Raw genomic sequence first — 57,671 nt, 5'->3', positions numbered from 1 at the left:
GCCAAGATCGCCATGCTGTATGTGGCCGAAGTGCTGGTGCTTCGCTTTACCATGGACAACCTGGAACTGACCACCATCGCCAAGCAGCGCACCTCCAAGGCGCTGGGCCCCAAACTGCTGTAAAAAAAAACGGAGTGTTTCTCCCCGGAAGGGAGGAACACTCCGTTTGCTGTTTGGTGTATCTCAGTCGTCCTGCTTGGGTACCCGGGAATTGAACCGGTCCAGGGCCAGGGCGGCCAGCACCCCCACCGCCAGGCAGACCACATTCACCACCGCCGAAGCCGCCGACACCGTGAAGCTGTCGAAGGGCACGATCATGAGGGTGGCAGCCAGCACCACCCCGATGATGGCGTGGAAGGCATAGGGGTAGAACCGGTCGAAGAGGGTATCCACCGCCCGGGCCAGGCAGATGACGGTGATCACCGCCCCGATGCCCGCCGGGATGAGGATGCCCAGTTTCAGGCTGCCCAGGCCGTCCACGAAGGGGGTGTACAGGCCCAGGGGCATGAGCAGGGTGGAGAAGCTCATGCCCGGGGCAATGACGCTGAGGGCCAGGCAGAACCCGCAGAACAGGTACCACCCGAAGTTGGGGGTGATGACCACCGAAAACAGGTTCAGCCCGATGAGCAGGCCCAGGATCAGGGCGAAAGCGATGCCCAGGGCCGCGCCGCAGCCCTTGGGGCGGCCCTGCTCTCCCGCTTCCCGGAAAAGAGAGGGCAGCATGCCGGTGATCAGCCCGATGAAGAGGCAGACCGAGGGGGCGGGGTAGGTTTCCAGGAAGAAGGCCAGAATCTTGGCCACCCCCAGAAAGCCCACGGCAGCGCCCGCAATCACCGGCAGCAGCTTGGGCACGTGGGTGCGGAACTTGTGCAGGGGGTCGCCCAGCAGTTCCATCACCGGCTTGTAGATGCCGAACACCACACAGAGCACCCCGCCGGAGATGCCGGGCAGCACGGCCCCCACCCCGATGAGCATGCCCTGCAGCAGACGAAGAACCAGGCGCAGGACATTGGGACGATTCTCTTTCATATACAAAATCCTTTCGTATCTGCGAAAAAAAGCCGGGCCAGAACCGGTCCGTGGGACCAGTATACCACACTTTGCCCGTCCTGAAAAGCCGAAAACGCCCCCAGCCCCAAAACCTGTGCAACCTGACAGGTCTGTGGGAGTGGGGGCGCTGTGTTTTGGGCAAAAATCTCAGGCTTTGCCGGGCCCGGCTTTCAGGATCTTGTTGAACCGGGTCATGAAGACGGTGACGGTGGTGGCGGCGGCCAGGATATCGCTCACCGGCTCGGCCAGGAACACCGCAAACACCTTGTTGTCCGGCATGAAGTAAGGCAGGATGAAAATCAGGGGGATGAGCAGGATCAGCTTGCGCTCGCAGGCCAGCAGCAGGCTGACCTTGGCCTGGCCCAGGGCCACAAAAGCCTGCTGGCAGCTGGTCTGGAAGCCGCTGGCAAAGATGCCCGCCATGTAGATGCGCATACCCCAGACGGTATACTCCACCAGCTCGGGGTCGGAATTGAAGATGTTCACGAACAGGTGGGGGAAGACCATCACCGCCGCCCAGAACAGGGTGGCGTAACCCACGCAGATGCCGAACTGGCAGGCGAAGGCTTTTTTGACCCGGTCAGGGCGGCCGGCGCCGAAGTTGTAGCCGATGAGGGGCTGGCCGCCCTGGCAGATGCCCTGGTTGGGCATGGAGATGAGCTGGCTGACGCTGGTGATGATGGTCATGGCACCCACGGCCACATCCCCGCCGTAGCGGGACAGGCTGGCGTTGAAGCTGATGCTGAGCAGGCTTTCGGTGGAGAGCATGACGAAGGAGGAGACGCCCAGGGCCAGGCAGGGCAGGATCACCTTGGCCCGGGGGCGCAGGTTGGGCAGGCGCAGCCGCAGGCGGGTGCGCTCCCCGCACAGGAAGAGCAGCACCCACACGGCGCTGACCCCCTGGCTGAGGACGGTGGCCACGGCGGCCCCGGCCACCCCCATGCCCAGCCCGAAGATCAGGATGGGGTCCAGCACGATGTTGCACACCGCCCCGATGACGGTGGTGAGCATGCTGAACTTGGAGAAGCCCTGGGTGGTGATGAAGGGGTTCATGCCCAGTACCACCAGCACAAAGACACTGCCCAGCACATAGATGCGGGTGTAGCTCAGGGCATAGGGCAGGGTGGCGTCGCTGGCGCCGAACAGCCGCAGCAGCTGGGGGGCAAAGGCGTAGAAGGTCACGGTGAGCGCCACCGCAATGGCCAGCAGCACGGTGAGGCAGTTGCCGGTGATGCGTTCGGCGGCGTCGTTGTCCCCCCGGCCCATGGCGATGGCCGCCCGGGGGGCGCCGCCGGCGCCGGCCAGCATGGCAAAGGCGTTGACCAGCATGAGGATGGGCATGCACAGCCCCACGCCGGTCAGGGCGGTGGCGCCCACCCCCGGCATGTGGCCGATGTAGATGCGGTCCACCACGTTGTACAAAAGGTTGATGACCTGGGCCACCACGGCGGGTGCCGCCAGGCTGAGCATCCAGCGGCCGATGCTGCCTTCGGCCATGGTGCGGGGCTGGGTTGCTGCGGGCATGACTGCGCCTTCTTTCCGAAAAATCAAGGCGACCGCCGGGGCGGCCGCTGCGTGTATTGTTTATTGTAGCACACCCGGAGACAAAAGCAAAGGGCTGGGGATTTTTTGCCCCCCAACACAAAAACCCCGCGTCCGGGAAAGGACGCGGGGCAACGGAATCGAAGAGTTTGGCGGGGGAGGTTTATTCCTCGCCGGTGATGGCCTTGGCCTGTTCCAGGGTGGTCACTTCGGCCATGGCCTGCTGGATGGTCTTGCCTTCGGCCACCAGCTCGCGGCGGGCGGCGTTGACGGCCTGGATCTCCTTCATCTTGTCGCCGGTCAGGCTGTAGCCCTTCATGGCGATGAGGGTGGCGCCCCAGGCGACCATGGGCACGATGCAGAACAGGATGATGACCACCCAGTTCATGCCGGGACGGAAGGGATCATCGCCGCCGGGCAGGGTGGTGGTGAAGCCGATGGCCGCGGCGGCCAGGCCCACGATGGTGGAGCTCAGGGAGGAGACCAGCTTGTCCACCAGGCTGAACAGGGTGCCGATGATGCCGGGCACGTAGTTGCCGGAACGGTAGGTCTCATAGTCGGAGCAGTCGGCCACCATGGGGATGGGCATGTCGGCGGTGGCGTAGTAGGCGCCGTAGCCGATGCCGAAGAAGAGGATGAACAGCACGGTGTACACGTTCAGGGTCAGGTGGAAGCCGCCCTCGGTGCTGAACAGGGACAGGTTGTAGGCTGCGTTGTCCGGGTTCCAGAGCAGCAGCAGCACCAGCACGCCCATGTACATCACAAAGGCCACAGCCACATACCGCATCAGGCTGGCTTTCTGGCCGTATTTCTGGCTGGTGCGCACGGTGAGCACAAAGAAGGGCGCGCTGAACACATAGCCCAGCACCATCATGGGCAGGTACAGGCTGTCATAGTTGCCCATCATGCCGCCGTACAGCATGCACAGCACGGCGGTGTTGGTGGCAATGGCCAGGGCCAGCTTGCAGCCGGCGCCGGCCACCATCAGCCGCTGCAGGGGCTGGTTGGCGCGGATCAGGGCGATGTACTCGCTGACCTTGACCTTCTGCTGGGTTTCGCCGCCGATGCCGAAGTATTCGGGGCGGTCCTTCTCCCAGATGCCGATCATGGCCAGGATGGTCAGGGCAAAGGAGATGATCATGGCCAGGGGGACCATGACGTTGAAGAAGTTCTGGGTGGTGTAGTCACCCACGCTGGAACGCAGGATGGGGGCCAGGAACTGGATGGCACCCATGCCCACCATGCTGGCCACCAGGTTGAAGATGGTGAACAGGGGGCGCTGCTTGGGGTCGTTGGTCAGAACGGTCTGGCCGGAACGGGTGACCGAAGTCTGGAAGGTGTAGCCGATGACGTAGATGGCGTAGAACACCACATACAGCACATAGCGCAGGGGCATCATGCTGGTGGGCACCAGCTGGGTGCAGAAGTACAGCAGGATGGAGCTGACAATCATGATGATGTTGCCGATCAGCATGAAGGGGCGGAACTTGCCGAACTTGCCGTTGGTCTTGTCGATGAGGGCGCCGATGATGGGGTCGGTGACAGCGTCAAACAGACGCATGACCGTGACCATGGTGCTGGCAAAGACCAGGGCCAGGCCCAGCACGCCGCCGTAGTAGGCGATGTAGGCGGAAGTGAGGATGTAATAGACGTTGGTTGCACCGTTGTTGAAGGGGAACAGCACCAACTGATAGATCTTGGCGCGGTTCAGCCCGCCGTTGTGTGCGCTGGCGGCGGCGTTTTCGCTCATAGAAACCTCTCCTTTACAGTTGCGGGTAAGGCCCGATAATACGGGGAAGCCCCGCCCCTTGTTCAGGGGGCGGGGTTCCCGTTTGTTGGGCAGGTCGCGGGTATATCCTCACATGGAAGGACCCGCTGGGGAATGTCGTTTATAAAGGTTGGCGCCCATCAGGCGTTGGCGGCCTTCTTCTTCTTGATGGCCTTGACCAGCATGACCACGCAGACCACGGTCAGCAGGGCCAGCACGCCGCACAGGCTCCAGGCAGCCAGCTTCCACCACGGGGTGATCAGTTCCAGACGATCGGAGCTGGACCAGCCGTTCATGGCGTTGGAGTTCACCACGGTGTACAGGATCAGGTGCACGGCGTCGCGCATTTCGGTGACGATGTAGGCGTCATCCTCGTAGTTGTTCAGGATCTCGGTGTGCAGAGGCGTGGGGCTGTCCCAGATCTCGGTGCCGGCGATCATAGCGTCGCAGGCATCCATGTACTTGCTGCCGCCGGAGTAGTCGGTGATGGACATGCCGCGCATACCCAGTTCACCGCGCAGGTAGCCGGTCTGCAGGTTTTCGTACTTGCCGCACCAGGTAGCGCCCCAGCGGTTGAAGCCGGACATGGTGCACCAGGCGCCGCCGTCCACGATGGCCTTGTCAGCCACTTCCAGATAGACCTCACGGGCGGTCTGCTCGTTGACCCAGGTGTTCAGGCCCATACGGCTGGATTCGGAGTCGTTCAGGGCCACGTGCTTCAGGTAGACGTAAACGCCCTTGGACTGGATGCCCTGCACCTCCACGGCGCAGATCTCGCCGGCGATGAAGGGATCTTCGGAGTAGTACTCGAAGTTACGGCCGGAGTAGGGGGTGCGGTGCATGTTGATGCCGGGGCCGTACAGGCCGGAGTAACCCATGGCCAGGCAGTCTTCGCCGATGCAGCGGCCCACGTCGTTGATGAGTTCACGGTTGAAGGTGGCGGCCATGACGTCCTCGGAGGTGTAGCACATAGCGGAGGCGCCGCCGGTCAGAGCGGCGGTCAGACCCTGGGGGCCGTTTTCGTCCTTGGTAGCGGTCTTGCCGATGGAAGCCGCGGCCTTGGTGTTGTGGAAGCCCTGGGTGATCATCAGGTTCATTTCGTCAAAGGTCATCTGATCCAGCAGGGTCTCCCACTGCGGGTCATCGTACTCTTTGCCGATCATGGAAGCCAGGGTCAGGCCGTTTTCGGCGCCCATGGTGGGCATTTCCACGCTGTCGGCCAGGCTGCCGTCGTAGTGGGTGTTGGCCAGAGCAGCGGCCAGGTCGTCGTTCAGAGCAAAGTCAAAGGTGCCGGTGGGGTAGGTGCCGGTCCAGTCGGAGCGGCTCAGCCAGGTCACGGTGCCGGGAGAGTAGCTGACCTTGTTGGGGTCGGCGTCGTCAAACAGGTTGGTGATGGCATTGCCGGTGGATTCGCTGGTGGCGAAGGTGGTGGTGTCCAGAGCGGGGTTGTTCCACTTCCAGGTCAGGGTGGCGTCGCCCTCGGCGGTCATGCCGTTGGCGGTGGTGTAGCCCTTGGCGGCCAGGATGTTGTTCACAGCCTCATGGGCACCGTTGCCCAGGGTGAAGTAGTAGTCGCCGGCATCCAGGATGTAGGTCTTGGCGCCGTTGGCGTCGTAGGTGCGCAGTTCGCTCTTGTCGATGCTGATGGTCACGGTCTCGGAAGCGCCCGGTTCCAGCACGTCGGTCTTGTCAAAGCCGCACAGCTCCACGCTGGCCTTCTCGATGCCGTTCTGCTTGTCGTAGTCGGTGTAGGGGCTCTGGAAGTAGACCTGGACGGTCTTCTTGCCGGCCACGCTGCCGGTGTTGGTCACGGTCACGTTGACGGTGAAGCCGTCAGCGCTTTCGCCCACGGAGAAGTCGCTGTAGGCGAAGGTGGTGTAGCTCAGGCCATAGCCGAAGGGATAGGCCACCACGCTGGCGTAGTCGAAGTCACCGGCGTTGGCGGTGCCCATGACCACGTCCTCATAGCGGGTCTCGGCGTAGCGGTAGCCCAGGTAGATGCCTTCCTGGTAGACCACATAGTAGCCCTGGTTGCCGTTGTCCTTGTCGTCGGCCACAAAGCCTTAGTCGGCGTTGTTGGAGTAGGGACGGGAGTAGAAGTTGGTCACCGCCGGGTTGGCCAGGTTGTCATACCAGAAGGTATCCACCAGGCTGCCGGAGGGGTTCACGCTGCCGGACAGCAGCCAGCCCACGCCGTTGGCGCCGGTCTGGCCCACATCGCCCACCCACAGGCAGGAGTCGATGCCGTAGTCAACACCGCAGATGGTGGGATTCAGGAAGTCCAGCTCGATGGCGTTGGAGGTGTTCAGCAGCACCACGATGCTCTTGAACACGCCCTGGTCCTTCAGGGCCTTCAGGCCGGCCAGCATATCCTTTTCTTCCTGGCTCAGTTCCAGGTAGTTGGTGGTGCCGGTCCATTCCACGCCGGAGCCGTTGTCGCCGGAAGGCAGGTCGGCGCCTTCGCCGCCGGAGCGGGAGAAGACCACGATGGCGGCGTCGCCGTACTCAGCAAAGCTGGAGGAGTTGGCAGTTTCCACTTCGCTCCAGGGAGCTTCGTTCACGTCGTACTGGCTGTTGGCGGCCAGAGCGTCGGCAATGGCGTCCGGCGTGACGCGGCTGTACTTGGAGGTGATGTCCTCACTGTCGTACCAGTTCCACAGGGTCTCGTTGACCTGGATGCCCTCTGCGGTCAGGGCGTCCTTCAGGGTCGGGGCGGAGGAGGTGTCGACAGCGCCGGAACCGGTGCCGCCGTACATCAGGTCCACAGAGCCGCGGCCGAACAGGCTGACCTTGGCGCCGGAAGCCAGGGGCAGGGCGCTGTTGTCATTCTTCAGCAAAGCGGCGCCTTCGGACTCCACAGTGGCGCAGAGCTCTTCTTCATAGCTCTCGCGCTCCTCGTCGGAGGCGAAATCGCTGGTAAAGTAGTTGGTATCTTCGGTGGTGTCGCCCTTGATGATCTTATAGGTGGATGCATTGGTGGCGACGTTGATGGTGGTTTCATACATGGGGGCCACCACGAAGGTAGCCACCATGGCGGCGGCGGTCAGCACTGCGCTGACCGCTGTCAGACCGGACCACAACGCAACTTTGGGCTTTTTCTGCATGTTGTTTTCCTCTCTTCCGTTTGTCTTGCCGCAGCGCCCGGCACCCTTGCGGGGGCTCGGGCGCTGCAGCCTGCTGTGCGGGGCATCGGTTCCGCCGTCTGCCGCCGGCTGCGCGCATGGCCGGCGGCAGACGGGACGGTCCCGGGCCCTATCTCACCCTGGAACAGCGAACCGCCCAGGGACAAACCTTGGTTGGGGGTGTGTTACACCCAGTTGGCACTCTGGCTCTTGCCCTTCTGCAGCTTGTAGGCGGGGTTGGGCGTGTCCACCTTGCGGATGGTGGTCTGGTCGATGCAGTCACCGGCCACGGCCTTCAGCTCCACTTCGCCCTGCAGGGGCAGCTTGAACCGGAACACCTTGTCGCCGGTCTGTTCGCCCACCTTCTTGCCGTTGGCATACAGCGCCACGCTGGGCTGGTTGGTGTAGACGGTGACGGTGGTGGTGGACTCGGTGCGGTCGGCGTAACGGCGGCCGGCGATATACACAAAGGGGTCCTTGCTCCACCAGGCTTTATACAGATAGAAGCTGTCCTTCTTGATCTTGCGGTCAAAGGTCACCAGACCCTTGTGGTTCATGCCGGGTTCGCCGCCCTGGTCCCGGGCGTCCGCCGCAAAGTCGAACATGTTCCACACGTGGGTGGCCCACAGCCATTTGTGGCGGTCGAAACAGCGCAGCATATACTCGTGGTACCTGGCCTGGTAGTCCTCGGTGTGGTCACCGCGGCGGGGCTTGGCGCTGTGCAGGTTGGGCATGGCCTCGGCGCCGTATTCGCTGTAGCCCAGGGGCCGGTTGGGGTAGACCAGGTGGAAGAAGTCCATCCACAGGTCGTTGAGGAAGAGCCCCGGCACGTACCAGCCCAGGTACAGGTTCCAGCTGACCAGGTCGGTGATGTGGGCCACCGGGTTGAAGGGGCCGCACATGGCGTAGCAGGCCAGGGTGGTCAGGCGGGTGGGGTCCATGCGGTGGCACAGGTCGTTCAGTTCATGATGGTTGTCCAGCATGTCCTTCTTGTCCTTGGTGGAGATGGTAATCTCGTTGGACACGCCCCAGCAGACAATGCAGGGATGGTTGTAGTTCTGGATGATCAGCTCGTTCATCTGGCTGATGGTATTTTCCCGGCCATTGTTCATGTGTTCCGAGATGTAGGGGATCTCGGCCCAGACCACCATGCCGGCCTCATCGCACAGATTGTAGAAGTACTGGTCGTGCTGGTAGTGGGCCAGGCGGACGGTGTTGCAGCCCATCTCCTTGATCAGGGCCATATCCTCGTCGTGCATGGCCTTGGTGATGGCGTTGCCCAGGCCCTTGCGGTCCTGGTGGCGGGAAACGCCGTGCAGCGGGTACTGCCGGCCGTTGAGCCAGAAGCCGGTCTTGGCATCCACCTTGAAGTCCCGCACGCCGAACCGGGTGCGCACCTCGTCCACGGGGGTGCCGTTGACAGTCAGGGTGGCCACAGCGGTGTAGAGGTAGGGGCTTTCGATGCCGTCCCACAGATGCACGCCGTGGATGGTCAGGGTCTGGTCGGTGCCGGCGCCCTGGGCCACGGTGTTGCCCTGGGCGTCCAGCAGGGCCACGGTGATCTCGGCGCCCTCGTGGGCGTTGTGCCAGGTCTCCACCCGGACGCTGCCGTCCTTGTAGCCGTTTTCCGGCTTGGGGGTGACCTTGAGGCCGGTGCCGCCGAAGTGATCCAGGTCAAAGTGGGCCTTGTTCACGATGACGAAGCTCACATCCCGGTAGATGCCGCCGTAGAAGGTGAAGTCGGCTTTCTGGGGATAGACGGTGTCGTTGACGGTGTTGTCCACGACGACGGTGAGTTCGTTGTCGGTGGCTTTGAGCAGGGAGGTGATGTCGGCCCGGAAGGTGGAATACCCGCCGTCGTGGCGGCAGACTTCGGAGCCGTTCAGGCTGATGCGGGCCGAAGCGTTGACGCCTTCGAACTGGAGGTAGACACACTCGGCGGCGGCGTCATAGGCCGGAGCGTCGAAGGTGGTCCGGTAGGTGCAGGCGCAGCGCTTGTAGTCGTTGCCGCCGTCCTGGCCGTCGATGTTGTTCCAGGTGTGGGGCAGGGTCACAACAGCATCCGGCTGGCCGGGCTGGGAAAAGCGCCAGGCTTGGTCCAGAACAAGGCTTCTTCTCATCAATTCACAACCTCTTTCCGGGCAGGGAGCCCATTTATGGATTATTATTTAATGATTTCATCATATCTTATTCATGATTATTTCACAACCGGTTTGGCGGAAGTGGTCGTTTTTGTGAACCATCTGGAAAATGGTTTCGTCAACTTGTTATGTATTAAACGATCTTTTTTGGATAGCTTGCACAAAGCAAAAAAGACCTCCGCCATGCGGAGGTCTTGGGTTGGTTTTATGTGGGAACGGCCTGCTGGGTCTGGGGCAAGGGAATGAGAATCTTGAGGGCAAAGCAGTCGTTTTCGGTGCTGACGGTGAGGTGGCCGTCGTACTTTTTGACGGTGCGCTGCACACCCCGCAGACCGAAGCCGTGGTAGTCGCCGCCGGTCTTGGTGGTGACGGGCAGGCCGTTGCGGAACACCGGCTGCGCCCCCAGGGGGTTGGTGATACTGATGACCAGAAACTGCTGTTTCACATGCACCAGCACGTCGATCTGGCGTTTTTCCTTGTCGGCAAACTGCTGCACCGCCTCGATGGCGTTGTCCAGGGCGTTGCCGAAGATGGTGTAGGTATCCGCCGGGTCCATAAAGCCCATGCGGCTGCCGTCGGCCACACACTGGATGTGGATGTCCTTGTCCCGGCACAGCAGGCTCTTTTCGGTGAGGATGGTGTCCAGCACCTCGCTGCCCGTCTTGACAATGGAATCGTAGATGCCGATGGAATTGTCGATCTCGTCCAGGTAGCGGCGGCGCTCGGTGCCGTCGGCCATGTCCCGCAACGCGTAGATCTGCACCTTCAGGTCGTGGCAGCGGCGGTTGATCAGGGTGATGTTCTTGCGGGCCAGCAGATACTGTTCCTTCTGGCGGTGCCACAGGATGTCCAGGGCGTCCAGATCATGCTGGATGGCGCTTTTTTTGAACAGGGCGTTCTGCAGAAACAGGATGGTCAGGCAGTAGAATTCACACATGAGGATGACCACCCAGTTGCCCCGCAGGGACACGATGTGGAAATCCACCACCACCGAGGCGGTGAGGAACTCAAAGACCACAAAGAGCATCAGGGCGGAGATGGTCTGGCGGGGTCCCACCTGGAACCGGCCGTCCGCCGTCATGCCCCGCACCACAAACAGGTAGACCAGGGTACAGCACACCCCCGCAAAGGGCACCACGCACAGCCAGGGCAGGGGGGCGCGGCCGTGGCGGACGTTCATCCAGGTGAACCAGGTGTTGAAGATCTGCACAAAAAACTGCTGGGCCATCATCATCCAGGTGGCGCAGTACAGGCTGCCGAACACCGACTGGTCGCACAGCAGCAGGGCCATGGCCGCCACATACACAAACACCACCAGCAGCTGCCACCATTGCAGGTGGGCGGCGGCGTAACCGGAGTACCAGTAGGCGAAGCCCAGCACCACCCCCGCCGCCAGGCAGAGGGCCAGGCGCAGGGGGTACCGGCCGCGGTGGCGCAAAGGCCGGGTGTACAGCGCGGCGCACAGCCCGTGCATGAACACCACCGCCACCGATTCCACCAGCAGCAGGGCCCCGCCCATCAGCTGCTGCCTCCCATGTAATCGGTGAGGGCGTTGAGGAAGGCGCCCCGGGCCCGGCGGCTGATGTCCAGCTCATGGCCGGCCACCACCACCTTGTCCTTGCGCACCTGTTCCACGTACATCAGGTTGACGATGTACCAGTGGTTGCACTTGGCAAAATTGTAGGGGGCCAGCTGTTTTTCGGCGTTCTGCAGGGTGCCCCGCAGCACATATTCCCCCTGTTCGGTGTGGTAGTGCAGCATGTGGTCCTGCACCTCCACATAGTAGATGCTGCGCACCCCCACCCGCTGGATGCGGTCGGGCAGGGTGAGCAGGATTTCCTCGTTGCGGCGCTTGACCACCCGCTGGATGGCCCGGCCGAACTTGAGCTGGAAGGTGTAGTAGCTCACCGGTTTCATGACAAAGTCCAGCGCCCCCACCGAATACCCCCGGATGGCATACTGGGCCATATTGGTGATAAACATCAATACCACGTTGTCGTCCTGTTCCCGGATGGCTTTGGCCGCGTCCATGCCGGTGACCTTGGGCATCTCGATGTCCAGCAGGATGATGTCGTACCGGGGCTGGTAGTCCTGCAGAATCTCGCTGCCGTCGGCAAAGCGCAGCACTTCAAAGGTACGGTCGTTTTCCCGGCCGTAGCGTTCAATATATTCCTTCAGCTGTTCGGCGCACGACGCCTCATCTTCCACAATGGCGATCCGCAGCACGGGCTTCCTCCTTTGCAGCCGGGTTTGGAAATTTCTTTGATTCTTACCTTTAATCATAACACAAAATGCGCGCTGCGGCAACCGGGATGCCGGGCGGCCGTACCCGCCAAACAATCCGTTATATTATAACATACAGTCTTTGGGTTTTGCCCGCCCCAAGCCGCCGGATGTGTTCGGCAAAACGAACACATTCATGCCATTTTTTTGTTGTTTTTATGGCTTTTGTACCCCTTTGGGGGCCAGATATGGGGTCTTGCTTTTCCCCTGTACGCGTGTTACAATTAAGAGGATCATCCAGGCCCGTTTTTACCCCTTTGGGGGTTCTGCGGGCCCTGCATCCACGGCGCCGCAGCGGCGCCGCATCCCCCGGCTCTTCAACAAGGAGGAACCTCCCATGCAAGAAACCAAGACATTGCAGGCCAAGATGTTCGGCGGGCTGCAGATCCGCGTAGGGGACCAGTGCCTGGTGGAAAAGGGCGGCCGCGTGAACAAGCCCATCGAACTGCTGGTGTATCTTTTGCTGAATATCGGGGTACAGGTGTCCAATGAGCAGATCATGGAGGCACTGTGGGGCGATGATGAGGTGGAAAATCCGGCCGGTGCCCTGAAAAACGCGGCCTACTCGCTGCGTCGGCTGCTGACCAAGGCCGGTCTGAGCCAGGACTGCATCATCACCCGGGAGCGCCAGTATGCCTGGAACCCCGATGTGCCGGTGGAGCTGGACATTGACCGGTTCAACGAACTGTACGAAACCGCCATGCAGACCCCCGGCACCCCCACCGAAACGGTGGTGCGCTGCTGCCGGGCGGCGCTGGCTTTGTATGCGGGGGATTTTCTGCCCGCCCTCAGCGACCGGTACTGGCTGATGGCCCGGGCCAGCACCCTGCGCCAGCGGTACCTGAGCATGGTGCTGCATCTGAGCGACCTGCTGCTGACCGGCAGCGACCGCACCGGCGCAGAGGAGGTCATGAACCTGTGTTCCCGGGCGCTGCTGCTGGAACCTTTGAGCGAGGACCTGTATCTGCGGTATTTCACCGCCTTGCGCAAGATGGACATGAAGGCCGCGGTGCTGAGCTACTATCCGGTGGTGGCCAACATGTTTTTGGACGAGGTGGGGGAACCCCTGCCCGAATCGGTGCGGGAGATCTACCGCTGGGCCGCCGAGGGCGCCAACCTGCCCATGGAGGACATCCGCCACATCCAGAAGGATCTGGACGAGATCACCCGGGACGACCGGCCCATCCGGGGGGCGTATTTCTGCCCCTATGAGGTGTTCAAGCACATGTACCACATGGTGGTGCGCAGCGCCACCCGCAATTCCGAAGACGTGATCCTGCTGCTGGTGACCCTGGTGCCCCTGGAAGTGCCCAAGCAGGAGATGATCCGGGTGATGCTGGCGGTAAAAGAGCTCATCAAGAACATGCTGCGCAAGGGCGATGTGTTTGCCCGGTACAGCCGCAACCAGTATGTGCTGATGCTTTCGGTGAAGGACACCGACGACTACAAGGTCGTGCGGGACCGGCTGCTGAGCCGCTACGAAAAGAGCGGACTGAGCCAGAACCTGCGCATGCAGGTGACCATCGGCATTCCTGATCCCATTGTGTGAGGTTTTTTCAGAATAAACAACAGGACCGGCTTTTTCCCGTATGAGGGGAAAAGGCCGGTCTTTTTGTTTTGTTTGGGAGGGCGGCGGGCGGCCCTGGACCCGGGGTGTGCGGCCACCTTACGACGGCCTGTTCACCGGCCTGGGGGCCGGTGAACAAGGAATGGTTTTTATACCATTGCCCGGCAGCAGCTGCTGAAGGCTCCCCTGTGTAAGGGGAGCTGGCGGCCGGAAGGCCGACTGAGGGGTTGGAGACTTGAGGATATTGCCCGGTAACGGGAAATCTGGCAGGGTTTACAACCCCTCCGCCGCTGCGCGGCACCTCCCCTTACACAGGGGAGGCCTGGAGGAAGAGGCGGCTGCGCGGCCCCCCTTGCACAGGGGAGGCCTTCCGGAAGCGCCATTCAAAACAAAACCACCGCCCCCCGCCGGGCACAACTCCCGGCAAAAGGCGGTGGTTTTTTTATGCAGATTTATGCGGACAAGATCACCCGAAAAGGGTTACGCGGCGGCCTTGTTCTTGGCCATCGACCGCTGTACCAGCTTGACCACTTCCACAATGGGAATGACGATCACGGACAGCAGCAGGGCGATGAGGTATTCGGGCAGGTCCACGGGGGTGAAGCCGAAGGCGTTGGCGATGAAGGGCACTTCCAGCACCACGGTGGTCAGCACCAGGCTGCCCAGCATGGCGCCCCACAGCACCACGTTGTGGCTGTGCAGCTTGAAGATGCTGCCGCGCTGGCTGCGCATGTTGAAGCTGTGGAAGATTTCGCACATGCTCATGGTCAGGAAGGCCATGGTCATGCCGTCGTCCGAAATCCCCTTGGGCATCTCAAAGTAGCCCACTTCCATGCAATGGCCGATGATATAGGAAGCCAGGGTGATGATGGTGACCAGAATGCCCTGGTACACCACGTCGAAGCCCAGGCCGCCGGCGAAGATGCCGTCGGTGGATTTACGGGGCGGGCGGTGCATGATGTCGCTCTCACCCTTTTCCATGCCCAGAGCCAGGGCCGGGAAGCAGTCGGTGATCAGGTTGATGAAGAGCAGGTGCACCGGGTTCAGCAGGGTGAAGCCCAGCAGGGTGGCGGTGAAGACGCCCAGCACCTCGCTCATATTGGAAGCCAGCAGGAACTGGATGGCCTTGCGGATGTTGTCGTAGATGCGGCGGCCTTCGCTGACGGCGTTGACGATGGTGGCAAAGTTGTCGTCGGCCAGCACCATATCGGCCACGTTCTTGGTGACGTCGGTGCCGGTGATGCCCATGCCCACGCCGATGTCGGCGGCCTTGATGGAGGGCGCGTCGTTGACGCCGTCGCCGGTCATGGCGGTGATGGCGCCCCGCTTCTTCCAGGCGGTGACGATGCGCACCTTGTGTTCGGGCTGCACGCGGGCATACACACCGTACCGGGTGATGGCGTCGGCCAGCTCCTCGTCGGTGATGTCGTCCAGCTCGGACCCGGTGATGGCTTCGGAGGCATCATGGATGATGCCCAGCTCGGTGGCAATGGCCACGGCGGTGTCCTTGTGGTCGCCGGTGATCATCACCGGGCGGATGCCGGCTTCCCGGCATTCCACAATGGCGGGCTTGACTTCCGGACGCACCGGGTCGATCATGCCGGTGAGGCCGATGAAGCACAGATCCTGCTCCAGGAAGGCGGGGTCATTGTTGTGGGGGTTCTGGGACCAGGGACGCATGGCGGCGGCCAGCACGCGCAGGGCCTTGTCGGCCATGGCCTTGTTGGCGTTCAGGATCTCGGCGCGCTTTTCCTCGGTCATGGGCACGGCCTTCTCGCCGTCCCAGTACTTGGTGCAGCGGCCCAGGATCACGTCCGGGGCGCCCTTGGTGTACTGCACGAAGGCATCGCCGGCGGCGTGCAGGGTGCTCATCATCTTACGGCCGGAATCGAAGGGAGCTTCGTCCACACGGGGCTGGCGGGCTTCCAGGTCGGTCTTCTTCAGGCCCACGGCGGCGGCGTAGTTCACCAGGGCGGCCTCGGTGGGCTCACCCAGGGCACCCTCCTCGGCGTATTCCGCGTCGGAGCACAGGGCCATGGCGGTGGCCAGCAGGGCTTCGTCCCCCACATGCTCCACCACGGTCATCTTGTTCTGGGTCAGGGTGCCGGTCTTGTCCGAGCAGATGACCTGGGCACAGCCCAGGGTCTCCACGGCGGTAAGACGGCGGATGACCGCGTTGCGCTTGCTCATGTTGGTCACGCCGATGGACAGCACCACCGTGACCACGGTGGCCAGACCTTCGGGGATGGCGGCCACGGCCAGGGAGACGGCCACCATGAAGGTGGACAGGATGGCATCCAGGCTGAACTCGCCATGGGTGACCAGGTTAAAGATGAAGATGAAGACACAGATGCCCAGCACCAGCTTGGACAGGGTGCGGCCCAGCTCGTCCAGCTTGCGCTGCAGCGGGGTCTGCTCGTCCTGGGTGGCGGCCAGGGCGCCGGCGATCTTGCCCATCTCGGTGTCCATGCCGGTACCGGTGATGACCATGCGGCCACGGCCGTACACCACGGTGGAACCCATATAGCACATGTTCTTGCGGTCGCCCAGGGGCACATCCTTGCCTCCCTCGGCAGGCAGCAGCTTGTCGATGATCTTGTTCACCGGCACGCTCTCACCGGTCAGGGCTGCTTCCTCGATCTTGAGGCTGGCGCTTTCCAGAATACGGCCGTCGGCGGGCACGCTGTCCCCCGCTTCCAGCAGCACAATGTCGCCGGGCACCAGCTCATCGCTGTGCAGGGTGACATGCTTGCCGTCCCGCAGCACCTTGCTGGTGGCGGCGGTCATGGTCTGCAGCGCTTCGATGGCGGCTTCGGCCTTGCTCTCCTGATAGACACCCAGCACCGCGTTGAGCAGCACCACGATGAGGATGATGATGACCTCGGCCATGCTCTCGCCCTCGATGAGGCTGGTCACGGCGGACACCGCGGCGGCGCACAGCAGGATGATCAGCATGGGGTCCTTCAGCTGCTCGATGAAGCGCTGGAGCAGGGTGGCCTTCTGGGCTTCCTTCAGCTTGTTGGGGCCGTGTTCTTCCAGGCGGCGGGCAGCCTCGTGGCTTGTCAGGCCGTCCAGGCTGGCGTTCTCCTGCTGAAGAACTTCTTCGGCAGACAGTTCATAACTTTTCACGCTCGGAACTCCTTTCGATTGCGGGCGGGGAAAAGGCCCCGCCGTCCCTCTCTACCTATTATATATAAATAAGACCCATACACCAAGGACTTTTGGCAAGTCTTTGGCGTATGAGTCTCATTCTTTGCGGATTGTACCCTCAAAGGCGGCACCGGGCGCCGAAACGCCGGGGTGACGATGCCGCCGCACACCCCGCAGGGTGCGGAACTACTCCCTCAAACGTAGGAATTGCTTACAGGGTCAGGATGCCCAGTCCTTCCAGCAGGATTTTCAGCCCCATCAGGATGAGCACGATGCCGCCGGCCCGCTCGGCCGCGGCCTTGTACCGGGTGCCGAAAAGGTTGCCGATCTTGACGCCCAGGGCGGACAGCAGGAAGGTGGTGACGCCGATGAAGCTCACTGCCGCCACAATGTCGGTGCCGGTGGCCGCAAAGCTGACCCCCACGGCCAAAGCGTCGATGGAGGTGGCCACCGCCAGGGGCAGCATGGCCTTGGGGGAAAAGTCGGGGGTGACTTCCTCCTCCTCGTCGCCGAAGCTCTCCCGCACCATGTTGGCGCCGATGAGCGCCAGCAGGGCGAAGGCCACCCAGTGCCCGAAGCTGCCGATGATGCCGGCAACCCCCGACCCCAGCCAGTATCCCAGCAGGGGCATGAGCGCCTGGAACGCCCCGAACCACACGCCGCAGATCAGCGCGTGGCGCAGCTGCAGTTTGCGCACCGAAAGGCCCTTGCAGATGGACACCGCGAAGGCGTCCATGGACAGGCCCACGGCAATGATGAACAGATCCGCCAATGACATGGATGAACCACTCTCCCGTTGTTTGATGGGCGGGCGGGATAAAAAAAAGAGACCTATCCCGCCCTGCCGTGCAAGGCAAAAGATAAGTCTCGCTGTTTCATCTAAAGCCAGGGTCGCCCCAGTATGTTGGCCCTATCACGCGGCACGCCGCGCCAGCTACTCCCTTATGCAAGCAGTACCATACCATGCCCCCGGGGTGTTAGTCAAGGGTAACTGGCACGACTTTCCGGGGCGGAAATGGGTTTTCCACAGTTTTCCCGAGTTTTGCACAGCCTTTACACGGTGTTTTCCGCCAAAAGTTGAAAACTTGGAGGATTTTGTGGAAAACTTGCCCCTTTTGGAGCCGAATATTACGAAATGATGAATCCCCGCCTTTGTTTTCCACCGCGTATAACGGTTTTTCACGTTGAAAATGTTGAAAACCCTGTGGAAAGTGTGGAAAACCACTTTGTTTTCCACAAACTACAACTTTTGATTGTGTGGGCCCTATCCCACCTGTGATAAATTCGACAAACAAATGTTGAACTTGCCCCGGGGAAATGGTACAATAGCATAATAAACCGACCGCCCTACCCAGGCGGAATTCCCCGGTTTTCCACAAGGAGGTTTCCATGAATTGGCTGGACAGGCTTGAACGCCGCTACGGCAAGTTCGGCATCCCCAACCTGCTCAACGGTGTGCTGGTGGGCCAGATCATTGCCTGGGTCATCATCATGTTCATCAACAGCCGTCTGCTCCAGGCCCTGCTGCTCACCCGCGCCGGGCTGTTCCACGGGCAGATCTGGCGGCTGGTCAGCTTTGTCTTCGTGCCCGGTCTGTACACGTCCCCCTTCTGGCTTTTGGTGGAACTGTACTTCTATTGGTGGGTGGGCAATTCCCTCACCCGCGCCTGGGGCGATTTCCGTTTTACCGTCTACTGGCTCGCCGGCATGCTGGGGGCCATTCTCAGCTGCCTGATCACCGGGTTCGGCTCGGCGTCCGGGCTCTTCCTCAGCCTCTTCTTCGCCTATGCCTGGATGTGGCCGGAACAGCGGGTGCTGCTGTTCTTCTTCCTGCCGGTGAAGGTCAAATGGCTGGGCTGGGCCGCGGCGGCCTTCTGGGCGCTGAATTTCCTGTTCAGCGGCTTTTCCAACCGCATCACCCTGCTGTTCGGCCTGGCGGGCTTTCTGCTCTTCTTCGGCAAGGAGCTGTGGAACTGGTGCCGGGACACCATCGTGGGCTACAAGCGCCGCAAAGACTGGGAAAACCGCTGGAAATAAACCCGATTCTGTGTGAATGATCCTGTAAGGAGGGATTCTATATGAAACTCGTCACTGCCATTGTCAACAAGGAAGATTCCAAAGCAGTCTGCTCCGAACTGGTGCGCAACAAGTTCTATGTCACCCGCCTGGCCACCACCGGCGGCTTCCTGATGGCGGGCAACATGACCCTGCTCATCGGCACCGAGGACGAGCGTGTGGACGACTGCATCGCCTGCATCTCCAAGTGCTGCAAGCAGCGCACCGAGATCGTGCCCGGTGCGGCCTCCATCGGCCTGGGCATGGAGAGCGCCATGCCCATTGAGGTCACCGTAGGCGGCGCCACCGTCTTTGTGACCAACGTGGAGCGCTTCGAAAAGCTGTGAGCTCCACCGGCATGCTGGACCGCCTTGCCGGCAACCATGCCCTGAAACAGGATCTGGCCGCGGCGCTGCGCTCCGGCCGGCTGCCCCACAGCATTCTGCTCATCGGGGAACCGGGCTGCGGGGCGGGCTTTGCCGCGCGCTGCCTGGGGGCGGATTACCTCTACCCTGCCGGCGGCCCCCACGCCGAGGCGGTGCTGCGCGGGGAGGACAGCGAATGTATCACCATCCGGGGGGAAGGTGCGTCCGGCCAGATCAAGGTGGAACGCATCCGGGACGCCCGGGAGAAGATCCAGCACAGCGCCCTGTCCGCCGACGCGGCGGGGCGGGTGCTGTTCATTTACGGTGCCCAGAACCTGAACGGGGCTTCGGCCAACGCCATGCTGAAGATCATGGAGGAGCCCCCCGAAGGGGTGGTGTTCCTGCTGACGGCTTCCAGTGCGGCGGCGGTGCTGCCCACCATCCGCAGCCGGTGCGCCGCCTACACCGTGGCCCCGGTGCCCGAAGCCGAGTGCGCCGCCGCTTTGCGGGCGGCTCTGCCCGACCTGGACGACCGCCAGGCGGCGGACCTGGCCTTTTTGTATGAGGGGCACATCGGTTCGGCCCTGGCCGTCATGCGGGACCCGGCGGTGAAAGCCGCCCGGGCCGCCGCCCGGGACCTGTGCCGCCAGGCCGAAGTGCGGGACACCTACCGGGCCGCCGCTTTGCTGGCCAAGTATGAGAAGGACAAGGAAGGCGCCGCCCGCCTGCTGGCCCAGACCCGCATTGCGGCCAGCGCCGCTTTGCGCCGCCCGGGGTTCGACGGGCTTTCGGCCCCTGCCGCCGCCCGGCTGGCCCGGGCAGCCGGGGACGCCATGAAGGCCATGGCCGGCAACGCCAACCTGCGCCTGACCCTGACCCTGCTGGCAGCCGCGGCCACCGCCCAAGACCCATAAAACCAAAGGAATACAAGCATGAAAGTCATCTCTGTCAAATTCAAGGAAAGCGGCCGGTCCTACTACTTCGATCCCGGCAGCCTGGTTGTGGAGACCGGCGACTTCGTCATTGTGGAAACCGCCCGCGGGGTGGAATGCGGCGAGGTGGTCCGGGGTTGTCACGACCTGCCGGACACCGGTTTTTCCCGGGAGATCAAGCCGGTACAGCGCATGGCCGACGGCATGGACATCCGCCGTATGCGCCAGAACCGCACCGACGAGCGCAAGGCCTTTGCCATCTGCGAGCAGCGCATCGCCGCCCACAAGCTGCAGATGAAGCTCATCGACGCCGAGTACACCCTGGACCGCAACAAGCTGGTCTTCTACTTCACCGCCGACAACCGGGTGGATTTCCGGGAGCTGGTCAAGGACCTGGCTTCCCAGTTCCACACCCGCATCGAGCTGCGCCAGATCGGCGTGCGGGACGAAAGCAAGATGCTGGGGGGCCTGGGCGTCTGCGGGCAGCCTTTCTGCTGCAGCCGGTTCCTGAAGAACTTCCAGCCCGTGTCCATCAAGATGGCCAAGGAGCAGGGGCTTTCCCTGAACCCGGCCAAGATCAGCGGCGCCTGCGGGCGGCTGATGTGCTGCCTGGCCTATGAGCAGAAGAGCTACGAATATCTGAACAGCATCACCCCCCAGGTGGGCAGCGTGGTGCGCACCCCCGACGGGGAAGGCACCGTCACCGAGGTGAATGTCATCTCCGGCACCCTGAAGGTGCGCTGCGTGGAGAGCCTGACCCCCAAGACCTACAAGCGGTCGGAGTGCGAGTATCTGCGCGGGGGACGCCGTGTCCCGGTAAAGCCGGACAAGGAGGACTGACCCATGGCCGGGACCCTGTACATTGTGGCCACCCCCATCGGCAACCTGGACGACATGCCGCCCCGGGTGGCGGCCACCTTCGGCGCGGCGGATTTCGTGGCGGCGGAGGACACCCGCGTGACCCTGAAACTGCTGAACCATCTGGGGCTGAAGAAACCCATGGTCAGCTATTATGAACACGCTCTGCACCACGGGGCGGCCATTCTGGAGCGCATCGAGGCCGGCGAAAGCTGCGCCTTGTGCTCGGATGCGGGTATGCCCTGCATCAGCGACCCGGGGGAACAGATCGTCACCGAGGCCCTGGCCCGGGGCATCCATGTGGTGCCTGTGCCGGGGGCTTCGGCCTGCGTCACCGCCCTGGCGGTGTCCGGGCAGAAAACCGCCCGGTTTGTCTTTGAGGGCTTTCTGCCGGTGCCCAAAAAGGAGCGCCGGGAACGGCTGGATGCATTGAAAGCCGAAACCCGGACCATCCTTCTCTATGAAGCGCCCCACAAGCTGCGCACCACCCTGGACGACCTGATCAAAACCTGCGGGCCGGACCGATCGGTGACCCTGTGCCGGGAGCTGACCAAGCTGCACGAGGAGATCAACAAGACCACCCTGGGCGAAGCGGCGGCGCTGTACGCCGAGACCGAGCCCCGGGGGGAGTATGTGCTGGTGCTGGCGGGGGCGGAAGCGCCCGCCGAGGCGGCGGACACCCCCACCCTGGAGGACGCCGTGGCCGCGGCCCGCACCCTGATGGAGGGCGGCATGCCGCCTTCGGCGGCGGCGAAACAGGCCGCGGCGGGTACCCCCTATTCCAAGGGGGAGATCTACCGGCAGCTGGTGCGGGGAGAGTGAAGCTCTTGCCCGCCGAGAATCCTTGAAAGAAAGAGGTTTTCCCCATGGCGGAAGACGTATCGACCATCCTGGTTGTCAGCGACACCCACGGGCGCCTGACCCGGCTGCGCTGGATCCTGCGCCACGAACAGTCCGACGCCCTGTTCTTTCTGGGCGACGGATTGTACGACCTGGACCAGGCCATCCTGCAAAACCGGATGCAGCCCCCCTACCCCATCTACCGGGTGCGGGGCAACTGCGATTTCGGCGCCCAGGACCCGGCGGAAGGGCTGGCGCCCTTCGGCGGGGTGCTGTTTTTCTACACCCACGGCCACCATTACGGGGTGAAATCCGGCTTTGAGCAGCTGCAGGAAGCCGCCGGAGCCCGGGGCGCCGACGTGGCGCTCTTCGGCCACACCCACTACAAGACCCTGCGGGCCGCCACCCTGACCACCCCGGCGCTGTTCAACCCGGGCAGTCTGCGGGACCTGGGCAGCTACGGGGTCATCACCATCACCGACGGCCGCTGTGCCTTCGGCTGGAAGCAGGTGCCCCAGGACTTATGAAAGAGACAAGCGAACCCAATACCCTGATCCGGCTGGAGGAAACCGACAGCACCAACACCTGGGCCAAGGCCCATCTGGACAGATTCGGCCCGGTGGGGGCGGTGTACACCACCAGCCAGACGGCGGGCCGGGGACGGCTGGGCCGCCAATGGGTGAACGCCAACGGCCAGGCGCTGTATTACACCGCCGTCCTGCAGATTCCCCTGGCGGACACGGCGGCGCTGTCGCTGTATTCCAGCCTGGCGGCCGCCCGGGCGCTGCGCCGCCAATACGGGGTGGACTGCCGCATCAAGTGGCCCAACGATCTGCTGCTCAACGGCAAGAAGATCGTGGGAATCCTGTGCGAAACGGTGGTCCAGGGCCCCAAGGTGACCGCGCTTTCGGGCATCGGGTTCAACCTGGCCCAGCCCCAGAGCTATTTTGACGCCGCGGGTCTGCCCCACGGCACCAGCCTGGCCCTGCAGGGGGCGGCTGTGCATCTGCCCGAGGACGCCGACGCCCTGGCCCGGGACCTGACGGCTTTCGGGTTTGACAGAGAGCTCTACGCCTTTGAGCGGGAGGGCTTTGCCGCCTGCCGGGAGGAGTACAAGGCTTTGTGCGTGAACCTGGGCCGGCATGTGACCTTTGAGGGCGGCAGCGGCACCGCCGTGGACATTGACGAGCAAGGCCGCCTGGTGGTGGAAGACGACGGGGGCGGCGATGTGCATGTGTTCACCGGCGAGGTGAGCGTGCGGGGCATTTACGGGGCGGTGTGACACCGCCTTTTTTGTTTTGCCCTTTTGGTCGGCCTTTTGTTTGCCCCTTTCTTCACCCCTTTGTTTGTCCTTTTGTCTGGCGGCGGGGGACTCTCCCCCGCTGCCCGGCGACCGGCGGGGAAAGTTTTCCACAATTTTAGGGGCTATTGTGGAATGTGGGGTGCTTGCCGGGCGGGACCGGCTTTTTGCCTGCCCCCCGGGAAAATTTACAACTTTTGCGAAAAATTCTTCTGGAACGGCTCCTGATTTTTGTACAAAAACGGCCGAAACGTCTATTTTTTGCGGGTATATTTATACGTTACACCGAGTATTTTTACAAAAACGCGTGTTTCCTGCGAAATTAACAGAAAGTTCACAGGAAGATAATAGATTTTTCGCAAGTATTGGGTATTGTATTAGCACAGGGAACGGAGCCGCAACCGTTACCCTGGAACATGATTCCTCCTCACACCAAAACGATACCCCAAAGCCCCCACCTGTTACCGCAAGCAGGTGGGGGTAACTTTTTGCCCGGTAATGGGATATAGCGCAGACTTGCCAACCCCACCGCCGCTGCGCGGCACCTCCCCTTACACAGGGGAGGCTTTCCGGACGAGCCGAAATTGGCTCCCCTGTGCAAGGGGAGCTGGCAGCCGTAGGCTGACTGAGGGGTTGTGAGCTTGGGGGTGTTGACCGGTAACGGGAAATGCCGCAGGTTTTCCAACCCCACCGCCGCTGCGCGGCACCTCCCCTTACACAGGGGAGGCTTTCCGGAAGCGGCATTTCAAAAATTTTCCTTGCTCAGGTCCCCCAGGACCTGAGTAGGCCGTCCCGGAGGGGTGGCCGCACACGGGTCCAGGGTTGAAAACCCTGGTCGGCGTCCACCGCCTCGAAACGGTGGCGGTTTTTCCGTCGCTTTTTGGCGGCAAAAAGCGACAACACTCCGGCTGGCAGCCGTCTGCCAAGCAGCCACAACATCAAACAGCCAAAAGCAATAAAACCCCCGGGACAGTCCCTTCCAGACAAGGGAACGTCCCGGGGGTTATTTTGTATGTTGGGCTCAGCCCCGCACGCGGAACCCCCGTTCGTTTTCCTCCAGGGGGACGGTGCGGCAGGTCATGTTCTCGATCATGATCCACTTGCTGGTGGAAGTCAGGGTGGGTACCAGCTTATCCAGCACGGCGGGGTCGCCCTGGGCTTCCAGCTCCACGCTGCCGTCCCAGTTGTTCACCACCCAGCCGGTCAGCCCCAGCAGCGACGCCGCATACTGGGCACGGTAGCGGAACCCCACCCCCTGCACGCTGCCGGTGAACCGCCAGTGACGGCGCTCGGGGGCGCTCATCCCTCGATCCCGGTAACCTTGTAGTCCTTGGCCTGCACGGCGTCCCGCAGGGCGTCGTCGGCCACATCCCCGTTCAGGGTCACCACGGCGGTACCGGCCTCATGGCTGACTTCGGCGTTCTGTACCCCGTCCAGGGCTTCCAGCGCCTTCTTGACGGTGGCTTCGCAGTGGGCACACATCATGCCTTCAATATGAATGGTCTTTTTCATGGTAGGTTCTCCTTTCATGGTTGTGGAATCCGCCGCGGCAACCGGGCAGGCCACCGGGCAGGCTTTGGGTTCGGGCAGTTCCTCCCGGGGCGGCGCCTTGCGCTTGGGCGGGGCGTCGTGGGTGGAATTGTGGGGGTCAACGGTGTTCAGCCGCAGGGCGTTGGTCACCACACAGACGCTGGACAGGCTCATGGCGGCGGCGGCGATCATGGGGTTGAGCAGGATGCCCAGCGGGTAGAGCACGCCCGCCGCCAGCGGAATGCAGATGGCGTTGTAGAAGAAGGCCCAGAACAGGTTTTCGTGGATGTTGGTGACCACCTTGCGGGACAGGCGCACCGCCGCGGCCACGTCCGCCGGGTCGCTGCGCACCAGCACCACGTCGGCGGCGTCCAGGGCCACGTCCGCCCCGGCGCCGATGGCAATGCCGGTGTCCGCCCGGGTCAGGGCAGGGGCGTCGTTGATGCCGTCGCCCACCATGGCCACCCGGCCTTCCGCCTGCAGGCGGCGGACTTCCGCTTCCTTGCCTGCGGGCAGCACCCCGGCCACCACGTCGTCTTCCGCCAGGCCCACCTGCTGGGCAATGTAGGCGGCGGTCCGGGCGTTGTCACCGGTGAGCAGCACCACGTGCAGGCCCAGGGCCCGCAGTTCGGCAATGGCCTGCTTGCTGCTGGGCTTGACCGAATCCGCCACCCCGATGACCCCGGCGGCATGGCCGTCCAGAGAGAAGTAGAGGGGTGTGGCCCCCTGCTCTGCCAGCCGGGCGCCCGCTTCCAGCAGGTCGTCGGGCACGTCGGCCTGGCTGCGGATGAACGCCTCGTTGCCGCCGGCCATGACCTTGCCGGCCATCTTGCCCACCAGGCCCTTGCCCGGCACCGCCTGCACATCCTTGACCATGGAGGGGCGCACACCGTTTTCCTTGGCGCAGGCCAGCACCGCCTTGGCCAGGGGATGCTCGCTCTGGCTTTCCAGGGCGGCGGCCATGCCCAGCAGGAACTTCTGGGGCACCTGGCGGGTGCCCACGATCTCCACCACCGTGGGTTCGCCGGTGGTCACGGTGCCGGTCTTGTCCAGCACCACGGTGTCGGTGTAACCGGTGGCTTCCAGGCTGGCGGCGGTCTTGAAGAGGATACCGCTGCGGGCCCCCACCCCGGAGCCCACCATGACGGCCACAGGGGTGGCCAGGCCCAGGGCGCAGGGGCAGCTGATGACCAGCACGCTGATGCCCCGGGCCAGGGCAAAGTCAAAGGGTTTGCCAATGAGCAGCCAGATGACCAGGGTCACCGCCGCAATGCCGATGACCGTGGGCACAAAGATGCCGGCCACCTTGTCGGCGGTGCGGGCCAGGGGTGCCTTGGTGGAGGCGGCGTCCGCCACCAGCCGGATGACCTGGCTGAGGGTGGTGTCCTGCCCCACCCGGGTGGCCCGGCAGGTCAGGGCGCCGTTCTGGTTGATGGTGGCGGCGCTCACCGGGCTGCCGGGGTTCTTGTCCACCGGCATGCTCTCGCCGGTGAGGGCGGCCTCGTTCACGCTGGACTGGCCCTGCTCCACAACCCCGTCCACCGGGATGCTTTCGCCGGGACGCACCAGGAAGAGGTCCCCCACCCGCACCTGTTCCACAGGCACGGTGAACTCCCCGTCCTCCCGCAGCAGATGGGCGGTGGGAGGCGCCAGCTGCATCAGGCTTTTCAGCGCGCTGGTGGTCTTGCCCTTGGAGTAGGCTTCCAACATCTTGCCCACCGTGATCAGGGTCAGGATCATGGCGGCGGATTCAAAATACAGGTCGTGGCGGAACTGCATGACCTGGTCCGGGTTGCCTGCGGCCAGGCCCGCGCCCATCATAATGATGGCGAAGACGCCGTAGACCAGCGCCGCCCCGGCGCCCATGGCCACCAGGGTGTCCATGCCCGGGGACAGGCTGCGCACCCCTTTCCAGCCGCTGATGAAGAAGGCCCGGTTGATCCAGCACACCGGCAGGGTCAGGGCCAGCTGGCAGACGCCGAAGAGGATGGCCCCCGCACCGTCCCCTTCCAGGAAGGGCGGCAGGGGCAGGCCCACCATATGGCCCATGCTCAGGTACATCAGCGGTACCAGGAAACACAGACTGTAAATCAGACGGCGGCGCATTTTGGGGGTCTCGGTATCCTCCAGGCCGTCGGCCAGGTCGGATTCCTCGGCCACGGCGGCGCCGTAGCCCGCCGCCTCCACCGCCGCAATCACATCATCGGGTACGGGGTCGCCCTCGTACTCCACCTGCATGCTGTTGGTCAGCAGGCTTACCGCCACCCCGGATACCCCGGGCACCGCGGCCACCGCCTTTTCCACATGAGCGCTGCAGGCGGCGCAGCTCATGCCGGTCACTTCAAACCGCTGCATACGTACACTTCCTTTCCGTTGCGGTGCTCCTCACCGCGTTCATCAAAACAGCCCTTCGGGCAGGACAATGTCCCGCCGGGGCACCTTTTCCCAGGAAAAATTCTCCGCCAGCTCGGCGGGGGTGCGGGGGTCGGGGGCCTTCTGCAATCCACAGGCGTAGGCCAGCCGCCCGATGATCTCTTCGGGGGTGTATTTCGCCTGCAGATGTTCCAGGCTTTCGTCCCCGTCCCGCTTGGACAGCCGCCGGCCGTCCGGGGCCAGCAGCAAAGGCATGTGGGTAAATTCCGGGGCTTGCAGGCCCAGGGTGCGGTAAAGCCACAGCTGCCGCGGCGTGCTGGAGAGCAGGTCCGCCCCCCGCACCACCTCGGTGACACCCATGAGGGCATCATCCACCACCACCGCCAGCTGGTAGGCAAACACCCCGTCCGCCCGGCGCAGGTAGAAGTCCCCGCAGTCCCGGGCCAGGTTTTCCTCGTAATAGCCCAGGTGGCCGTCGGTGAAGCCGATGGTCTCCTCCGGCACCCGGACCCGCCAGGCGGGGGGACGGCGGCGGGATTTTTCCGCCACCTCTTCGGGGGTCAGGTGCCGGCAGGTGCCGGCGTAGACCACCTGGCCGTCGCTGCGGTGGGGGGCGTCGGCGGCGTGGAGCTGGCTGCGGCTGCAAAAGCAGGGATAGACCAGCCCCTTTTTCCACAGGATGTCATAAAATTGTTGATAGATTCCGCTGCGCTCGCTCTGGTAGTAGGGGCCGTCCGGGCCGCCCTTGTCCCCGCCCTCGTCGGCGGAAAGACCCAGCCAGTCCAGATCCTGCTGCAGCAGCTCCGCAAATTTGCGGGGGCAGCGGGCCTGGTCCAGGTCCTCGATGCGCAGCACCACCTTGCCCCCCTTGCTCTTGGCGGAGAGCCAGGCCAGCAGACAGCAGCACAGGTTGCCCAGGTGCATCCGGCCGCTGGGGCTGGGTGCGTACCGGCCTACGGTCATTGGGCGGCCTCCAGGGTGTACCGGCCGTCGCCCAGGCAGCGCAGGTGGGTGCGGTAGAAGGCATCCACCGCCCGCACCATGGCGTCGGCGTCGGACACGGCGGCGGTCTCCACCGCGCTGTGCATGCCCAGCTGGGCCAGACCGATGTCCGCCATGGGCACCGGCAGGGTGTGGCTCTGCAAATTGCCCAGGGTGGAACCGCCGGGCAGGTCCGCCCGGTTGGCGAACTGCTGCACTTTTACATCGGCCAGGCGGCAGATCTCCTTGACCACCGCCCCGGACAGGGCGTTGGTGGTGTATTTCTGGCTGGCGTTGATCTTCAGCACCAGACCGCCGCCCAGCCGCACCGGGTTGGCGGGGTCGGCCTTGTCCGCAAAGTTGGGATGGGTGGCGTGGGCGTTGTCGGCGCTGAGCACAAAGCTGTTGGCCAGCGCCCGCTGCATGCCCTGGGCGCTGTGGGGCACCGCGTCATAGATGCGGTCCAGCACATCCCGCAGGAAAACGCTGGCCGCCCCCTGCCGGGTGCCGCTGCCCACTTCCTCGTTGTCGAACATGGCCCAGACCGGGGCGCAGGCGCTGTCGGTGGCATCGGCGGCGGAAAGGAAGCCGAACAGAGTGGTGGCGGCGCATTCCAGGTCGTCGATGCGGGGGGCCATGAAGTATTCCCCTGCCGGGCCGATGGCGGTGGGCACCTGCCGGGTGTACAGGGTCAGGTCATAGTCCACCATCTCTTCCTCGGCCACGCCCAGGGCCTCGGCCAGCAGGGCGGGCAGCGGACGGCAGCCCTCGGGGCCGTACAGCGGCTGCATGTCCACCTGGGGGTTGTACTTGTGGCCGTCGTTGACGGTGCGGTCCATGTGGATGGCCAGGGAGGGAATCACCACCAGGTCCCGGTCCAGATCCACCAGCCGGGATTCCAGGCCGTCTTCGGTGCGCACCAGCACCCGGCCCGCAATGGACAGGGGGCGGTCCAGCCAGGTGGCCATGTTCATGCCGCCGTAGCCTTCCACGTTCAGGCGGGTGCAGCCCGCCGAGGTGACGGCGGTGTTCTTGATGCGCCAGGTGGGGGAATCGCTGTGGCTGGCGGTGACGCGCCAGCCGCCGATGGCGTGGTCGGGCACCCGCCAGGCGATGATGGAGGAGTTGTTGCGGGTGGTATAGTAGCCGCGGCCGGGTTCCAGGTTCCAGTAATCGGCCTCTTCCAGGCGGGTGAAGCCGGCGGCGTCCAGCAGGGACGCGGCGTGGGCCACGGCGTGGAAGGGGGTGACCCCCGCGTGCAGAAAATCAAAAAGTTGTTGCAGCTGCATGGTTGTGTGTTCCTTCTTTTATATAAGGTTTACCCGGCCCGAAAAAGCAGGCAGGGCATGCTTTTATTGTACCGCAGCCCCGGGCTTGCGGCAACAGAATTTTGGTGGTATTCTTATTCTATCCTGATTTGCCAAAAAGGCAAGTACGCACTTAAAAGATACCGCTATCCAAAAGGAGAGTATGACCATGAGACCGGGACCGGGATGCAACTGCCGTTATGCGGACGTAGGCTGTGACAAGATGGAACAGGTGATGGAGCAGATCAGCGGAAAGTGGAAGATGCGGATTCTGTTCATGGTGGGGGCCCACGGCACCCTGCGCTACGGGGAGCTGCGCAATCTGCTGGGCGGGGTGACCCACAAGATGCTGAGCAACCAGCTGAAGGAGCTGGCGGCGGACGGGCTGATTTCCCGCCATGATTACGGGGAGGTGCCGCCCCGGGTGGAGTACAGCCTGACCGAACACGGCGAAGCCCTGATGCCCATTTTTGATGACATCCAGGCGTATATCAAGCGGTTCGGAGATTGCGTGTGCGGGGAGAAAAAGGAGGAAATGGAATGAATGGGGCGGGGGCACCCCTGCCGGATGCCTCCCCTGTGTAAGGGGAGGTGGGGCGCAGCCCCGGAGGGGTTGGCAAGGCTGCCGGATGTCCCGTTCACAGGCAATGCCCTTCGGGTCCACAACCCCTCCGTCGCCTTCGGCGCCAGCTCCCCTTGCACAGGGGAGCCTTTTCCCTATTAGTATCCCGCCTTGCATCCACCCCCAACCGGTGGTATACTGAAAGATAGACACGATTTGTGCCGGACTGCGGGTTTGCCGCGGCCGGCACGCTCTTTTTTTGTGCCTTGCGGCAGAAAGGGACTTGCCATGCAGACCACACAGCTTTCCCAGAGCGCTCAGTTTGACAAGATGACCAAAACCCCCATCCCGAAACTGGTCATTCAGCTGGGTATCCCCACCACCATCAGCATGTTGGTCACCAACATCTACAACATGGCCGATACCTGGTTTGTGGGCCGGGTGGGCATCAGCGCGTCCGGCGCGGTGGGCATCGTCTTCGGGCTGATGGCCATCATCCAGGCTTTCGGGTTCATGTTCGGCCACGGCGCCGGGTCCATCATCAGCCGCCGTCTGGGCGCCAGGGATGTGGACAGCGCTTCCCGCTTTGCCACCACCAGCTTTTTCTGCTCCTTCGGGGCGGGGCTGTGCATCACGGTGGGCGGGCTTGTCTTCATGGACCCGCTGCTGCGGCTGCTGGGCTCCACCGACACCATCCTGCCCTACGCCCGGCAGTACGCCCTGTTCATCCTGCTGGGGGCGCCGTTCATGGCGTCCAGCTGCGTGCTGAACAACATTCTGCGGTACGAAGGCCAGGCCGCCTTTGCCATGGTGGGGCTGACTTCCGGCGGCATCCTGAACATCTTCGGGGACTGGATCCTCATGGAAGGGTTCGGCCTGGGGGTGCTGGGGGCCGGCATCTCCACCGGCGTGAGCCAGCTCATCAGCTTCGGGCTGCTGTTCTACATGTTCCTGGCCGGGCACACCCAGAGCAAGATTGCCCCCCGCAACATGACCCGGGACCCGGGTGACGTACTGATGATCTGCCGCACCGGCCTGCCCAGCCTGATGCGCCAGGGTCTGGGCAGCGTGTCCACCATGATGCTCAACGGCCAGGCCCGGCTGTACGGTGACGCCGCCGTGGCCGCCATGAGCATCGTCAACCGCATTGCCCAGTTCATCTTCTCCTTCGGGCTGGGCATCGGCCAGGGCTTCCAGCCGGTCAGCGCCTTCAACTACGGTGCCAGGCGGTACAGCCGGGTCAAGCAGGCGTTCCTGTTCACCTTCCTGGTGTCGGAGGTGCTCATGGGCTCCATCGCGGCGGCGGGATTCTTCTTCTGCCCGGAACTCATTGCCCTGTTCCAGCCCGCCCCCGATGTGGTGGCCATCGGATCGGTGGCGCTGTCCATGCAGCTGGTGGGGCTGTTCTTCCAGCCGCTGACCGTGTGTTCCAACATGCTGTTCCAGAGCATCGGCCAGAACCGCACCGCCACCCTGCTTTCCAGCCTGCGCAGCGGTCTGTTGTTCATTCCGGCCCTGCTGATTCTGAGCACCCTGCTGGGCATGACCGGCGTGGAGATGGGCCAGCCGGTGGCGGATGTGCTGGCCTTTTTTGTCTCGCTGCCCTTTGTGGTGCGGTTTTTCCTGGTATTGCGGGAAATGCCGGACGACCTGGGCAGCTGATCCCCGTTTTTTCAGACTATACAGAAAGGAAATCTACATGGAAAAAGACAATCAAAAATTGGTGACCCGTTTTGTGTTGTATCTGCTGGGCATGTTGCTGCTGGCCCTGGGCCTGACCCTGAACACCCTGACCGGGCTGGGCGCTTCGGCCATTGTGTCCATCCCCTTCACCATCAGCGAAGGGACAGGGCTGAACTTCGGCAACCTGACCCTGGTGGCCTACTGTGTGCTGGTGGCGGCCCAGTTTGTGGTCAAGGGCAAGAACCGCACCTGGGTGGACCTGCTGCAGCTTGTGATGAGCCTGGTGTTTACCCGATTTTTGAATGTCTTCAAGGCCATGATTCCCTATAAGAGCGGGTTTCTACCTGCGGACATCTCCCTGCTGGTGGTGGCCATCATCCTGACCGGGGTGGGCGCCGCCATGACGGTGGACATGCAGCTGGTGCCCAACCCCGGCGACGGCATTGTGAACAGCCTGGCCCAGCGGTTCGGCAAGGAGCTGGGTTTCTGCAAGAACTGCTTTGACATCGGCTGCGTCTCCGCTTCCCTGCTCATCGGCTTTGCCTTCGGCGATGCGCTGCTGGGCATCGGCCTGGGCACCATCCTGTCCATGGTGGGGGTGGGCCGCTCCATTGCGGTGTTCAACGCCCTGTGCAAGCATCCCCTGCAATCCGCCGCCGGCCTGGCACCGGTGAGGGCGTGAGATCCGGGGCCCCTGCAATCAGAGAACAGACAAAAGGCGGAAGGTGTACAACCTTCCGCCTTTTGTTTTGTCCCGGCAGGCGATTGCCGTGCCCGGGGCTTTATGTTATGATGGTACATAAGATCTCTCTATGGCGAGGTGTGAAAACATGACCGAAACGCAGCAGCAGAAAGCCGCAAAAGAGTTTGCCGAATACTGGAAGGGCAAGGGCTACGAAAAAGGACAAAGTCAGAAATTCTGGCTTTCTTTGCTCCGGGATGTGTATGGGGTGGAGCACCCAGAACAGTTTATTGAATTTGAAGACCAGGTTCATCTGGACCACACCAGCTTCATAGACGGGTACATTCCCGCCACCCGGGTTCTGATCGAGCAGAAAGCCCTGGACAAAGATTTGAAGAAGGGCATCCGCCAGTCCGACGGCAGTTATCTGACCCCCTTCCAGCAGGCCAAGCGGTATATCACCGAACTGCCCGTGTCCCGGCATCCCCGGTGGGTCATCACCTGCAATTTCAGTACCTTTTATGTGTACGACATGGAACGTCCCCAGGGAGAGCCGGAAGTCATCGAACTGGAAAAACTGGAAACCGAAGCTTACCGCCTGCAGTTTCTGGTGGAATCCGGCAACGAGCATCTGAAGCGGGAAATGGAAGTGTCCATTGCCGCCGGTGAGATGGTGGGGCTGCTGTACGATGCCTTTTTCAAGCAGTACGCCGACCCGGACAGCGAACGGGCACAGAAAAGCCTGAATAAACTGTGTGTGCGCCTGGTATTTTGTCTGTATGCAGAGGATGCGGGGATTTTCGGGCACCACGGCATGTTCCACGACTATCTTTCCGCCATGGACACCCGCAGCATGCGCAAAGGGCTGGTGGAGCTGTTCCGGGTGCTGGACACCAAGCCGGAGGACCGGGACCCCTACTTGAAGGACGACAACCCGGAGCTGGCGGCCTTCCCCTATGTGAACGGCGGTCTGTTTTCGGATGAGGATATTGAGATTCCGCCTTTTACCGATGAGATCAGGGATCTGCTGCTGGCCAAAGCCAGCGAGGACTTCAACTGGTCGGAGATCAGCCCCACCATCTTCGGCGCCGTGTTCGAGAGTACCTTAAACCCCGATACCCGCCGCAGCGGCGGCATGCATTATACCAGCATCGAGAACATCCACAAGGTCATTGACCCCTTGTTTCTGGATGAGCTGAAAGGGGAACTGGATGAGATTTGCGCCATAGCGGTGGAGCGCACCAAGACGGCAAAGCTGAAAGCCTACCAGCGCAAGCTGGCGTCCCTGACTTTTCTGGATCCGGCTTGCGGGTCGGGCAACTTTCTGACAGAGACCTACTTGAGTTTGCGGCGGCTGGAAAATCGGGTATTGCTGGAACTGGCCCACGGCCAGGTGACCATGTATTCCGCCAGCGAAAGCCCCATCCAGATTTCCATTTCCCAGTTTTACGGCATTGAGATCAACGACTTTGCGGTGACGGTTGCCAAGACGGCCCTTTGGATTGCCGAAAGCCAGATGATGAAGGAGACCGAAAAGATCCTGCTGGTGCCGCTGGATTTTCTGCCCCTGAAAACCAACGCCTATATTGTGGAGGGCAATGCCCTGCGGATCAACTGGGAAGAGGTGGTGCCCAAGACCCGGCTGAATTATATTATGGGGAATCCGCCGTTTAACGGCGCACGGACAATGTCCAAAAGCCAAAAAGCTGATATTATTAACATCGTTGAAACAAACTCCGAGAATCCAGATAAGTATAAAAATTTTAGCAAAGACCTTGATTACGTTGCCGCTTGGTATTTTGTTGCGACGCGATATATAAAGGGCACAAATATAAATATAGGATTTGTCTCTACAAGCAGTATTTGCCAAGGTGAACAAGTCTATCCTCTTTGGAACACCTTAATCAAAGACATGGGTGTTTCCATCAATTTTGCCTATACCCCTTTCAAGTGGGAAAGTGAATCTCAAAAAACAGCTCAAGTTTTTGTAACAATTATCAGCTTTTCCATGCAGCAATATGCTAATCCCATGAAAAAACTGTTCATTAACGGCACATTCAAAACCGGTCCCAATATAAGCCCATACCTACTTTTGGCACCATCTATCATCGTTAAGCCAGCAAAAAAACCGCTCTTTATTTCATTGCCTATAGCCTTCGGAAACCAGCCACGGGATGGTGGTAATCTGATTCTTTCATGCGAAGAAAGAGACGCTGCCATAAAAAAGGAGCCCGCTATTGAAAAGTGGATTTTGCCGTATATTGGTTCTCTTGAATTGATGAAAGGAACCCATCGTTATTGTCTTTGGTTAAAAGATGCACCACCACAAATTATCGCCAAAAGCCCCTTCCTTATTGACAGAGTAAAAAAGGTACAAGAATTTCGATTGAGCAGCAGAGCAAAAACTACCAATCAGTACGCGAAAATCCCGGCTCGCTTTGCACAGCTTGCTCAGCCCGAAACAGATTATCTTGCCATCCCTGAAGTTTCTACCTCAAAAAGAAAATATGTTCCAATGGGCTTTTTCCATAAGAATATAATTGCCAGCAACAAATTATTTATTGTCGCAAACGCAACACTTTACCATTTCGGTATCTTGGAATCAAATATTCATATGGCTTGGTTACGTGTAGTCGGCGGACGCTTAGGTGACGGATATAATTATTCAAAAGAGCTTGTTTATAATACATTCCCATGGCCTTCTCCTACAAAAGAAGCAAAAGAAAAAATAGAACAAACGGCCAAAGCAATCATAGATGCAAGAGCCCTATATCCAGAATGTTCATTAGCAGATCTTTACGGTGAAAACATGTTTTTATATCCAGAATTGCTAAAGGCGCATCAAAAAAACGATAAAGCTGTTTTAGCTGCATATGGAATTACTTCGGCGCACCCTGCTTTTTCAAGCGAAAGCGCCTGTGTGGCCGAGCTGATGAAGCTCTACCAACAAAAGGTGGCCGAACTGGACACTAAAAAGAAAGCCTGACACCCAGCGGGCCGGGAAGTCCCCTTCCCGGCCCGCCTCCTTTTTGCCTGTACATAAAAGAAAAGCACCTGCTTCCTAAGAAGCAGGTGCCTTGGTCATAGTTTTCAGGCTCTGCCCGCACGAGGAATCTCCCGGGAGGTTTATTTTTTGCGCACCACAAACGTGAACAGTGATTCCGATGTTTGTACTAAAGAAGGCGAGACTATCTATTCGATAGGCTCGCCCTTTTTTGAGTGCTTAAGCGCAAAAAACCACCAGCTCCGCTGGTGGAATAAAACGGCTTTAGCCATAGACAAAAGAGAACCTCCCTGTAGAATAGGATGTGGGTTTGCCAACCACATTCCAAAAACAGGGAGGTTGTCTTTGAAATGAGGAATAACAAAGACGTAGATAGTTTAGGCCACACGACGTGGAGATGTCAATATGTCTCTTTCCAACGGCCAGGCCGCTTGGCTGCAATGGATTTTACAAACTCTTACGGAGCGGCACAAGCCGCCTATGCATCGGCGTGACCGTGCAAGGGGACTTTATTCCCTTTTGCGATACATCTGTGGGGTAATGCCGTAATGGCTTTTGAAGAGGCGGTTGAAATAGGACAGGTTTCTGAAGCCTGCCTGTTCCGCCACCGCCAGGATGGTGTCGTTGCCGGAACGCAAGGCGATGCAGGCAATATTCAGCCGGTAACAGTTCAAAAACGCGGTAAAATGCTGCCCGGTCATCCGCTTGAACCAGCGCATGAAGTGGCTGGTGCTGTACCCGCAGACTTCGGCCGCGGAACTTACGGACAACTCTTCCGTATAATGATCGGCAATCAGCTGCAGTACCGTCTTCATTCGCTGGGTGTCGGCGTTCTCGGACGACAACAGCTTCCCGTCTTTTTGCGTCAGCAGGCCCAGCAAACGCAGCAAAGCACCCTTGATCACCAACTCGTAGCCGAACAGTCGTGTGCGGTTGGCTTCCTCTGCATCGTGCAGGCACACCAGCGCCTCGGTGTAATAGGAAAGTTCCGGGGTCAGATGAACCGGCAGGGCCAGGCGTCCGCTTTGCAATGGCAAAAGGTAGCGCTCGTCGCACAGGTCGTCCGCCCCGCCCAACAGCGCAAGATCAAAAATAATATTTTCGTATTCCATCACAATGCCGGGGGACTGGAACAAGGCATGAAGGGTCCCCGGCGTAAAAACAAAGACTTCTCCCGCCTGTGCAGGCAAGGCACGTCCCCCGACCTGCACAATGCCGCTGCCTTTTTTGATGAACACCAGTTCCATACTGCTTTGCCAGTGCAGCGCCACTTCGGGAAAATCCTTCGGAATCGTGCACGGGTAAATGTTGAACGGAAAACGTAACGCCCCGTGCTTTTTTGTTTCTTTTAATGCAATATCCGTGACCATGCAAGCACATCCCCTTCGTTTGATAGTATTGTACCATAATATGCTTGCTTCACACAAGATTTTGCTAGTTTTGTGTGATATAGTTGGCTTAAGGAAAGGGAGCGGCGCTCCTGCACGTTATAAAAATTGTGAACGGAGGAAAACAGAATGGATATGAAGCAAACGCTGGCCGAACTGACAGGCAAAGAGCTGAGTGCCTGTTCCAATCAGGAGGTGTATCTGGCGCTGATGACGCTGGTACAGCGCGAAAGTGCCCAGCGCGTTACGCCTGTGACGGGCCGGAAGCTGTATTACATCAGCGCAGAATTTTTGATCGGCAAATTGCTGTCGAACAACCTGATCAACCTGGGGCTGTATGATGCCGTACGGGACACATTGGCGGCTGCCGGCAAAAGCCTGAGCGAAATCGAGGAGGTCGAACCGGAGCCTTCCCTTGGCAACGGCGGCCTGGGACGTCTGGCGGCCTGCTTCCTGGATTCGCTGGCAACGCTGCGCCTTCCGGGGGATGGCATCGGCCTGCGGTATCACTTCGGCCTGTTCCGCCAGTCGCTGAAAGAGGGTGTGCAGACGGAGCTGCCGGACCCCTGGCTGACGGAACAAAGCTGGGCGCAGCGCACCGAAACCACGTACCCGGTCATGCTGGCGGGCAAAACCTTTCAGGCGCGTCTGTACCGGCTGGCTGTAACCGGTTTTGAGGGCCGCACCAATACGCTCAATCTCTTCGACCTGGATACGGTGGAGGAGGGGATTGTCCACGACGGGATCGTCTTTGACAAAACGGATATCGACAAAAACCTGACGCTGTTCCTATATCCGGACGATTCCGACGAGGCGGGCCGCCGCCTGCGGGTCTATCAGCAGTATCTGATGGTTTCTGCCGGAGCACAGTTGATCCTGCAGGAATGCGCGACCCGCGGATGCAACTACCATGACCTGGCGGACTATGCGGCCATCCAGATCAACGATACCCACCCCAGCATGGTGATCCCGGAACTGATCCGTCTGCTGGGCGAAAAGGGTGTGGAATTTGACGAGGCTGTGGAGATCGTGACCAAAACCTGCGCCTATACCAACCACACCATTCTGGCGGAAGCGCTGGAAAAGTGGCCGCGCAGTTATCTGGAGGCGGTCGTGCCGCAGATCATGCCCATCATTGAAAAGCTGGATGCCCTGGCCCGTACCCGCACCCAGGACGAGAGCCTTGCTATCATTGATGCCGAAGATCGTGTCCATATGGCGCATATGGATATTCACTTTACCCATTCCACCAACGGCGTGGCGGAGCTGCACACCGAGATTCTGAAAACGACGGAACTGCACGGCTTTTATACCCTCTATCCCGAAAAATTCAATAACAAGACCAACGGCATCACGTTCCGCCGCTGGCTGCTGGAATGCAATCCGGCCCTGACGGAGAGAATCAAAAGCCACATCGGTACGGGATTTTATAAAAATGCCGATGAGCTGGAAGCCTTGCTGCCCCTTGCCGATGACCCGGCGGCACGGAAAGAATTTGCCGATGTTAAAGCACAGAACAAGGTGACTCTTGCCGAATGGCTGAAGCGTGTGCAGGGGGTGGAAGTGAACCCTGCCGCGATGTTCGATATTCAATCCAAGCGGCTCCATGAATACAAGCGCCAGCAGCTGAATCTGCTGTATCTGATTCACCAGTACCACGAGATTAAGGCCGGCCATCTGCCTCCGGTGCCGCTGGTGAGCATCTTCGGGGCGAAAGCCGCGCCGGCCTATATCATCGCCAAGGATATCATCCATGCGCTGCTGACCCTTTCCAAGGTCATTGCGGCGGACCCGGAAGTCTCCCGCTGGCTTCAGGTCGTGTTTATTGAAAACTACAATGTGACAGCGGCCGAAAAACTCATCCCTGCCTGCGATCTTTCTGAACAGATCAGCCTGGCGTCCAAGGAAGCGTCCGGAACGGGGAACATGAAGTTCATGCTCAATGGCGCCGTGACGCTTGGCACGATGGATGGCGCCAATGTGGAGATTTTCCGCCAGGTCGGATCGGAGAACATCTATGTCTTCGGCCAGACGGCGGAGCAGGTCATCCGCCACTATGCGCAGCAGGATTATTGTGCCGCCGAGTGGTATCATGCGGATGCCAACATCAAGCGAGCTATCGACTTCCTGACCGATCCGCTTATGCTGAAAGCCGGCCGGGAGGAAAATCTGACCCGTTTGCGTGACGAACTGATCCAGAAGGATTGGTTCCAGACATTGCCGGACTTTAACAGCTACGTGGTACGAAAAGGGCAGGCACTGGCGGACTATGGGTGCAATCCCGAAGCTTGGGCCAAAAAATGTGTGGTCAATATTGCAAAGGCGGGCCTGTTCTCCAGCGACCGCACCATCGCCGAATACAATCGTGATATCTGGCACCTTGCAAAAGCGTAATGGGGTAAGAAAAGCGAGGAAAGGGCGATCCTCTCAAAAAAACTCCTGCACAAATCGGACGGCGCTTTTTTTGTCTATTATGAACAAATATTGAAAAAAAAACGAAAAAGTATTGAATTTTTAGCACAACCGGTGTATTATAAAAACATCGAAGGGTTGGAAACGTTACCAATCCAGAACCGCTCATCCGTTTTTCCGAACCATGACACATTTTTATTTTATTCAAGGAGGAAAATACCATGAAATTCAAAAAAATGCTCGCGCTGGGTCTCGCCGGTACGATGACGGCTGCCCTTCTGGCCGGTTGCAGCTCTTCGGGCAACAGCACTGCCGCATCCACTGACGCCGCCGGGGATTCCGCCGCCACCAGCGAAGCCGCTCCCACCGCCGCGGGCAAGGTTTACTACCTGAACTTCAAGCCTGAGCAGGATCAGCAGTGGCAGGACCTGGCCGCCGTCTACACCGAGCAGACCGGCGTGCCGGTCACGGTGGTCACCGCCGCTTCCGGTGAGTACGAGACCACCCTGATGAGCGAGATGGCCAAGAGCGACGCGCCCACCCTGTTCCAGGTCAACGGCCCCATCGGCCTGGCCAACTGGAAGGACTACTGCTACGACCTGACCGGCACCCCCATCCTTGGGGAGCTGACCAGCGACACCTACGCCCTGAAAGACGGGGACGCCACGCTGGGCGTCGGCTACGTCATCGAGTCCTACGGTCTGATCACCAACAAGACCCTGCTGGAAAAGGCGGGCTACACCATCGACGACATCAAGAGCTTTGCCGACCTGAAGAAGGTGGCCGAGGACATCACCGCCCGCAAGGATGAGCTGGGCTTCGCGGCCTTCACCTCTGCCGGCATGGATTCTTCCTCCGACTGGCGCTACAAGACCCACCTGGCCAACCTGCCCATCTACTTTGAGTACAAGGACGAGGGCATCAACTCCACCGACGCCATCAAGGGCACCTACCTGGACAACTACAAGAACATCTTTGATCTGTACATCAACAACTCCACCTGCGCGCCCACCGAGCTGGCCGGCAAGACCGCCGACGACAGCCGCAACGAGTTCCTGGCCAACGAGGCCGTCTTCTACCAGAACGGTTCCTGGGAGTACGTCAACCTGACCCAGGACGGCACCTTCACCGATGACGACCTGGCCATGATCCCCATCTACATCGGCGTGGGCGACGAAGCCAACCAGGGCCTGTGCACCGGCACCGAGAACTACTGGTGCGTCAACAAGGAAGCCCCCGAAGAAGACATCCAGGCTACCCTGGACTTCATCTACTGGTGCGTCACCTCGGAGGAAGGCACCAAGGCCATGGCCGACGACATGGGCTTTGTCATCCCCTTCAAGGGCGCTCAGGAATCCACCAACCTCTTCGTGAAGGAAGACCAGGAAATGACCGCAGCGGGCAAGGTGCCTGTGTCCTGGAACTTCACCACCATGCCTTCCGAAAACTGGAAGAACAACCTGGGCTCCGCTCTGACCGCCTACGCGGCCGGCACCGGCACCTGGGACGATGTGGTCACCGCTTTTGTGGACGGCTGGGCCACCGAGGCCGCGCTGAACGCGGGCTGATACCACCGTCTGTGACGGAATACGCGTAACCTTGCGGGAAGGGCGGGCGATACAGCGCCCACCCTTCCCGTTTCTTTATGGGGAACATCATTATGGAAAAAGCCATCAAAAAATACTGGCCGGTCTTTGTGCTGCCCACCCTGCTGGCCTTCATCATCGGGTTCATCTGGCCCTTCCTCTGGGGCATCGGGCTGTCCTTCTGCCAGTTCACCACCGTCAAGAACGTGACCTTTGTGGGCATCCAGAACTACATCAAGATCTGGGCCGACACCACCTTCCTCCACGCCTTCTGGTTCACGGCAGCCTTCACCATCGTGGCCACCGTGCTCATCAATGTGCTGGGCTTTCTGCTGGCGCTGCTGCTCACCCGCCATGTGAAGGGCACCAATGTCTTCCGCACCGTCTACTTCATGCCCAACCTCATCGGCGGCGTGGTGCTGGGCTATATCTGGAACACCCTGCTCAACGGCGTGCTCACCCTGCTGGAAAAGCCGCTGCTGCAGCTCAACGCCACCTACGGCTTCTGGGGCCTGATCATCCTCATGTGCTGGCAGCAGATCGGCTACATGATGATTATCTACATCGCCGGGCTGCAGAACGTGCCCCCCGACCTCATCGAGGCCGCCCGCATCGACGGCGCCACCGCCCGCCAGGTGCTGTTCCGGGTCAAGATCCCCATGGTCATGCCCAGCATCACCATCTGCACCTTCCTGACGCTGACCAACTCCTTCAAACTCTTCGACCAGAACCTCTCGCTGACCGGCGGCGAACCCGCCAAGGCCACCCAGATGCTGGCCTACAACATCTACGATACCTTCTATGCCCGCAGCGGTGCCCAGTGGAAGGGCATCGGCCAGGCCAAGGCCGTCGTCTTCTTCCTGGCGGTGGTGGTCATCGCCCTGGTCCAGCTGCGGCTGACCCGCTCCAAGGAGGTGCAGCAGTAATGCAGAATTCTAAAACAACCAGGCGCGTCAACACCGTCATCTCGGTGGTTTTGTCGCTGCTGTGCCTGGCCTACATCTACCCCATTGTGCTGATTTTGCTCAACTCCTTCAAACAGGAGCGCAGTATCACCACCACCCGCGTCTTTGAACTGCCCACCGCCGAGAGCTTTGTGGGGCTGCACAACTACATTTACGGCATTACCTCAATGGACTTTCTCAAGTCTTTCTGGTATAGTTTATTTATCTCGGTGTCCTCGGTCGTGCTGATCCTGCTATGCTGCTCCATGTGCGCGTGGTATATCACCCGGGTGCACGGCAAACTGTCCACCGGCATGTACTACCTGTGCGTCTTCAGCATGGTGGTGCCCTTCCAGATGGTCATGTTCACCCTGGCCAAGACCGCCGATACCCTCAAGCTCAACAACCCCTACAACATCTGCATCATCTATCTGGGCTTCGGCGCCGGGCTGGCGGTGTTCATGTTTACCGGCTTCATGAAATCTATGCCGGTGGAAATTGAGGAAGCCGCGATGATCGACGGCTGCAATCCGCTGCAGATCTTCTTCCGGGTGGTCTGCCCCATCCTGAAGCCCACCATGATCTCCACCGCCATTCTGGAAACCATGTGGGTATGGAACGACTATCTGCTGCCCACGCTGGTGCTGGACATCAAGAGTTACCGGACCATCCCCATGGCGATCCAGTATTTCCGCGGCAGCTACGGCAAAGTAGAGATGGGCCCCATGATGGCCTGCATTATGCTGACCGTCTTGCCGGTTGTCATCCTCTACCTGATCTGCCAGAAGTATATCATCGAAGGCGTCGTAGCCGGCGCCGTCAAGGGCTGAGCAAAGACTAGATTCCGCATCAGAAAAAGAGGCATACTATGACGATCAAAGACATTGCCCGTGAGTCCGGGTATGCGGTGGGAACTGTCTCCCGCGTCATCAACCACAACCCGAACGTCAGCGACGCTGCGAGAGCGCGCATTCTGGAAGTGATCGAGAAATACCACTTCCAGCCCAACGCCAACGCCAAACATCTCAAGCAGCAGGCGAATCAGGGCATTGCCATGATCGTAAAAGGCACGCACAACATGCTGTTTGCCTCGGTGCTGGAAAAAATGCAGGCTGAATGCAGTGCCGCTGGATACAGCAGCATGGTCTTCTATATCGACGAAAATGACAACGAAGTGGAACAGGCGCGTTGCGTCTGCCGGGAGCGCAAGCCCTACGGTGTGATTTTCCTGGGTTCTGACCGCAACCATTTCGGCCCCGATCTGGCCGACCTAGGCGTGCCCTGCCTGCTGATGACCAACACTGCCGCCACCGCGGCCATCCCCAACCTGTCCAGCGTCAGCGTGGACGACGTGGCGGCTGCGGTTCGGATGGTGGGGCATCTGCTGGACAACGGCCATCGGCGCATCGCCTTTATCGGCGGCGACCTGACTTCCTCCCAGCCCAGTTCCGCCCGCCTGAGCGGCTGTCTGAGCGAGTTTTCCCGCCGGGGACTTTCCTTTGACCCCGCCGGGCAGTATATCGAGGCCCGCTACACGCTGGTCGGCGGCTACCACGCCATGGAACAATTGCTGGACAATCTGCCGGGGCTGACCGCCGTGTTTGCCTTCAGTGACATCATGGCCATCGGCGCCATCCGCGCGCTGCGGGACCGCGGACTGCGGGTCCCCGAGGATGTGTCGGTGTGCGGTTTCGACGGCATCGAGCTGGCGGATTATCTTTCCCCGCGGCTCACGACGATCCGCCAGCCCGCCGAACGGATGGCCGGGTGCGGCGTGTCCATCCTGATCCGCTGCATCGAGGAGGGCTGCGATGCCGTGCACGAACTGGTGCCCTACGAACTAATCGAGGGCGAGAGCATACAGCGTCTGCCCGATCCCAACAAAATCCATTGACCGAAAGGAGGTTTGCCCATGCGCGCAAGCGGTGTATTGATGCATCTGTCCAGTCTGCCATCGCCCTATGGCATCGGCACGATGGGCGCGGCGGCAAGGGCATTTGTGGATTTTCTGGCGGCAGCGGGGCAGCGCTACTGGCAGCTGCTGCCCATCTGCCCCACCAGCTACGGGGACAGCCCCTATCAGTCCTTTTCGACTTTTGCGGGCAATCCCTATCTCATCGATCTGGACGCACTGGCCGCCGACGGCCTGCTGCGGTCCGAGGAATACCGGTCTATCGACTGGGAGAGCACCCCCGACCGTGTGAATTACGGTGCGCTCTACCAAAAGCGGTGGGCGGTGCTGCGCAAGGCCTGTGACCGGCTGCTGCAAGACTCGCCCGCGGCCTACACCGATTTTTGCCGGGACAATGCTTTCTGGCTGCCGGACTACGCGCTGTTCATGGCGCTGAAGGACGAACACGGCGGCCGTGCCTGGAGCGAATGGGAACCGGCGCTGCGCCACCGGGAGCCTGCCGCCCTGGCCGCCGCCCGCATCCGCTGTGCCGGAGCCATCCGCTTCTGGCAGGCGGTGCAGTACCTGTTCTTTGCCCAGTGGCGGGCGCTGAAGCGCTACGCCAACGACCGGGGCATCCGCATCATCGGGGACCTGCCCATCTATGTGTCCGCCGACAGCGTGGATGTGTGGAGCACCCCGGAAGCCTTCCAGCTGGACGAGAACCTGCTGCCCACCGAGGTGGCTGGCTGCCCGCCGGACGGATTTTCCGCCACGGGGCAGCTGTGGGGCAACCCGCTGTACGACTGGGACGCAATGGCCCGCGACGGCTATGCCTGGTGGGTGCGGCGGTTCCGGGTGCTGTGCAGCACCTACGATGTGCTGCGTATCGACCATTTCCGGGGCTTTGCGGGGTACTATGCCATCCCCTACGGACAGACCGACGCCTGCGGCGGACACTGGCGTCCGGGACCGGGCATCGAACTGTTCAAGGCTGTGGAAAAGGCCCTGGGCAAGCGGGACATCCTGGCTGAGGACCTGGGCTTTCTCACCGACGATGTGCGTCAGCTTCTGCGGGAAAGCGGCTATCCCGGCATGAAGGTGCTGGAATTTGCTTTTGACAGCCGGGACGGCGGGGACTACCTGCCCCACACCTATCCCCGGCACTGTGTGGTCTACACCGGCACCCACGACAACGAGCCGGTGAACGGCTGGTTTGAGACTGCCCCCGCCCCCGACATTGCCCACGCCCTGGACTATCTGCAACTGACCCGGGAAGAAGGTTACCACTGGGGCATGATGCGTGCGGCCTGGGCCAGCGTGGCCGATCTGGCTATTGTACAGGCTCAGGACCTGCTGGGGCTGGGGCACGAAGCCCGGATGAACACGCCCTCCACTTTGGGCGGCAACTGGTGCTGGCGGGCGCTGCCCGGCGTCTTTGACGACGCTCTGGCCGCCAAAGTCCGCCACCAGATGGAACTTTACGGACGAATGAATCCCTGAATTTCCAAAAGCGATTCAAGCAACGAAAGGTGCTTGCTGCCTGCACATGACAGGCAGCAGGCACTTTATTTTTACCGTGATCCGGCAAACCAGGCGGTAAGACCGGTTCCTCCCGATGCCGGAAAAATCCGCTGCGGGCGGCTCCGGCGCCGTCGTTAAGATTCCCTGCGGCAGGGTAGCCGGGATGGGATCTTCCGGTGCGGCTAATGTGTTGGGTTTGCTTCGACTTTTGCGTTTTCCGGCTGAGTTTAAAACAATTGCGGAATCGAGAATTGCTTCAGATAAAGTAAACTCTGTTCAAAGGGCTCGCTCTTCCGAATTTCTGCCTTGCCTTGAAGTTTGCTTTTTGCGCTTCCGAAGCAATATCTTTTGCATCTGACCGGTTTCTCCCGTGAAATCATCGATTTTTCTTTCGGCATTGGCAGCCCGGGAAAAATTGAATTCCAGCTCCTTTGCTTGCAAAGAATGATAGAGTTCCCGCGTAATCTGTTTGCGAAGTCTTACCCGCTCGTCCATAACGGCTTCCCGGTCCGGTTCGGGAATGGAATTTATAAGACCTGTAAAATGTTGCAGATCTTTTTTCAGCTGCTCCTGAAGACTGTTCCGTTGCGTATCCAACTGCTCAATCATCAGGGTAAGCTGCACCAGCTCTTTTTCCCTTCGGGTAACATCGCTATCCTTTTTGCAATAGAGCTTTTCCATCAACATATGGCGGCGGCTTTGCAGTTCTTCCAGTTCTTCGGTCAGGGCGGCGATTTGCTCAGACAAATGGCGGTACTTTCGGAGCTGCAGCGGGGAAAGGCTCTTTTTGTCCGCCTGTGCCTTTTGGCGTTGCAATTGGATCTCCGTCAACTGTCGGTTTGTATCGTCCACATCTTTCAAGAGTGGACGCATATAGGCCGCCTCCCGTTTGTAAATATCTGTCCGCGCTTCATTGGAAAGGACCCGGTATTGTAGCAGGATCAGATTGCTGCGCAGCTGTTCCAGCAGAGCAGCCATCTTCTCCACCCCTTGGCCGACCCATTCCGTCCATTTTTCCAACTGCTCTTTCAGCGTGTGCAGCAACGCATTGTCGGCCCGAATCTGCCGATTGAGTTCGCAGCGGTCCGCAGAGATTCCCTGCTTTTCCAACTTGCGGGCGTGGTATCCTTCATGAACGGTTGGCTGCTCCGCTATGCCTTGTGCCGCATGGCTCAGATGGGTAACACGGGCTGTCTGCTGCTTTTCTTCCAACGCGTGATTGACGGCCTCTGCCCAGGCGCATCGCCATTGGAGCAGCTGCTCCTGGCTGTTCCACCGGGCACACAGCGGATTTTGTCGCCCAAATTTTGCCGCTTTCGGCTGCTTCGAGCAGCGTACCCACTCGGGGTTTTGGACGGCCTGTGAGGGTGTCAGCCACGCTGTCCGGCCCTGCGGGTTCTTGTATTTATACTGTTTTTCCCAGCCTTCCGTTTTGGCTTGCAGAAATTCCTGTGCGGTAAAGCCTTGTTCCTGTCCCGCTTTGCTGCACAGGTATTCTTTTTGTGTTTTTGCCTGCCATTGCCCTTGTGTATTCAGGGGACGCATGGTGAGCAGGATGTGCGCATGAGGGTTGTGGCCATCCGGATCATGGATCGCCAGATCGGCGCACATCCCCTGGTCGACACATTCCTTTTGCAAAAAGGATCGCAGAAGCCGCAGCCAATCCTCCTGGGCAAGTTCCACCGGCAGGGCAACGATGAGCTGACGCGCCAGGCGGCTGTCCCGGGTTTTCTCGGCGGTCTCTACTGCTTCCCATAAGATTTGACGTTCCTTCCAGGCAGCGGGTGCCTGGGGCGGCAGTAAAATCTCGGTGTGCAGGATACCTCCTTTTTTCCGGTAGTCATGGGTCAGGCCGTCGTATGCATTGTACAGCTTTTCGCCGCTCTGATAAGCCGCAGCGGCAATGGCCGAACGTCCTGCTCCGCGGCTGATGATTTTTGCTTCCAGGTGGTAAATCGCCACGGCGTGTCACCTCCTTCGTTTTTCCCTCCCGCCGCAGCGGGCGCGCTTACCACCGCCGGCTTTGCCGGTGGTGAGTAAGTGCGCCCTTCCGGGACAGTTTTCCCCTTACGGATCGTTGCGCAATCCAACCTGCAATCTTGCGGGCAGATCACACAGAGGCACGTCGCGGATTTCCGGCAGTAAACTTTCCAGAATGGCTCCTTCCTGGATCAATCGTCGTGTTCGCTCCTTTCGTTCTCTCTGGCGGTTCCTGGCTTGTGCAGCCTCCAAACGATGCCTGGCCTGTACCACTTTTTTCTCATTTTCAGTCATAGAAACTCCTTTCCGGTATCAAAGATTGATCCCATTGGTCGACGGACTTTTTGAGGGCAAAATGCAGCATCATTTTTCCTGCTTTTTGGTGTTTTTCTTCCCGGAACTGTCACCATTTTGCTGACATTTGCAAGCTATGGGAAGCAGCCGTTCCCTGCCGAAAAGCGATTTCCGGATGCGGCGGGGGCTGTGACAGCGTTTGCAGCGGGGCAGCCCGGTTTTGGGGTCCAGATATTCATCCGGCTGCAACGGCCGTTCGGTTGCCAACTCCTCCAGGCATTGCTGTAAGGTTTTCATATTCCCATCAACCTCCCGCAAAATCCCAGTTTACGCAATCCGACTCTTTTGAATCTGGGGCTTCCGGCTGAATCGACCCGGCGCTTTGCCCCATACCTGCCAGACAACCTGCCAGAAAAAGCGGCAGTACGTCCCGCATGGCTTGCTCCACAGCGGTTACGATCTGCTGGACAAACCGTTCTTCCCGGGCACGGGTTTCCAGATAGGGGTCCTCCTGCTTTTTGTAATACCGGTCGAAATAATCCACCAGTGCAGTGGCTATTGCCTGACTATAGGACTTGAATACCGCTTTATCCATAGTTTGCAGATATTCCCATGCCTGCCGCTGTATTGGCTTTTCCAGATTGAGGCGGAGATTGGTTGTGCGAATTTCTCCCATCTCAGGCCTCCCGCATAAGCTGTCGGTATGCCAGATATTCGTAGCCCTTGGCGGCGGCGCAAAGGTCATCCAAAATAGTAATCTGCGCCGGGTCATAGGAGTAAAAATGCTTGATGAGCTGTCCGCCGCCACCGGCAACGATCAACTGTACGGTTGCCGGATCATATTCATAGCTGCGCAGTACGGCAAAGAGTTCCTCCACATAAGCAGAAGCAACATCACGAATACAGGCAAGGTAAGCTGCGTCGATCTTGGCGGTGCCGGTACGAAAAATCTGTTCCACGGTATGGTCACTGACTTTGGTGCCGAACTTACGCAGGACGGTTTCCTTGGCGCGAATCATACACTGATTGACACCGATTTTTTCAGTCCAGCAACGGCTTTCCTGTGGCTGGGAATCCTGCAAATACAGAAGATTCATGGTTCCATTGCCAATGTCCGCAAGCAGGTGTTCTCCCTCAAAGGTACCCAACTGCTGAACTACGGCTGCATACCCTTGGGGATAAACCTTACATCCTGTGATCCGCAGCTGAAACAAATGCCCGTTCAATCGGAAAGTGACCGCTTGCTTTTGCAACAGATATTGGCGGAAACTCTCCCGCTGGCTGCCCACCCAGCTGAGCGGCAATCCCACGGCCAGACAAAGGTTGGCAGTGAAAAGTCGATACAGTTCCAACTCTTTGGCCACAGCGGCCAGCGTCAGGAGATAAAAATCTTCATCGGAAGACTTATCTGCCACAAATCCCTTATGCCCTTCGCCCACGCGGTAAAAACGTCCGTCATATTCCAGTACATCTCCTTGAAACACCGGAGCGGTATCAAAAGCGGTGATGGCGGTGGGAAAAAGGGTGTTTGCTGTTTTCATGTTGCCGTATCCCTGGTCAATCCCCACAATAGTCAGTTGATTCAGTTGCTTCATCTGCTTGTTCCTCCTTTGCTTTTTTCGCCAACTGCCGCTCCATCCTTTGAAGCAGCAGCTGGTGGGCGGTTCGCGTACCTGCCGGGTTTCCGTAGGCCGTAACCTCAAAAACAGCGCGGCCCACGGTATGGCGGTACGGTTTTCTCAGAACCGGATTCTGTGCTTCGATATCCATAGAAAAAGCCCCCTTTCGTTTTCCCTGGAACCAGGCACCAATTTCGAACTCGTTGGTGCTGTTTTGTTTACAGGTTCATTCTAACGAAAGAGGGGTGTTTTCTCATTGTGCGGAATTTGAGCGCAAATTGAGGATACAACAAAACCGGCCCCCGCGCATCTGCGCAGGGGCCGGTTGGAATTTTCAGGTGAGTGATTGTGGATCGGGAAGAAACTGCGCACCGAGCATCTGCAGCAAGGTGCGGTAGAAGGCTTTCTTTTCTTCCAGAAGTTTGGGTTGGTCGGCATATACGGTCTTGAAAATCTGCCAGGCTTCTTCCAAAAAATCTTTGGCTGCCTTCGGCTGACCAGCGGCCAGATACAGCGTTCCCAGCCGATAGGTCACTTCCGCATAGTCGCTTCCTTCGGTCATCTGTTGTTGCTGATACAACTTCCGCAGCATCTGCAAATACGGAATGCCTTCTTCGGGTCGTCCCAGATTTGCGGCAATGATGGAAAAGTTCAGGATCTGTGGGATGGTGTTTCGGCTCACCTCCACCTGCCCCTCGGAAAGAAGCTGCAGACCCAACTTCATCTGCTCATAGGCTCGTTGTGGCTGCTGCAAGCGGGTGTACCAAAGGGAAAGATTGGAGGAAATATTGCAGAAAAGCTGCCGTTCTGTAGAGTTCAGCGAATCCTGCTGGTTGAGAATATCCAGTGCTTTCCGATCCAACTCGGCGGCTTCTCTATAGCGGTGGTCGTAATTGCCGGTCAATGCCGCCGTATAATCCAACAGGATGGCATGGTCCTTGGCTTTTCCGACTTTGCCTCGCTCCAGAATGTCTTGGATTTCCTCCAGTATTCTGCGAAGTCGGGGTTCATCGGAGTAGTTGTCCGCATAACCGAAGACATCTTCCAGCCATAGCAGGAAATATTCGGGATCATCCCGGATGCAATGGTCCAGGATACCGTCTACCGTCTGGAACAGAAGCGGCGCGAAGTCAATGGAAACCCCCAACAGCAGACATTGCTTCTGGATTTCCTGCAAAAGGCAACGGCAGTTGGTAACGGAAGGCTTTTCGTCGGCCAGAGTGATTTCCCGGATCAGAGGATGCATCACAAGACAATACCCTGGCTGGGGATGCAAAAATCCAGCGTCCACCAGTTCTTCCGGGGTGTTGCTGCTGGAAAGTTGCATCCACTGTACCAGACGGCGGACAGAGATTCCCTGAGGCGGAACCAGCGCCATGCAGCGCAGTACAGCTTGCTGTGGGGCGCTCAATTTGTACAGCGAAAAAAGCAGATGAATGTGCTGGTAATAGGTGGCCTTTTGTGGGCGGTTGTCTTTGTTCGTGTGAATGGTTTCCTGAGATTGCAGTGCCACATTTTCGGCTTTCAGTTTTTCCAGCAACTCTTCCGGCGTCAGAACACCCTTGCCCAGCAGGCGTGCCGCCAGTTCCACGGCCAAAGTATGGGCGTGCACCGTACGGAAGATCTGTTCCAGGACTTCCGTATGATCTGCCGCTTCCGGATAGAAACGTTCTGCCAGCTGAAACAGCATGGCAGCATCCTGAATTTCCGTAATCTCCAATGCCGTGTAATGTCGCGGACGATAGCGGGTTGTGAAGAGGATCTGGCAACGGTATTTCAGCAAGACCGGTAAAAAGGCTTCCTCCTCGGGCGCTGTATCAAAGTTGTCCACGATCAGCAGCGTATCGGTTTGCAGGCTTCGCAGGAAGCGGTTGTGCCGCCGAAAGCGATCCTGTTCGTTTTCTTCCGGCTGGTCCTCGGCAAAATCCATCTCGGAAATATCCCGCACCAGGTTTCCCGAGTACGCTATATATAAAAGGTTGGTGTATTCCTTTTGATACCTGCTGGCGTAGGCCTTGGCAAGTTCGCTCTTTCCGATGCCGGGAATCCCATGCACAAACACCTTTCCGTTTTCTGAGAGCAGATCATGGAGCTGTTCCATCTCTACATCTCGCCCACAAAAATAGCTGCAGGGGCGTGGCGGGTCTGCGCTGAAAATAAAATCCAGAATACTGGGGGAGAGATTTCCTGCTGCCCGCAAAGTCTTGGTGCGCGCATCGCGTTTGAGAAACTCACGTCCTAGGGCAAAGCAGAGAACATCTGCCAGAAAGTTTGCCTGCTGCACCGGATCGGTGCCGTTTTCTTCGAGCAGGGCCCGCTTTTTTCTTTCCGACACAGAAGGGTCCTGAAGAATCAAGCGACAAAATTCCTGTATCGCCATATCTGGGTCGGAAAGATACGGGAAGATCTCTTCCCGGATGTCCGCAGCGAGCAGATATTCTTTACCTGTCAGGTAAAACCCTGTAATTTTGGGGCTGACTTTTGCCATGCCATTGAGCCACCGGCAGACCTGTCCATTATCCAGATCGAAACTGGCAGCTTCCTCACTCTGCAAAAAGCTGCGGAACAGGGCATACATCAGATCCAGCTGATTTCCCATCTGATCTTCCTGCAGATATCTGCGCAGAACCGTCATACAGGAGCAAAAGTCCACGCGTTCCATACTCTCACCTCCGGTGCTCAAAATTCCTGCAATTTACGCGCAATGTGTTTTGCGCAGTCCTTCCGTATACTGACATTATACCGTTCCGGTATGGATGATTTTTCATTATACACCGGAAACAAGCAAAAAGAAATACCATAAACAGGACAGCGTCACGGAAGGAACTGTAAAAAAGAACTACACAATACCGCTGAAAAGATGTATACTGTGAACAGGCAAACATCCTGAATCGCTGTTCGGAAAGGACGGTATATGAATCAGAAACAGCTACAGGATATCACCGCTTTATATGGCAGACTGAGCCGCGACGATGAAATGAGCGGCGAAAGCATGAGCATCCAGTCCCAGCGTGCAATTTTGGGGCAGTATGCCAAGGAACACGGTTTTACCAACTGCCGATTCTTTATGGATGACGGCTATTCCGGCACCAATTTCGACCGACCGGCATTCATCGAGATGATGGAACTGGTGCAACAGGGACGGGTCAAAACGATTCTGGTCAAAGACCTGTCCCGTCTGGGGCGCAACTATCTGGAGGTGGGGCGCTATACCGAGGTGATCTTCCCCGAATACAAGGTGCGATTTATCGCCATCACAGACGGGGTGGATTCTGCAGTCGGGGAAAACGAATTTGCACCGTTCAAAAACATTATCAATGAATGGTATGCCAAGGATATCAGCCGAAAAGTGAAATCAGCCTTTAAAGCCAAGGCGCTTCGAGGGGAGTATACCGGTGCGTATCCTCCCTATGGATATGACCGCGATCCCGCAGACCGGCATAAACTGGTGCCGAACCAGTACAGTTCGGTCATTGGGGAAATCTTTCGGATGGCGTTGGAGGGAAAAACCTGCGGCCAGATTGCCCGCGAACTGGAAAGACAGCAAATCCTTCGTCCGCAGGCTTACCTTCATGAGAAGTTTGGTAAGTTTGTTTCGGATCGGATTTTGCAGTACCCCTTTGCTTGGGACCACAGCTCCGTCCGAGCCATCCTGATGAACCAGGTGTATATCGGAAACATGGTACACTTCCGTACCGGCAGCAAGAACTTCAAGGAGAAAAAACTCATCTGGAAACCGGAGACGGATTGGATCGTGGTGGAAGGTACACATGAGCCGCTGGTGGATGCCGAAACATTCTGGACTGTGCAGGAACGGGTGAAGGTAAAGCAGCCGCGCAAGCGGTGCTGCAACGCCAACATTTTCCGTGGCTTGCTGTTTTGCGGCGAATGCGGTAAACGGATGGCGTTCTGCAACCGCAAAAATGAAAAACGGCGAAAATCGCTGGGAAGTTTCAGCTGCAACACCAACCGCCGGTACGGAGGCAAGTTTTGCACCACGCATTACATCACGCTGGAACAGGTCAAAAGTATCGTTCTGGAAGATATTCGTCGGAATGCCATGCTGGCATCGGAAGACACTGGCAGATATATTGACTATCTGATGCAGCTTTCCAAAGCCGGACAGGCAGACGAAGGAAACGCCTTGAAAAAGGAGTTGGAAACTTCCAGACACCGGCTGGCCGAACTGGCTACGCTGGTACAGCGCATCTATGAAGACCATGTTTTCGACCGCTTGCCAGAAGAATTGTATCAGACGCTTTCTGCCAAATATGAAGCGGAAACCAAGAACTTGAAAGCACGCACCGCAGAAATCCAAACGCAGCTGGCGGAGTCCGCAAGCAAAACACAAAACAGCAGGGATTTTGCTGCGTTGGTCGCCCCTTATGCCGATATCACAGAACTGGATGAAGAGCTGGTCCATACGTTGATTGAGAAAATTGTCATCCATGAAAAAGAAATTCTGGATGGCCTGCCAGTCATGCGGATCGAAATTTATTATCGCTTTATCGGGAAGGTCCAGGATCAGCTCAGTGCGGGAAAGACGGCCAAAAACAAAACGGAACCCGCCGCTCCGGCAGATTCCATTGCTTAAAGGTATTTAACGAGTGGTGCGCAAAAAATAAAACCCCCGCGCTCTAAAAACGTTCCGCAGGAACGTTTTTGTCCGCCGGAGCAAACGGCGGACCCGAGCTTTTCGATTCCCGTACGGGTCACCGGGTCTGTGCCCTACCCGAGGGCTGTACATAAAGAAAAGCACCTGCTTCCTAAGAAGCAGGTGCCTTGGTGACCCGTACGGGAATCGAACCCATGTTACAGCCGTGAAAGGGCCGTGTCTTAACCTCTTGACCAACGGGCCATAATACGCAGGATTTCGCTAAAACAGCAAGCAACTTACCGACCACTACTGCAGCCGGCCCCCAAGTATTTTAGCGAAAGCCTGCATTGTGGTAGCGGTAACTGGATTTGAACCGGTGACACTTCGGGTATGAACCGAATGCTCTAGCCAACTGAGCTATACCGCCACATGTGCCACCCCGGAAGGGGTTACTCGTTTATTATACGGAAACAAGCCCTTTTTGTCAAGCCTTTTTTGAATTTTTTTCAGGCAAATTTTGGAAACAAGAATTCGTCTCATTTTTAGGTGTCTGCGTTTTGGCGGTAGAGTCCGGCTCCCCTGTGCAAGGGGAGCTGGCGGCCGCGAGGCCGACTGAGGGGTTGGATGCCATGAGGCATTGCCCGGTAACGGGTTGCAAGGCCGGCTTTACAACCCCTCCGCCGCGGCGCGGCACCTCCCCTTGCACAGGGGAGGCTTAGAGGAAAAAGGCGCGGCACCTCCCCTTACACAAGGGAGGCTTTGGGGAAAAGAGCGGCCGAGTCCCGCTTTTCTCACCCCCAGGGGAAGCTCCCCCCATAAAACCATCAAAAAAAGGCAGCCCCGTTTCCGGGACTGCCTCACATCTTCGCCGCCGAAAACCAGCAGCAAAGGCATACTTACTTCTTGTTGGTGGGCACCAGCAGGGCCTTGCCGCCCATGTAGGGGCGCAGCACTTCGGGGATGGTCACGGTGCCGTCGGCCTGGTAGTGGTTTTCCAGGAAGGCGATGAGCATACGCGGCGGGGCCACACAGGTGTTGTTCAGGGTATGGGCCAGCTGGGTCTTGCCGTTTTCGTCCTTGTAGCGGATGCGCAGGCGGCGGGCCTGGGCATCGCCCAGGTTGGAGCAGCTGCACACCTCGAAGAACTTCTGCTGACGGGGGCTCCAGGCCTCGATGTCGCAGCTCTTGACCTTCAGGTCGGCCAGGTCGCCGGTGCAGCAGTCCAGCTGACGGACGGGGATTTCCAGGTTGCGGAACAGCTCCACCGAGTTATGCCACAGCTTGTCGTACCAGACCATGCTGTCCTCTGGCTTGCAGACCACGATCATCTCCTGCTTTTCGAACTGGTGGATGCGGTAGACGCCGCGCTCCTCGATGCCGTGGGCGCCCTTCTCCTTGCGGAAGCAGGGAGAATAGCTGGTCAGGGTCAGGGGCAGCTTGGTGCCGTCGATGACCTGGTCGATGAACCGGCCGATCATGCTGTGCTCGCTGGTGCCGATCAGGTACAGGTCCTCGCCCTCGATCTTGTACATCATGGCATCCATCTCGGGGAAGGACATGACGCCCTGCACCACGTTGCCATGGATCATGAAGGGCGGAATCACATAGGTGAAGCCCTTGTCGATCATGAAGTCGCGGGCGTAGGCCAGCACAGCCTCATGCAGGCGGGCGATGTCGCCCAGCAGGTAGTAGAAGCCGTTGCCGGAAACGCGGCCGGCGGCATCCAGGTCGATGCCGTCAAAGCTTTCCATGATATCCACATGGTAGGGGATGGGATAGTCGGGCACGGTGCACTCGCCGAAGCGCTGCACTTCCACGTTGCAGCTGTCGTCCGGGCCGACGGGCACGCTGGGGTCCACCATCTGGGGAATGGTGTACATGATGTCCCGGATCTTGACCTGCAGGTCGGCTTCCTTGGCTTCCAGTTCCTTCAGACGGTCGGCCTGGGCGGTGACCTGGGCCTTCACGGCCTCGGCCTCAGCGGCCTTGGAGGGGTCCTTCTTGGCCTGGCCCATGAGCATGCCGATCTGCTTGGACAGCTTGTTGCGGTTGGCACGCAGGCTGTCGGCCTCGCTGATGGCGGCACGGTACTCGGCGTCCAGGGCGATGACCTCGTCCACCAGGGGCAGCTTCTGGTCCTGGAACTTCTTCTTGATGTTTTCCTTGACTTCGTCGGGGTGCTCGCGCACAAAACGGATGTCTAACATGATGCTTTCTCTCCTCTATGTTTTGTATTGGCGGTGAGACGGTTTAGGATTGCTCGGGGTTATAATGGCCCAGCAGGTCGGCATAGCGGCGCAGCTGTTCGTCGGAATAAAAGTCGATGCGCAGGCTGCCCTTGCCGTTCTTGTAGTCCACATGGACTTCGCTGCCGGTGACTTCCTTCAAGGCGGCTTCCACCTCGGTGGCCAGCACCGGCCGGATGAAGGCATCCACCGGTTTGGGTTCCTTGGGGGGCTTGGCCAGCTTGCGGCACAGCGCTTCGGTCTGGCGCACGTTCAGGTTCTTTTCCACCACCTGCTTGGCGGCGGCGGACATCATATCGGCGTTGGGCAGGCCCAGCAGGGCTTTGGCGTGGCCGGTGGTGATAGCGCCGGCGCGCACCGCATCCCGCACGTCGTCGGGCAGGCCCAGCAGACGCAGGGTGTTGGTGATGGCGCTGCGGCTTTTGCCCAGGCGCATGGCGGCCTGTTCCTGGGTCAGGCCGTACTGGTCGATGAGACGGCGGCAGCCTTCGGCCACCTCGATGGGGTCCAGGTCCTCCCGCTGGAGGTTTTCAATCAGGGCCAGGGCGGCGGCCTGTTCGTCGGTGACGTTCTTGACGATGACCGGCACTTCGTCCAGCCCGGCGATGCGGGCGGCCCGCCAGCGGCGCTCGCCGGCGATGATGGTGTAGCCGGGGCCGGCCTTTTTGGGCCGCACCGCGATGGGCTGGAGCAGACCGTTTTCGGTGATGGACTGGGCCAGGGCCGAAAGGGCTTCCTCATTAAAATTTTTGCGGGGCTGGTCGGGGTCGGGCTCGATCTCCCGCACCGGCAGGGTGGAGATCCCGTCGGAGCTTTCTTCTTCGGGCAGGTCGGCAAACAGGCTGTCCAGCCCGCGGCCCAACCCGCCGATCTTCTTCTTGGCCAAGGTCCATCCCCCTTATCGTTCGTTGTTCTGCAAAAATTCCCGGGCCATGGCCATGTAGGCCTCGCTGCCCTTGCCGTTGGGTTCGTAGAAGTTGATGGGCATACCGAAGCTGGGGGCTTCGGACAGGCGGACGGTGCGGGGCACCACGGTCTTGTAGACCTTGTCCCCGTAATACTTCTTGACCTGGGCCACCACCTGCATGGTCAGGTTGAGGCGTCCGGCGTACATGGTGAAGAGCACACCTTCGATGTCCAGGTACTTGTTGTACTTTTTGCGCACCGTTTTCAGGGTGTTCATCAGTTCGGACAAGCCTTCCAGGGCGTAGTATTCGCACTGGATGGGGATGAGGACGGTATCGCAGGCGCACAGGCCGTTGATGGTGAGCAGGTCCAGGGAGGGCGGGCAGTCGATGAAGATATAATCGTACACCGGCACCACCGGGGCCAGCACGGCCCGCAGGCGGTTTTCCCGACGGGGCAGGTTGACCAGTTCCACCGCCGCCCCGGCCAGCTGGGTGTTGGAGGGCAGCAGGTCGGCGTTGTAGTTGGTCTTGACGATGGCCTGCCGCACGTCCTCGTCGTCGATGAGGCAGGTATAGACGTTGGAGTTCAGCTCATGCTTGGATACCCCATACCCGGAACTGGTGTTGCCCTGGGGGTCCAGGTCCACCACCAGCACCCGCTTGCCCAACGCCGCCACACAGGACGACAGGTTGACGCAGGTCGTGGTTTTGCCCACGCCGCCTTTCTGGTTTGCGATGGCAACCACCTTAGCCATTGGCACATCCTCCTTGCAAAATCATGTTGTACTGCCTGCCGGGGTGTGCCGGGGCGCGTTTTGGGCTTATTATACCACAGAAGCGATGCAATAGAAAGACTTCGGCGGCAATTTTGGCATTTTGGGTGGTTTTGGGGGTGTTTTGGGGCCCAAAATGTTCCACGGGGAACATTTTGACCGGATTTTTTTGATTTTTGTATTTGGGGAGGTGGGGGATGTTCCACGGGGAACATTGATTGCTCGGAATATAATTTCTATGTTTCTTGTTTTCATGGCAGACAGCAGGCTGCCGGTCAGTCCTTCCTTTTGTGACCAAAAGGAAGCGAAAAGTCCCACCGTTTCGACGCGGTGGACGCCGACCAGGGGTTTCACCCCTGGACCCATATGCGGCCACCCCTCCGGGACGGCCTACTCAGGTCCTGGGGGACCTGA

44 protein-coding genes and 2 tRNA genes (1 of these 46 running past the window's edge) are annotated in these 57,671 nt (G+C 59.6%); 20 read left to right on the top strand and 26 right to left on the bottom strand.

Translation table 11 applies throughout. The annotated features are described in order from the left end of the window. Nucleotides 1–123, top strand: partial view of a MurR/RpiR family transcriptional regulator gene (locus tag H6B15_RS01270; protein WP_204645269.1) — the 3' portion only. Its footprint begins 726 nt before the window's first position; only the last 123 of its 849 coding nucleotides appear in the window; its start codon lies off the left edge, out of view; the stop codon is at nucleotides 121–123. A gap of 60 nt (nucleotides 124–183) precedes the next feature. On the opposite strand, the gene H6B15_RS01265 is transcribed toward H6B15_RS01270, so the two are convergent. From H6B15_RS01265 to H6B15_RS01235, 8 genes are all read right to left on the bottom strand, one after another. Continuing rightward, nucleotides 184–1,029: a DUF368 domain-containing protein gene (locus H6B15_RS01265; protein WP_204645267.1), complete on the bottom strand. Its 846-nt coding sequence runs from the start codon at nucleotides 1,027–1,029 to the stop codon at nucleotides 184–186. Nucleotides 1,030–1,197: 168 nt separating this feature from the next. Continuing rightward, nucleotides 1,198–2,574: an MATE family efflux transporter gene (locus H6B15_RS01260; protein WP_204645265.1), complete on the bottom strand. Its 1,377-nt coding sequence runs from the start codon at nucleotides 2,572–2,574 to the stop codon at nucleotides 1,198–1,200. Between the two features lie 181 nt (nucleotides 2,575–2,755). After that, nucleotides 2,756–4,342 carry an MFS transporter gene (locus tag H6B15_RS01255; protein WP_204645263.1) on the bottom strand — a complete coding sequence of 529 codons (1,587 nt, stop codon included), beginning with the start codon at nucleotides 4,340–4,342 and terminating at the stop codon, nucleotides 2,756–2,758. A gap of 158 nt (nucleotides 4,343–4,500) precedes the next feature. After that, nucleotides 4,501–6,417 (bottom strand): glycoside hydrolase family 3 N-terminal domain-containing protein, encoded by a 1,917-nt coding sequence (locus tag H6B15_RS15385; protein ID WP_345941904.1) that lies wholly within the window; start codon nucleotides 6,415–6,417, stop codon nucleotides 4,501–4,503. Nucleotides 6,418–6,423: 6 nt separating this feature from the next. Then, nucleotides 6,424–7,464, bottom strand: coding sequence for a glycoside hydrolase family 3 protein (locus H6B15_RS15380; RefSeq protein ID WP_243424217.1), 1,041 nt, complete (start codon nucleotides 7,462–7,464; stop codon nucleotides 6,424–6,426). A 203-nt stretch (nucleotides 7,465–7,667) separates the two neighbouring features. Beyond that, nucleotides 7,668–9,602 (bottom strand): glycoside hydrolase family 2 protein, encoded by a 1,935-nt coding sequence (locus H6B15_RS01245; RefSeq protein ID WP_204645262.1) that lies wholly within the window; start codon nucleotides 9,600–9,602, stop codon nucleotides 7,668–7,670. A 226-nt stretch (nucleotides 9,603–9,828) separates the two neighbouring features. After that, nucleotides 9,829–11,142, bottom strand: a complete 1,314-nt coding sequence (locus tag H6B15_RS01240; RefSeq protein ID WP_204645261.1) for an ATP-binding protein — start codon at nucleotides 11,140–11,142, stop codon at nucleotides 9,829–9,831. Further along, nucleotides 11,142–11,849, bottom strand: coding sequence for a response regulator (locus H6B15_RS01235; protein ID WP_204645260.1), 708 nt, complete (start codon nucleotides 11,847–11,849; stop codon nucleotides 11,142–11,144). The genes H6B15_RS01240 and H6B15_RS01235 overlap by 1 nt, the downstream gene beginning before the upstream one ends. 394 nt (nucleotides 11,850–12,243) lie before the next feature. Here H6B15_RS01235 and H6B15_RS01230 point away from each other — a divergent pair, with 394 nt between their 5' ends. Then, nucleotides 12,244–13,455 (top strand): BTAD domain-containing putative transcriptional regulator, encoded by a 1,212-nt coding sequence (locus H6B15_RS01230; protein WP_204645259.1) that lies wholly within the window; start codon nucleotides 12,244–12,246, stop codon nucleotides 13,453–13,455. Nucleotides 13,456–13,953: 498 nt separating this feature from the next. Here H6B15_RS01230 and H6B15_RS01225 read toward each other — a convergent pair whose 3' ends face one another. Next, nucleotides 13,954–16,602, bottom strand: coding sequence for an HAD-IC family P-type ATPase (locus tag H6B15_RS01225; RefSeq protein WP_204645258.1), 2,649 nt, complete (start codon nucleotides 16,600–16,602; stop codon nucleotides 13,954–13,956). Nucleotides 16,603–16,834: 232 nt separating this feature from the next. Then, a complete protein-coding gene (locus H6B15_RS01220) occupies nucleotides 16,835–17,401 on the bottom strand; it encodes a manganese efflux pump MntP (protein ID WP_204645257.1) in 567 nt (188 codons plus the stop codon). A gap of 611 nt (nucleotides 17,402–18,012) precedes the next feature. On the opposite strand from H6B15_RS01220, the gene H6B15_RS01215 reads away from it, so the two are divergent. From H6B15_RS01215 to H6B15_RS01185, 7 genes are read left to right on the top strand one after another with little or no spacing between them, the layout of a single operon-like run. Beyond that, nucleotides 18,013–18,660 (top strand): rhomboid family intramembrane serine protease, encoded by a 648-nt coding sequence (locus tag H6B15_RS01215; RefSeq protein ID WP_204645255.1) that lies wholly within the window; start codon nucleotides 18,013–18,015, stop codon nucleotides 18,658–18,660. A 41-nt stretch (nucleotides 18,661–18,701) separates the two neighbouring features. Continuing rightward, nucleotides 18,702–19,025 (top strand): cyclic-di-AMP receptor, encoded by a 324-nt coding sequence (locus H6B15_RS01210; protein WP_204645248.1) that lies wholly within the window; start codon nucleotides 18,702–18,704, stop codon nucleotides 19,023–19,025. Nucleotides 19,026–19,036: 11 nt separating this feature from the next. After that, the gene (locus H6B15_RS01205) at nucleotides 19,037–19,957 is read left to right on the top strand and encodes a hypothetical protein (RefSeq protein ID WP_204645241.1); all 921 of its coding nucleotides are present in this window, start codon (nucleotides 19,037–19,039) and stop codon (nucleotides 19,955–19,957) included. 18 nt (nucleotides 19,958–19,975) lie between these two features. Continuing rightward, nucleotides 19,976–20,815, top strand: coding sequence for a PSP1 domain-containing protein (locus H6B15_RS01200; protein ID WP_204645239.1), 840 nt, complete (start codon nucleotides 19,976–19,978; stop codon nucleotides 20,813–20,815). Nucleotides 20,816–20,818: 3 nt separating this feature from the next. Then, nucleotides 20,819–21,655 carry a 16S rRNA (cytidine(1402)-2'-O)-methyltransferase gene (gene rsmI / locus H6B15_RS01195; protein ID WP_204645237.1) on the top strand — a complete coding sequence of 279 codons (837 nt, stop codon included), beginning with the start codon at nucleotides 20,819–20,821 and terminating at the stop codon, nucleotides 21,653–21,655. Nucleotides 21,656–21,699: 44 nt separating this feature from the next. Beyond that, nucleotides 21,700–22,200 carry a YfcE family phosphodiesterase gene (locus H6B15_RS01190; protein ID WP_204645235.1) on the top strand — a complete coding sequence of 167 codons (501 nt, stop codon included), beginning with the start codon at nucleotides 21,700–21,702 and terminating at the stop codon, nucleotides 22,198–22,200. Next, nucleotides 22,197–22,955 (top strand): biotin--[acetyl-CoA-carboxylase] ligase, encoded by a 759-nt coding sequence (locus H6B15_RS01185; protein ID WP_204645233.1) that lies wholly within the window; start codon nucleotides 22,197–22,199, stop codon nucleotides 22,953–22,955. The genes H6B15_RS01190 and H6B15_RS01185 overlap by 4 nt, the downstream gene beginning before the upstream one ends. A gap of 1,039 nt (nucleotides 22,956–23,994) precedes the next feature. On the opposite strand, the gene H6B15_RS01180 is transcribed toward H6B15_RS01185, so the two are convergent. The 4 genes from H6B15_RS01180 to H6B15_RS01165 are packed head-to-tail and all read right to left on the bottom strand — an operon-like array spanning nucleotide 23,995 to nucleotide 29,146. Then, nucleotides 23,995–24,276, bottom strand: a complete 282-nt coding sequence (locus H6B15_RS01180) for an acylphosphatase (protein WP_204645231.1) — start codon at nucleotides 24,274–24,276, stop codon at nucleotides 23,995–23,997. Then, on the bottom strand, nucleotides 24,273–26,858 hold the full coding sequence (locus H6B15_RS01175; protein ID WP_204645229.1) for a heavy metal translocating P-type ATPase: 2,586 nt from the start codon (nucleotides 26,856–26,858) through the stop codon (nucleotides 24,273–24,275). The genes H6B15_RS01180 and H6B15_RS01175 overlap by 4 nt, the downstream gene beginning before the upstream one ends. Nucleotides 26,859–26,900: 42 nt before the next feature. Then, entirely contained in the window at nucleotides 26,901–27,839 is a 939-nt protein-coding gene (gene gluQRS / locus H6B15_RS01170; RefSeq protein WP_204645227.1) for a tRNA glutamyl-Q(34) synthetase GluQRS, read from the bottom strand. Beyond that, nucleotides 27,836–29,146 carry a M18 family aminopeptidase gene (locus tag H6B15_RS01165; protein WP_204645224.1) on the bottom strand — a complete coding sequence of 437 codons (1,311 nt, stop codon included), beginning with the start codon at nucleotides 29,144–29,146 and terminating at the stop codon, nucleotides 27,836–27,838. The genes gluQRS and H6B15_RS01165 overlap by 4 nt, the downstream gene beginning before the upstream one ends. Nucleotides 29,147–29,333: 187 nt before the next feature. On the opposite strand from H6B15_RS01165, the gene H6B15_RS01160 reads away from it, so the two are divergent. The 4 genes from H6B15_RS01160 to H6B15_RS01145 all read left to right on the top strand — a co-directional run bounded on the left by H6B15_RS01160 (nucleotide 29,334) and on the right by H6B15_RS01145 (nucleotide 35,077). Next, entirely contained in the window at nucleotides 29,334–29,708 is a 375-nt protein-coding gene (locus tag H6B15_RS01160; RefSeq protein ID WP_430661820.1) for a winged helix-turn-helix transcriptional regulator, read from the top strand. A 306-nt stretch (nucleotides 29,709–30,014) separates the two neighbouring features. After that, nucleotides 30,015–31,388: an MATE family efflux transporter gene (locus tag H6B15_RS01155; protein WP_204645222.1), complete on the top strand. Its 1,374-nt coding sequence runs from the start codon at nucleotides 30,015–30,017 to the stop codon at nucleotides 31,386–31,388. Nucleotides 31,389–31,425: 37 nt separating this feature from the next. Then, nucleotides 31,426–32,091 (top strand): DUF6198 family protein, encoded by a 666-nt coding sequence (locus H6B15_RS01150; RefSeq protein WP_204645220.1) that lies wholly within the window; start codon nucleotides 31,426–31,428, stop codon nucleotides 32,089–32,091. Nucleotides 32,092–32,239: 148 nt separating this feature from the next. Next, nucleotides 32,240–35,077 (top strand): DNA methyltransferase, encoded by a 2,838-nt coding sequence (locus tag H6B15_RS01145; RefSeq protein WP_204645218.1) that lies wholly within the window; start codon nucleotides 32,240–32,242, stop codon nucleotides 35,075–35,077. 527 nt (nucleotides 35,078–35,604) lie between these two features. Here the strand turns inward: H6B15_RS01145 and H6B15_RS01140 are convergent. After that, nucleotides 35,605–36,465: a helix-turn-helix domain-containing protein gene (locus H6B15_RS01140; RefSeq protein WP_007048701.1), complete on the bottom strand. Its 861-nt coding sequence runs from the start codon at nucleotides 36,463–36,465 to the stop codon at nucleotides 35,605–35,607. 147 nt (nucleotides 36,466–36,612) lie between these two features. Here H6B15_RS01140 and H6B15_RS01135 point away from each other — a divergent pair, with 147 nt between their 5' ends. From H6B15_RS01135 to malQ, 6 genes are all read left to right on the top strand, one after another. Further along, nucleotides 36,613–38,877 (top strand): glycogen/starch/alpha-glucan phosphorylase, encoded by a 2,265-nt coding sequence (locus H6B15_RS01135; RefSeq protein ID WP_204645217.1) that lies wholly within the window; start codon nucleotides 36,613–36,615, stop codon nucleotides 38,875–38,877. Between the two features lie 239 nt (nucleotides 38,878–39,116). Then, the gene (locus tag H6B15_RS01130; protein WP_204645215.1) at nucleotides 39,117–40,463 is read left to right on the top strand and encodes an ABC transporter substrate-binding protein; all 1,347 of its coding nucleotides are present in this window, start codon (nucleotides 39,117–39,119) and stop codon (nucleotides 40,461–40,463) included. Between the two features lie 92 nt (nucleotides 40,464–40,555). Further along, nucleotides 40,556–41,407 (top strand): carbohydrate ABC transporter permease, encoded by an 852-nt coding sequence (locus tag H6B15_RS01125; protein WP_204645439.1) that lies wholly within the window; start codon nucleotides 40,556–40,558, stop codon nucleotides 41,405–41,407. After that, nucleotides 41,407–42,255: a carbohydrate ABC transporter permease gene (locus H6B15_RS01120; protein WP_204645213.1), complete on the top strand. Its 849-nt coding sequence runs from the start codon at nucleotides 41,407–41,409 to the stop codon at nucleotides 42,253–42,255. The genes H6B15_RS01125 and H6B15_RS01120 overlap by 1 nt, the downstream gene beginning before the upstream one ends. Nucleotides 42,256–42,293: 38 nt before the next feature. After that, nucleotides 42,294–43,319: a LacI family DNA-binding transcriptional regulator gene (locus H6B15_RS01115; RefSeq protein ID WP_204645211.1), complete on the top strand. Its 1,026-nt coding sequence runs from the start codon at nucleotides 42,294–42,296 to the stop codon at nucleotides 43,317–43,319. Between the two features lie 18 nt (nucleotides 43,320–43,337). Beyond that, nucleotides 43,338–44,819, top strand: coding sequence for a 4-alpha-glucanotransferase (malQ, locus tag H6B15_RS01110; protein WP_204645209.1), 1,482 nt, complete (start codon nucleotides 43,338–43,340; stop codon nucleotides 44,817–44,819). A 297-nt stretch (nucleotides 44,820–45,116) separates the two neighbouring features. On the opposite strand, the gene mobQ is transcribed toward malQ, so the two are convergent. The 6 genes from mobQ to H6B15_RS01080 all read right to left on the bottom strand — a co-directional run bounded on the left by mobQ (nucleotide 45,117) and on the right by H6B15_RS01080 (nucleotide 51,395). Then, nucleotides 45,117–46,802, bottom strand: a complete 1,686-nt coding sequence (gene mobQ, locus H6B15_RS01105) for a MobQ family relaxase (RefSeq protein ID WP_204645207.1) — start codon at nucleotides 46,800–46,802, stop codon at nucleotides 45,117–45,119. Between the two features lie 105 nt (nucleotides 46,803–46,907). Beyond that, nucleotides 46,908–47,114, bottom strand: a complete 207-nt coding sequence (locus tag H6B15_RS01100; RefSeq protein WP_204645205.1) for a DUF3847 domain-containing protein — start codon at nucleotides 47,112–47,114, stop codon at nucleotides 46,908–46,910. A gap of 304 nt (nucleotides 47,115–47,418) precedes the next feature. Then, nucleotides 47,419–47,790, bottom strand: coding sequence for an adenylate cyclase (locus tag H6B15_RS01095; RefSeq protein WP_204645198.1), 372 nt, complete (start codon nucleotides 47,788–47,790; stop codon nucleotides 47,419–47,421). A gap of 1 nt (nucleotide 47,791) precedes the next feature. After that, nucleotides 47,792–48,709 carry a ParM/StbA family protein gene (locus tag H6B15_RS01090; protein WP_204645196.1) on the bottom strand — a complete coding sequence of 306 codons (918 nt, stop codon included), beginning with the start codon at nucleotides 48,707–48,709 and terminating at the stop codon, nucleotides 47,792–47,794. After that, nucleotides 48,672–48,884 (bottom strand): hypothetical protein, encoded by a 213-nt coding sequence (locus tag H6B15_RS01085; RefSeq protein WP_204645194.1) that lies wholly within the window; start codon nucleotides 48,882–48,884, stop codon nucleotides 48,672–48,674. Before H6B15_RS01085 ends, H6B15_RS01090 begins: the two co-directional genes overlap by 38 nt. Before the next feature lie 183 nt (nucleotides 48,885–49,067). Then, nucleotides 49,068–51,395 carry a tetratricopeptide repeat protein gene (locus H6B15_RS01080; protein ID WP_204645193.1) on the bottom strand — a complete coding sequence of 776 codons (2,328 nt, stop codon included), beginning with the start codon at nucleotides 51,393–51,395 and terminating at the stop codon, nucleotides 49,068–49,070. A gap of 252 nt (nucleotides 51,396–51,647) precedes the next feature. Here H6B15_RS01080 and H6B15_RS01075 point away from each other — a divergent pair, with 252 nt between their 5' ends. Beyond that, nucleotides 51,648–53,327, top strand: coding sequence for a recombinase family protein (locus H6B15_RS01075; RefSeq protein WP_204645192.1), 1,680 nt, complete (start codon nucleotides 51,648–51,650; stop codon nucleotides 53,325–53,327). A 189-nt stretch (nucleotides 53,328–53,516) separates the two neighbouring features. Here the strand turns inward: H6B15_RS01075 and H6B15_RS01070 are convergent. The 5 genes from H6B15_RS01070 to H6B15_RS01050 form a co-directional block, all read right to left on the bottom strand. Continuing rightward, nucleotides 53,517–53,591 (bottom strand) — tRNA-Glu (locus tag H6B15_RS01070). Nucleotides 53,592–53,680: 89 nt separating this feature from the next. Beyond that, nucleotides 53,681–53,757, bottom strand: a tRNA-Met gene (locus tag H6B15_RS01065). Nucleotides 53,758–54,226: 469 nt separating this feature from the next. Further along, nucleotides 54,227–55,537 carry a serine--tRNA ligase gene (gene serS, locus H6B15_RS01060; protein WP_204645191.1) on the bottom strand — a complete coding sequence of 437 codons (1,311 nt, stop codon included), beginning with the start codon at nucleotides 55,535–55,537 and terminating at the stop codon, nucleotides 54,227–54,229. A 43-nt stretch (nucleotides 55,538–55,580) separates the two neighbouring features. Further along, nucleotides 55,581–56,462, bottom strand: coding sequence for a ParB/RepB/Spo0J family partition protein (locus H6B15_RS01055; protein ID WP_204645190.1), 882 nt, complete (start codon nucleotides 56,460–56,462; stop codon nucleotides 55,581–55,583). 12 nt (nucleotides 56,463–56,474) lie between these two features. Beyond that, the gene (locus H6B15_RS01050; protein ID WP_204645189.1) at nucleotides 56,475–57,239 is read right to left on the bottom strand and encodes a ParA family protein; all 765 of its coding nucleotides are present in this window, start codon (nucleotides 57,237–57,239) and stop codon (nucleotides 56,475–56,477) included. Nucleotides 57,240–57,671 lie beyond the last annotated feature (432 nt).

The organism is Gemmiger formicilis (assembly GCF_016900095.1).
GTDB lineage: Bacteria > Bacillota > Clostridia > Oscillospirales > Ruminococcaceae > Gemmiger > Gemmiger formicilis_A.
The sequence above is the reverse complement of the archived record's forward strand: the minus strand, read 5'-3'. Positions and strand labels throughout refer to the sequence as shown.

Bases quoted from the DNA above. Each gene is read 5' to 3' on its own strand.
- H6B15_RS01265 (WP_204645267.1), bottom strand. From the start codon at position 1,029: ATGAAAGAGAATCGTCCCAATGTCCTGCGCCTGGTTCTTCGTCTGCTG.
- H6B15_RS01260 (WP_204645265.1), bottom strand. From the start codon at position 2,574: ATGCCCGCAGCAACCCAGCCCCGCACCATGGCCGAAGGCAGCATCGGC.
- H6B15_RS01255 (WP_204645263.1), bottom strand. From the start codon at position 4,342: ATGAGCGAAAACGCCGCCGCCAGCGCACACAACGGCGGGCTGAACCGC.
- H6B15_RS15380 (WP_243424217.1), bottom strand. From the start codon at position 7,464: ATGCAGAAAAAGCCCAAAGTTGCGTTGTGGTCCGGTCTGACAGCGGTC.
- H6B15_RS01245 (WP_204645262.1), bottom strand. From the start codon at position 9,602: ATGAGAAGAAGCCTTGTTCTGGACCAAGCCTGGCGCTTTTCCCAGCCC.
- H6B15_RS01240 (WP_204645261.1), bottom strand. From the start codon at position 11,142: ATGGGCGGGGCCCTGCTGCTGGTGGAATCGGTGGCGGTGGTGTTCATG.
- H6B15_RS01230 (WP_204645259.1), top strand. From the start codon at position 12,244: ATGCAAGAAACCAAGACATTGCAGGCCAAGATGTTCGGCGGGCTGCAG.
- H6B15_RS01220 (WP_204645257.1), bottom strand. From the start codon at position 17,401: ATGTCATTGGCGGATCTGTTCATCATTGCCGTGGGCCTGTCCATGGAC.
- H6B15_RS01215 (WP_204645255.1), top strand. From the start codon at position 18,013: ATGAATTGGCTGGACAGGCTTGAACGCCGCTACGGCAAGTTCGGCATC.
- H6B15_RS01210 (WP_204645248.1), top strand. From the start codon at position 18,702: ATGAAACTCGTCACTGCCATTGTCAACAAGGAAGATTCCAAAGCAGTC.
- H6B15_RS01205 (WP_204645241.1), top strand. From the start codon at position 19,037: ATGCTGGACCGCCTTGCCGGCAACCATGCCCTGAAACAGGATCTGGCC.
- H6B15_RS01200 (WP_204645239.1), top strand. From the start codon at position 19,976: ATGAAAGTCATCTCTGTCAAATTCAAGGAAAGCGGCCGGTCCTACTAC.
- rsmI (WP_204645237.1), top strand. From the start codon at position 20,819: ATGGCCGGGACCCTGTACATTGTGGCCACCCCCATCGGCAACCTGGAC.
- H6B15_RS01190 (WP_204645235.1), top strand. From the start codon at position 21,700: ATGGCGGAAGACGTATCGACCATCCTGGTTGTCAGCGACACCCACGGG.
- H6B15_RS01185 (WP_204645233.1), top strand. From the start codon at position 22,197: ATGAAAGAGACAAGCGAACCCAATACCCTGATCCGGCTGGAGGAAACC.
- H6B15_RS01180 (WP_204645231.1), bottom strand. From the start codon at position 24,276: ATGAGCGCCCCCGAGCGCCGTCACTGGCGGTTCACCGGCAGCGTGCAG.
- H6B15_RS01175 (WP_204645229.1), bottom strand. From the start codon at position 26,858: ATGCAGCGGTTTGAAGTGACCGGCATGAGCTGCGCCGCCTGCAGCGCT.
- gluQRS (WP_204645227.1), bottom strand. From the start codon at position 27,839: ATGACCGTAGGCCGGTACGCACCCAGCCCCAGCGGCCGGATGCACCTG.
- H6B15_RS01165 (WP_204645224.1), bottom strand. From the start codon at position 29,146: ATGCAGCTGCAACAACTTTTTGATTTTCTGCACGCGGGGGTCACCCCC.
- H6B15_RS01160 (WP_430661820.1), top strand. From the start codon at position 29,334: ATGAGACCGGGACCGGGATGCAACTGCCGTTATGCGGACGTAGGCTGT.
- H6B15_RS01155 (WP_204645222.1), top strand. From the start codon at position 30,015: ATGCAGACCACACAGCTTTCCCAGAGCGCTCAGTTTGACAAGATGACC.
- H6B15_RS01150 (WP_204645220.1), top strand. From the start codon at position 31,426: ATGGAAAAAGACAATCAAAAATTGGTGACCCGTTTTGTGTTGTATCTG.
- H6B15_RS01145 (WP_204645218.1), top strand. From the start codon at position 32,240: ATGACCGAAACGCAGCAGCAGAAAGCCGCAAAAGAGTTTGCCGAATAC.
- H6B15_RS01140 (WP_007048701.1), bottom strand. From the start codon at position 36,465: ATGGTCACGGATATTGCATTAAAAGAAACAAAAAAGCACGGGGCGTTA.
- H6B15_RS01135 (WP_204645217.1), top strand. From the start codon at position 36,613: ATGGATATGAAGCAAACGCTGGCCGAACTGACAGGCAAAGAGCTGAGT.
- H6B15_RS01130 (WP_204645215.1), top strand. From the start codon at position 39,117: ATGAAATTCAAAAAAATGCTCGCGCTGGGTCTCGCCGGTACGATGACG.
- H6B15_RS01125 (WP_204645439.1), top strand. From the start codon at position 40,556: ATGGAAAAAGCCATCAAAAAATACTGGCCGGTCTTTGTGCTGCCCACC.
- H6B15_RS01120 (WP_204645213.1), top strand. From the start codon at position 41,407: ATGCAGAATTCTAAAACAACCAGGCGCGTCAACACCGTCATCTCGGTG.
- H6B15_RS01115 (WP_204645211.1), top strand. From the start codon at position 42,294: ATGACGATCAAAGACATTGCCCGTGAGTCCGGGTATGCGGTGGGAACT.
- malQ (WP_204645209.1), top strand. From the start codon at position 43,338: ATGCGCGCAAGCGGTGTATTGATGCATCTGTCCAGTCTGCCATCGCCC.
- H6B15_RS01100 (WP_204645205.1), bottom strand. From the start codon at position 47,114: ATGACTGAAAATGAGAAAAAAGTGGTACAGGCCAGGCATCGTTTGGAG.
- H6B15_RS01095 (WP_204645198.1), bottom strand. From the start codon at position 47,790: ATGGGAGAAATTCGCACAACCAATCTCCGCCTCAATCTGGAAAAGCCA.
- H6B15_RS01090 (WP_204645196.1), bottom strand. From the start codon at position 48,709: ATGAAGCAACTGAATCAACTGACTATTGTGGGGATTGACCAGGGATAC.
- H6B15_RS01085 (WP_204645194.1), bottom strand. From the start codon at position 48,884: ATGGATATCGAAGCACAGAATCCGGTTCTGAGAAAACCGTACCGCCAT.
- H6B15_RS01080 (WP_204645193.1), bottom strand. From the start codon at position 51,395: ATGGAACGCGTGGACTTTTGCTCCTGTATGACGGTTCTGCGCAGATAT.
- H6B15_RS01075 (WP_204645192.1), top strand. From the start codon at position 51,648: ATGAATCAGAAACAGCTACAGGATATCACCGCTTTATATGGCAGACTG.
- serS (WP_204645191.1), bottom strand. From the start codon at position 55,537: ATGTTAGACATCCGTTTTGTGCGCGAGCACCCCGACGAAGTCAAGGAA.
- H6B15_RS01050 (WP_204645189.1), bottom strand. From the start codon at position 57,239: ATGGCTAAGGTGGTTGCCATCGCAAACCAGAAAGGCGGCGTGGGCAAA.